Origin of the sequence: Sphingobium sp. PNB (assembly GCF_019873065.1) — a bacterium.
GTDB lineage: Bacteria > Pseudomonadota > Alphaproteobacteria > Sphingomonadales > Sphingomonadaceae > Sphingobium > Sphingobium fuliginis.
This window is the reverse complement of the sequence record NZ_JAINEZ010000022.1, coordinates 1-57671: the sequence shown is the minus strand read 5'-3', so window position 1 is coordinate 57671 and position 57671 is coordinate 1. Positions and strand designations below refer to the sequence as shown.

At 67.1% G+C, this 57671-nt stretch carries 49 protein-coding genes (1 of these 49 running past the window's edge); 24 read left to right on the top strand and 25 right to left on the bottom strand.

The window, feature by feature from the left end:
* Window positions 1-536, top strand: the 3' portion of a protein-coding gene (locus tag K7W03_RS10040; protein ID WP_037481813.1) for an outer membrane protein assembly factor BamE. Its footprint begins 34 nt before the window's first position; 536 of the gene's 570 nt are visible here — the last part of the coding sequence; its start codon lies off the left edge, out of view; the stop codon is at window positions 534-536.
* Window positions 537-723: 187 nt separating this feature from the next.
* Here the strand turns inward: K7W03_RS10040 and K7W03_RS10035 are convergent, their stop codons facing one another.
* The 11 genes from K7W03_RS10035 to K7W03_RS09985 all read right to left on the bottom strand — a co-directional run bounded on the left by K7W03_RS10035 (window position 724) and on the right by K7W03_RS09985 (window position 12790).
* On the bottom strand, window positions 724-1602 hold the full coding sequence (locus K7W03_RS10035; RefSeq protein WP_222886218.1) for an NAD-dependent epimerase/dehydratase family protein: 879 nt from the start codon (window positions 1600-1602) through the stop codon (window positions 724-726).
* On the bottom strand, window positions 1599-2582 hold the full coding sequence (locus K7W03_RS10030) for an ATP-grasp domain-containing protein (RefSeq protein ID WP_222886217.1): 984 nt from the start codon (window positions 2580-2582) through the stop codon (window positions 1599-1601). Before K7W03_RS10030 ends, K7W03_RS10035 begins: the two co-directional genes overlap by 4 nt.
* Window positions 2579-3295: a metallophosphoesterase family protein gene (locus K7W03_RS10025; protein ID WP_222886216.1), complete on the bottom strand. Its 717-nt coding sequence runs from the start codon at window positions 3293-3295 to the stop codon at window positions 2579-2581. Before K7W03_RS10025 ends, K7W03_RS10030 begins: the two co-directional genes overlap by 4 nt.
* On the bottom strand, window positions 3286-4422 hold the full coding sequence (locus K7W03_RS10020) for a glycosyltransferase family 4 protein (RefSeq protein WP_222886215.1): 1137 nt from the start codon (window positions 4420-4422) through the stop codon (window positions 3286-3288). The genes K7W03_RS10025 and K7W03_RS10020 overlap by 10 nt, the downstream gene beginning before the upstream one ends.
* A 1-nt stretch (window position 4423) precedes the next feature.
* Complete coding sequence (locus K7W03_RS10015) at window positions 4424-5287, bottom strand: sulfotransferase domain-containing protein (RefSeq protein ID WP_222886214.1); 864 nt, start codon at window positions 5285-5287, stop codon at window positions 4424-4426.
* Window positions 5284-6420 (bottom strand): glycosyltransferase family 4 protein, encoded by a 1137-nt coding sequence (locus K7W03_RS10010; protein WP_061934928.1) that lies wholly within the window; start codon window positions 6418-6420, stop codon window positions 5284-5286. Before K7W03_RS10010 ends, K7W03_RS10015 begins: the two co-directional genes overlap by 4 nt.
* 134 nt (window positions 6421-6554) lie before the next feature.
* Window positions 6555-7739, bottom strand: coding sequence for an outer membrane beta-barrel protein (locus K7W03_RS10005; protein ID WP_226870023.1), 1185 nt, complete (start codon window positions 7737-7739; stop codon window positions 6555-6557).
* A gap of 53 nt (window positions 7740-7792) precedes the next feature.
* Window positions 7793-8368: a polysaccharide biosynthesis/export family protein gene (locus K7W03_RS10000; RefSeq protein ID WP_025550778.1), complete on the bottom strand. Its 576-nt coding sequence runs from the start codon at window positions 8366-8368 to the stop codon at window positions 7793-7795.
* Between the two features lie 172 nt (window positions 8369-8540).
* Complete coding sequence (locus K7W03_RS09995) at window positions 8541-9383, bottom strand: sulfotransferase family protein (protein WP_222886212.1); 843 nt, start codon at window positions 9381-9383, stop codon at window positions 8541-8543.
* Window positions 9380-10636 carry a DegT/DnrJ/EryC1/StrS family aminotransferase gene (locus K7W03_RS09990; protein WP_222886211.1) on the bottom strand — a complete coding sequence of 419 codons (1257 nt, stop codon included), beginning with the start codon at window positions 10634-10636 and terminating at the stop codon, window positions 9380-9382. Before K7W03_RS09990 ends, K7W03_RS09995 begins: the two co-directional genes overlap by 4 nt.
* A gap of 15 nt (window positions 10637-10651) precedes the next feature.
* On the bottom strand, window positions 10652-12790 hold the full coding sequence (locus K7W03_RS09985; RefSeq protein ID WP_061934918.1) for a polysaccharide biosynthesis protein: 2139 nt from the start codon (window positions 12788-12790) through the stop codon (window positions 10652-10654).
* Window positions 12791-13192: 402 nt separating this feature from the next.
* Here K7W03_RS09985 and K7W03_RS09980 point away from each other — a divergent pair, with 402 nt between their 5' ends.
* The 6 genes from K7W03_RS09980 (at window position 13193) to K7W03_RS09955 (ending at window position 19117) form a co-directional block, all read left to right on the top strand.
* On the top strand, window positions 13193-14377 hold the full coding sequence (locus K7W03_RS09980; RefSeq protein ID WP_103000609.1) for a glycosyltransferase family 4 protein: 1185 nt from the start codon (window positions 13193-13195) through the stop codon (window positions 14375-14377).
* Window positions 14374-14970, top strand: a complete 597-nt coding sequence (locus K7W03_RS09975; protein WP_025550786.1) for a sugar transferase — start codon at window positions 14374-14376, stop codon at window positions 14968-14970. Before K7W03_RS09980 ends, K7W03_RS09975 begins: the two co-directional genes overlap by 4 nt.
* Complete coding sequence (locus tag K7W03_RS09970; RefSeq protein ID WP_048577224.1) at window positions 14933-15847, top strand: formyltransferase family protein; 915 nt, start codon at window positions 14933-14935, stop codon at window positions 15845-15847. The genes K7W03_RS09975 and K7W03_RS09970 overlap by 38 nt, the downstream gene beginning before the upstream one ends.
* 3 nt (window positions 15848-15850) lie before the next feature.
* Window positions 15851-16534, top strand: coding sequence for a PIG-L deacetylase family protein (locus tag K7W03_RS09965; protein WP_099185420.1), 684 nt, complete (start codon window positions 15851-15853; stop codon window positions 16532-16534).
* 343 nt (window positions 16535-16877) lie between these two features.
* On the top strand, window positions 16878-17630 hold the full coding sequence (locus tag K7W03_RS09960; protein ID WP_025550792.1) for a LuxR C-terminal-related transcriptional regulator: 753 nt from the start codon (window positions 16878-16880) through the stop codon (window positions 17628-17630).
* A gap of 104 nt (window positions 17631-17734) precedes the next feature.
* Entirely contained in the window at window positions 17735-19117 is a 1383-nt protein-coding gene (locus tag K7W03_RS09955) for a lipopolysaccharide biosynthesis protein (protein WP_222886210.1), read from the top strand.
* 240 nt (window positions 19118-19357) lie between these two features.
* Here K7W03_RS09955 and K7W03_RS09950 read toward each other — a convergent pair whose 3' ends face one another.
* Window positions 19358-20092, bottom strand: a complete 735-nt coding sequence (locus K7W03_RS09950) for a helix-turn-helix transcriptional regulator (RefSeq protein WP_222886209.1) — start codon at window positions 20090-20092, stop codon at window positions 19358-19360.
* Window positions 20089-22362, bottom strand: coding sequence for a GumC family protein (locus K7W03_RS09945; RefSeq protein ID WP_222886208.1), 2274 nt, complete (start codon window positions 22360-22362; stop codon window positions 20089-20091). Before K7W03_RS09945 ends, K7W03_RS09950 begins: the two co-directional genes overlap by 4 nt.
* A 322-nt stretch (window positions 22363-22684) precedes the next feature.
* Between K7W03_RS09945 and K7W03_RS09940 the strand changes: the two genes are divergently transcribed.
* Window positions 22685-23662: a 2OG-Fe(II) oxygenase family protein gene (locus tag K7W03_RS09940; protein WP_222886207.1), complete on the top strand. Its 978-nt coding sequence runs from the start codon at window positions 22685-22687 to the stop codon at window positions 23660-23662.
* A 103-nt stretch (window positions 23663-23765) separates the two neighbouring features.
* Here K7W03_RS09940 and K7W03_RS28220 read toward each other — a convergent pair whose 3' ends face one another.
* On the bottom strand, window positions 23766-25091 hold the full coding sequence (locus K7W03_RS28220) for an O-antigen ligase family protein (protein WP_222886206.1): 1326 nt from the start codon (window positions 25089-25091) through the stop codon (window positions 23766-23768).
* A gap of 203 nt (window positions 25092-25294) precedes the next feature.
* Between K7W03_RS28220 and K7W03_RS09930 the strand changes: the two genes are divergently transcribed.
* From K7W03_RS09930 to K7W03_RS09905, 6 genes are all read left to right on the top strand, one after another.
* Window positions 25295-26299: a sulfotransferase family protein gene (locus tag K7W03_RS09930; protein ID WP_222886205.1), complete on the top strand. Its 1005-nt coding sequence runs from the start codon at window positions 25295-25297 to the stop codon at window positions 26297-26299.
* Window positions 26296-27630: a polysaccharide lyase family 1 protein gene (locus tag K7W03_RS09925; protein ID WP_222886204.1), complete on the top strand. Its 1335-nt coding sequence runs from the start codon at window positions 26296-26298 to the stop codon at window positions 27628-27630. Before K7W03_RS09930 ends, K7W03_RS09925 begins: the two co-directional genes overlap by 4 nt.
* Window positions 27627-28793 (top strand): glycosyltransferase, encoded by a 1167-nt coding sequence (locus K7W03_RS09920; protein ID WP_222886203.1) that lies wholly within the window; start codon window positions 27627-27629, stop codon window positions 28791-28793. The genes K7W03_RS09925 and K7W03_RS09920 overlap by 4 nt, the downstream gene beginning before the upstream one ends.
* On the top strand, window positions 28790-30478 hold the full coding sequence (locus tag K7W03_RS09915; protein ID WP_222886202.1) for a type I secretion system permease/ATPase: 1689 nt from the start codon (window positions 28790-28792) through the stop codon (window positions 30476-30478). The genes K7W03_RS09920 and K7W03_RS09915 overlap by 4 nt, the downstream gene beginning before the upstream one ends.
* A complete protein-coding gene (locus tag K7W03_RS09910; protein WP_222886201.1) occupies window positions 30478-31839 on the top strand; it encodes an HlyD family type I secretion periplasmic adaptor subunit in 1362 nt (453 codons plus the stop codon). Before K7W03_RS09915 ends, K7W03_RS09910 begins: the two co-directional genes overlap by 1 nt.
* Before the next feature lie 128 nt (window positions 31840-31967).
* Entirely contained in the window at window positions 31968-35705 is a 3738-nt protein-coding gene (locus K7W03_RS09905) for a calcium-binding protein (RefSeq protein WP_222886200.1), read from the top strand.
* A 107-nt stretch (window positions 35706-35812) separates the two neighbouring features.
* On the opposite strand, the gene ruvB is transcribed toward K7W03_RS09905, so the two are convergent.
* From ruvB to ruvA, 3 genes are all read right to left on the bottom strand, one after another.
* Window positions 35813-36832: a Holliday junction branch migration DNA helicase RuvB gene (ruvB, locus tag K7W03_RS09900; protein WP_025550555.1), complete on the bottom strand. Its 1020-nt coding sequence runs from the start codon at window positions 36830-36832 to the stop codon at window positions 35813-35815.
* Between the two features lie 58 nt (window positions 36833-36890).
* Entirely contained in the window at window positions 36891-37217 is a 327-nt protein-coding gene (locus tag K7W03_RS09895) for a GIY-YIG nuclease family protein (protein ID WP_222886199.1), read from the bottom strand.
* Between the two features lie 78 nt (window positions 37218-37295).
* A complete protein-coding gene (ruvA, locus tag K7W03_RS09890) occupies window positions 37296-37904 on the bottom strand; it encodes a Holliday junction branch migration protein RuvA (RefSeq protein ID WP_044660449.1) in 609 nt (202 codons plus the stop codon).
* A gap of 140 nt (window positions 37905-38044) precedes the next feature.
* Between ruvA and K7W03_RS09885 the strand changes: the two genes are divergently transcribed.
* The 3 genes from K7W03_RS09885 (at window position 38045) to K7W03_RS09875 (ending at window position 40686) form a co-directional block, all read left to right on the top strand.
* On the top strand, window positions 38045-38620 hold the full coding sequence (locus K7W03_RS09885) for a peptidase S14 (protein WP_025550553.1): 576 nt from the start codon (window positions 38045-38047) through the stop codon (window positions 38618-38620).
* A 41-nt stretch (window positions 38621-38661) separates the two neighbouring features.
* On the top strand, window positions 38662-39288 hold the full coding sequence (locus K7W03_RS09880; RefSeq protein ID WP_044662832.1) for a DUF1345 domain-containing protein: 627 nt from the start codon (window positions 38662-38664) through the stop codon (window positions 39286-39288).
* Between the two features lie 102 nt (window positions 39289-39390).
* Window positions 39391-40686 (top strand): methyltransferase family protein, encoded by a 1296-nt coding sequence (locus tag K7W03_RS09875; protein WP_222886198.1) that lies wholly within the window; start codon window positions 39391-39393, stop codon window positions 40684-40686.
* Window positions 40687-40782: 96 nt separating this feature from the next.
* Here the strand turns inward: K7W03_RS09875 and K7W03_RS09870 are convergent, their stop codons facing one another.
* Window positions 40783-42156 carry a glutamate--cysteine ligase gene (locus K7W03_RS09870; RefSeq protein WP_222886197.1) on the bottom strand — a complete coding sequence of 458 codons (1374 nt, stop codon included), beginning with the start codon at window positions 42154-42156 and terminating at the stop codon, window positions 40783-40785.
* A 115-nt stretch (window positions 42157-42271) separates the two neighbouring features.
* Window positions 42272-43018 (bottom strand): 16S rRNA (uracil(1498)-N(3))-methyltransferase, encoded by a 747-nt coding sequence (locus K7W03_RS09865; protein ID WP_222886196.1) that lies wholly within the window; start codon window positions 43016-43018, stop codon window positions 42272-42274.
* A gap of 121 nt (window positions 43019-43139) precedes the next feature.
* Here K7W03_RS09865 and ubiA point away from each other — a divergent pair, with 121 nt between their 5' ends.
* Window positions 43140-44042 (top strand): 4-hydroxybenzoate octaprenyltransferase, encoded by a 903-nt coding sequence (gene ubiA / locus K7W03_RS09860; RefSeq protein ID WP_222886226.1) that lies wholly within the window; start codon window positions 43140-43142, stop codon window positions 44040-44042.
* On the top strand, window positions 44039-45496 hold the full coding sequence (locus tag K7W03_RS09855) for a phospholipase D-like domain-containing protein (protein WP_222886195.1): 1458 nt from the start codon (window positions 44039-44041) through the stop codon (window positions 45494-45496). The genes ubiA and K7W03_RS09855 overlap by 4 nt, the downstream gene beginning before the upstream one ends.
* A gap of 57 nt (window positions 45497-45553) precedes the next feature.
* Here K7W03_RS09855 and smc read toward each other — a convergent pair whose 3' ends face one another.
* The 4 genes from smc to K7W03_RS09835 form a co-directional block, all read right to left on the bottom strand.
* Window positions 45554-48997 (bottom strand): chromosome segregation protein SMC, encoded by a 3444-nt coding sequence (smc, locus tag K7W03_RS09850; protein ID WP_222886194.1) that lies wholly within the window; start codon window positions 48995-48997, stop codon window positions 45554-45556.
* Window positions 48998-49077: 80 nt separating this feature from the next.
* Complete coding sequence (locus tag K7W03_RS09845; protein ID WP_044660442.1) at window positions 49078-49812, bottom strand: thioredoxin domain-containing protein; 735 nt, start codon at window positions 49810-49812, stop codon at window positions 49078-49080.
* A 48-nt stretch (window positions 49813-49860) separates the two neighbouring features.
* Window positions 49861-50532, bottom strand: a complete 672-nt coding sequence (locus tag K7W03_RS09840; RefSeq protein WP_222886193.1) for a DsbA family protein — start codon at window positions 50530-50532, stop codon at window positions 49861-49863.
* A 70-nt stretch (window positions 50533-50602) separates the two neighbouring features.
* A complete protein-coding gene (locus tag K7W03_RS09835; RefSeq protein ID WP_048577243.1) occupies window positions 50603-51145 on the bottom strand; it encodes a DUF721 domain-containing protein in 543 nt (180 codons plus the stop codon).
* 26 nt (window positions 51146-51171) lie between these two features.
* On the opposite strand from K7W03_RS09835, the gene K7W03_RS09830 reads away from it, so the two are divergent.
* From K7W03_RS09830 to K7W03_RS09815, 4 genes are read left to right on the top strand one after another with little or no spacing between them, the layout of a single operon-like run.
* Window positions 51172-52242, top strand: coding sequence for an A/G-specific adenine glycosylase (locus tag K7W03_RS09830; RefSeq protein ID WP_222886192.1), 1071 nt, complete (start codon window positions 51172-51174; stop codon window positions 52240-52242).
* Window positions 52229-53161, top strand: coding sequence for an NAD(+) diphosphatase (nudC, locus tag K7W03_RS09825; RefSeq protein WP_222886191.1), 933 nt, complete (start codon window positions 52229-52231; stop codon window positions 53159-53161). Before K7W03_RS09830 ends, nudC begins: the two co-directional genes overlap by 14 nt.
* Window positions 53162-53209: 48 nt before the next feature.
* On the top strand, window positions 53210-54556 hold the full coding sequence (locus K7W03_RS09820) for a TldD/PmbA family protein (RefSeq protein ID WP_044660437.1): 1347 nt from the start codon (window positions 53210-53212) through the stop codon (window positions 54554-54556).
* Entirely contained in the window at window positions 54543-55340 is a 798-nt protein-coding gene (locus K7W03_RS09815) for an inositol monophosphatase family protein (protein ID WP_048576920.1), read from the top strand. Before K7W03_RS09820 ends, K7W03_RS09815 begins: the two co-directional genes overlap by 14 nt.
* A gap of 96 nt (window positions 55341-55436) precedes the next feature.
* Here the strand turns inward: K7W03_RS09815 and K7W03_RS09810 are convergent, their stop codons facing one another.
* Complete coding sequence (locus K7W03_RS09810; RefSeq protein ID WP_222886190.1) at window positions 55437-56150, bottom strand: GDSL-type esterase/lipase family protein; 714 nt, start codon at window positions 56148-56150, stop codon at window positions 55437-55439.
* A gap of 117 nt (window positions 56151-56267) precedes the next feature.
* Between K7W03_RS09810 and K7W03_RS09805 the strand changes: the two genes are divergently transcribed.
* The gene (locus K7W03_RS09805; protein ID WP_061934879.1) at window positions 56268-57224 is read left to right on the top strand and encodes an acyltransferase family protein; all 957 of its coding nucleotides are present in this window, start codon (window positions 56268-56270) and stop codon (window positions 57222-57224) included.
* 4 nt (window positions 57225-57228) lie between these two features.
* Here K7W03_RS09805 and K7W03_RS09800 read toward each other — a convergent pair.
* The coding region (locus tag K7W03_RS09800) for a hypothetical protein (protein ID WP_222886189.1) at window positions 57229-57671 on the bottom strand (443 nt) is incomplete at its 5' end.

The window sequence follows — 57671 nt, the reverse complement described above, 5'->3', positions numbered from 1 at the left end:
AGCCCCCGCAGGAGAAGTTCATGCGCCAGTTCAGCCGCCAATCCCGCAGCGGGCGGATTTTGCTTGGCGCAGGCCTTTGCGCGCTGCTGCTGGGCGCGTCGGGCTGTTCGCGCATCCGCACCCATCAGGGCTATCAGGTCGACAAGCTGCTGGTGGATTCGGTCCAGCCCGGCATCGACAACCGCGCATCGGTGGAAGGGACGCTGGGCCGGCCGAGCTTCGTCGCGCAGTTCGGTGACCAGGACTGGTATTATGTGTCGCGCGACATGCGCTCGCTCGCCTTTTCCAATCCCAAGCCGGTGTCGCAGACCGTACTGCATGTGCGTTTCGACGCGGCGGGCAATGTCGTGGCGGTGGATCGCATGGGACTGGAGCAGGTCGCGAAAATCTCGCCTTCCGGCGACAAGACGCCGACGTTGGGCCGCCATCGCAGCCTGTTCGACGAGATTTTCGGCAATATCGGCGCGGTGGGCGCCGGCGGCATGGGCGGTGCAGGCGGCGGCAGCAACACCGGCGGCGGTCCGAACGGAAGCTAAAGCATCGTGCGCAAAAGTGGGAACCGGTTTTGCGCTTAAAAGGATGCGACAACAAAAGCTTAGAGCGCGCGGTCTGCGTACGATTTAGCGCAGCGCGCTCTGGAAACGACCGGTTCCGGCCGGGCTTGGCTGAGCCCGAACGGTCCTCTTGGGTGAGCAACTGGCGGTCGCGGGCGGCATTCTAACCCTACACCTTCATGAGCAGACCATCGGCCAAGCGCATCGGCCGGTAGCCCAATGCCCGCAACCGATCGATGTCAAGGGCGGGAAACCCCCAATCCTGCTCTCTTCCTCCAGCCTCATGAACCACCGGCGCACCGGTTTGCCTGGACAGCAGTTGCGCCAGTTCCGCCATGGTCGTGCGGACCCCGCTGCCGACATTGAAAGGCCCTGCCTCCTCATTGCCGAGCAGCAGCAACATGGCCCGCACCACATCGTCGACATGGACGAGGTCGGCTCCGAACCCGCCGCCGCCATGCACGCGGATCGGCCCACCGCTGGCGGCTGCCCCGGCCATAGCGGCCAGCGCGCCGCTTCGCTGGCCCGGCCCATAGACCGATGCCAGCCGCAGCGTCTGGAGCAGCACATCCTCCCCCCGGCAGCGTTCCGCCGCATAGATTTCCTGCGCGACCTTCGAACCGAGATAATAGCCCCTGCTGCCGGGAAAGAGGGGCGCATGTTCGTCCGGAGGCTGGGGAGCCGGCGCATAGGCATTGGCGCTGCTCGCCTGCATGATCCGCCGCACACCTGCCCGGATCGCCCCGTCGGCCAGTTTCAGCGTGCCGAGCGCGTTGATCCGCCAGCAACGCTCCGCTTCGGCCGGGTCGCCATGATCGGACGGGATATGTGCGGCGAGATGGACCAGCGCCGTGCAGCCGGAGAAATCCACCCCCTCGACCGCCATCAGGTCGAGAAACGCCCATTCGTCGGCCGGATCGGCTTCCGGCGGCGGACGGCGGCCGAGATGACGGACGCGCCAGCCGGCGCGGCGCGCGGCGGGCAGGAAAGCACGGCCGACAAAGCCCGATCCGCCGGTCAGCGCCAGCAGGGGGGCACGGTCGCTCATCGCACCCCGTCGATGCGCTCCTGCGGCACGAACATCTCGTCCCAATAGCGCAGGATCACCCCCGGCCGCACCGGCGGCTGCACGACGGGGGTGGCGTGGAGCAGTTTCCGCACGCACATCTCCACCTCGTTGAAGCCCGCCATGGCGCGCAGCGGCGTCGTGCCGGAAAATCGGGCGTTGATCTCGAACACGCGGGGCGTGCCGTCGGCATCGGTGCGGAACTGGAAATTGGCGGGGCCATGGGGTTGCAGCGCCCGCCCCAGCGTCCGCACCTGCGCGTTCAGTTCCGGATAATCGGCAATATAGGCGCGATAGGTGTTTCCGTCGCGCAGGTCGCGGCGCATCACGATGGATGCCTGCACCTCGCCGTCGAAGACGAGCGTGCTGGCGGTATATTCGCAATCGGCGCTGCCCACGCATTGCTGCACGACGAGCCCGCCGCGTCCCTCCAGCGCCGACGCCAGTGCGGCGCGGTCATGCACAACCGACACGCCGACCGAGCGCGCACCGATCCGGGGCTTCACCACCAGCGGAAAGCCGGCCTTGTCGATCAGCGCCTCCACCGCTTCCTCATCCTCCGCTGCGGCGGACGCGGGGTGGGGCAGGCCGACGCTTTCGAAGAAGCGCGCCGTTTCCAGCTTGTCGTCCGCTATGGCGACGACGCGGGGATCGCTGACCAGCACATGCGTGCCGAACAGCGCCTCCAGCCGGCGCCGCTCCGCCGCGAACCAGGACAGTTCCACATCGGTGCCGACCAGCACCACGTCCGGCCGCTCCCGGTCCAGCAACTGGTGGATGCGGTCGCCGAAGGCCGGGTCGTCGGCAAAGGGCAGGCGATAGGCGGCGTCGGCCCAGTAGAGGCCAGCGGAAAGCGGATTGGGATCGGCCGCGATCACATGGCAGCCCAGCGCCGATTGCCGCAGCGACTTGATGATGCCCTGTCCCAGCACCGCGCCGGCTCCGGTGACGAGGACCTTCATGCGAAGAACCGGCAGAGCCGCTCCTGCGTGGCGGGGGACAGGGTGGTGGCGCGGATGGCGTGCACCTGGTCCTCCGGATCGAAATCGATGTCGCGGCTTTCGACGGTCACAAAATCTCCCCTGACTTCGATCATCGCCCATTTGGGCGTCCGGTCCCCATCGTCGCGCGGTTGGCCGAGCGAGGCGAGGGTGAAGATGGTGGCGGCGGCGCAATCATAGCGGCGATGCCGGTGAACATGGCCGAACAGGCCGTAGAGGAACCCTCGCGCCGCGAGCGCGGCGGCGGCTTCTTCCGCCTCCTGCGCCGAGCGGATATAGCGCCAGTCCCCATAGTCGAAGGGATTGGCATGGGCGGCGAACAGCGGCCCCAGCGACCAGCTTTCCCTCCAGTCGAAGGCCGCCATGCCGCCCGGCGGGATATGGGCGGCGGTCCAGTCGACGCTTTCGCGCAGCCAGTCGGGCAGGGCAGCGCGATAGCTCTCTGCGGCGGGCGATCCCCTGTACAGCATGTCGTGATTGCCGCTGATCAGGATCGCGCCGTCCCGCGCCGCCGCGCCCTGCACCAGTTCCAGCGTCTCCAGCGGCTGCACGCCATAGGTCAGCAGGTCGCCCAGGATCAGCATCCGGTCGAACCCCTCCCGCCGCGCGGCGGTAAGGGCCAGTTGCAGCGGGTCGCTGGCCGCGTGGATGTCGGTCAGCGCGGCTATTCGCATGGCGAAACCGGCCGGGCCAAAGGGGGCGGGGCGAAGCGGAGGCGGCGGGCTTCGATCAGTTCCCGGTACAGGTCGAGATGCGCCGCCGCGCAGTTTGCGATGGAGAAGCGCCGGGCGACCCGCAGAGCGCCCTGCGACAGCGCGGCGTAGCGGGCGTCGTCGCCCAGCACATCCGCCATGGCCAGCGCCAGCGCGGCGGGATCGGAGGGCGGGACGAGCTGACCGTTGACGCCGGGCGAGACCATTTCCCGGTTGCCCGCCACCGCGGTCGCGACGATGGGCAGGCCACTCATCGCCGCCTCTATCATCGCGATGGGAAAGCCTTCCCACAGCGAGCAGTTCACGAACAGGTCCGCCTGCCGCATCAGCGCGTCGACGTCGCTTCGGGCGCCGAGCAGTTCCACCGGTTCTCCAGCCACCTGCACCGCAAGCCGGCCGAACTCCGGCCCCGCCCCGGCGATGCGGATGCGGGCGGAACGGCCCCGTGCCGCCAGCGCATCCACCAGCGGCCGGGCGGCGCGGAGCAGGGTGGGATAATCCTTCTGCGCCGACACCGTGCCCACGGCGAGGATCATCGGATCGCGACCGGCGGCTGCGCGTGGCTGCCCGGTCCGGAAGCGGGCGCCGGCGGCGTTCAGGATCATGCGGATCGGCTTTCGGGCATGGCCGCGCAGCAGCGCCTCGCACTGGTCGCTGATCGCGACATAGCCGTCGACGATGCAGTTGAAGAGGGCGAAGGCCGACGGAGGAAAGGAGAGGCGGCTGTTATGATGGGTCAGCACCACCGGCACGCCGGGCATGGCCAGGGCGAGGGGGAGGAGCGCGCGGGCGCTATGGGCGTGGATCACATCGGGCCTGATCGTCCGCAAGGCGCGGCGCAGCGCCAGCGCCCCGCCGGGCAGATTGTTGCGATTGGCGAGTCCCAGCGAAAGGGCGGTGGCGCCGCCAGCCCTCACCCGCGCCATCATCGCCGCCTCGGTATCCGGCGCGTTGCCGACCTGCGCGGCGTCGCTCAGCGAAAGGACCGCTGGCTGATGCCCGGCCCCCGCAAAGGCCTCCGCCAGATTGCAGACCAGCATCTCTGCCCCGCCGGACGTAAAGCTGGTGATGATCGAACAGATGCGCATATCAGCGCGCCAGATCGACGCCGGTGGCCGCCAGCAGCGCCAGGGCGCGGGGCGACAGGTCGGCGCGGCAGCGTTCCAGCACCAGATCCGCCTGGTCGGGCCTCAGCCACTCGCCGAAGGCGCCCGCCTTGCCGCTGCGCATGCGCAGGCTCTGGTCGTCCTTGCGATCATAATCATGGCCCGGAATGCCGCTTTCCCGCTCCTTGTCGCGCATCCGGTCGAACTGCGCGGCGGCCACGGCGCGGGCGAGCATGTCGGGCTGCGGCTCGACGCCCAGAAAGGCGAGGATGGCGGCGGCGGTCGGCATGGGTTCGGCCAGCATATGCTCATAGCTGATCAGGTGATGCGGTCGCCCCGCCAGCCCCGCCGCCCAGCCGTTCAGATAGCCGGTGAGCGCCGCCATCCCATATTTGGGCTCATCGAGGAAAGCCGCCATGTCGCCGGAAAAGCTATGCTTGTGCCGGGTCGCGTGGAAATAGGCGGACACGATCACGTCGCGCGGATCGCGGACCAGGAACAGGACCGGCCGGTCGAGGAACAGCCGCTCGCGATAGGGCAGGTGGCTGACCAGGATCAGCGGCAGCTCGGCCTTGCCCGCCCGCCCGATGAAGGCGTCGATACCGCGCACCGGATCGCGGTCGAAATTGGGCAGGATGCGGAAGGTGCTGGTCAGATCGGGCTCGAAGCCCAGCTTCGCGCTTTCCGCGAAATAGCAGGAGAGCAGGTAGCGCAGCCATGTCCGCCCGCTCTTGGGGTAGGACACGAGAAAGGCGTCGGCCCGCGCCGCCGCCAGCCGCAATGGCGGTTCGTCCCGCAGCCGCCGACGCATCGCCCGCGCAAAGCCCTTCAGCGACATCATGTTCATGATCCTGCCCTCACGCGATGATGGTCGAGAATGCTGGTGATGACCGACTGCCAGCGGGCAAGCACCCGATCATGGCCGAAATCGGCCATCCGCTCCCGCGCCGCCTGTCCCAGCGCCGCGCGCCGCGCCGGGTCGGCGCACAATGCCACGATGGCGTCGCCCAGCGCCGCGCCGTCGCCATTGGGCACCAGCAGGCCGCTTCGGCCATGCCCGATCATTTCGGCCGGACCCCATTGGCAATCGAAGGAGACGACCGGCAGGCCCGCGCCCATGGCCTCGCCCACGACGATGCCCCAGCCTTCGAAGCGGGAGGAGAGGACGAACAGGTCGGTCTGGGGAATCCAGTCGCCCGGCCTTTCCGTCACGCCGGGCAGGCTGACCCGACCGGCCAGGCCCAGCCGGTCGCGCTGCCGCTCCAGCGCCGCGCGCTCCGGCCCCTCGCCCCAGATCACCAGCTTCCAGTCGGGAATGCGTTGCGCCACATGGGCAAAGGCGTCCAGCAGCAGGTCGAAGCCCTTTTGCGGCACCAGACGCCCCACGGCTCCGATAGTGCGGCCGTCCGACCGGCGATCCGGCGCGGCGCCGGCAGGCGGCACCGGATTGGGGATCACCCATCCCTTCACGTCCATGGCGCCCCTGAACCAGTCCATCGCCCCTTGCGTCATGGTGATGAGGCCCACGGCATGCGGATAGGTCATCTGCCGCAGCCGGCTCCAGACCGGCCCTACGGTCTGGAGCGCGGGATTGTTGCGTTCCGACACGATCACGGGGATATGCAGCGACCGCGCGGCCAGCACGGAAAGGATGTTGGTGCGCGTCAGGAAGCTCACGACCAGTTCCGGCCGCACCGCCTTCAACGCCCGCCTCAGCAGCCTCTGCCGCCGCAGCATCGCCAATGCACCGGTCGCGGCGGCGCGACGCCGCGACTTCATGCCCAGCCTGACGATCCGCACCTCTGGATGATAGGCGTAATAGGAGGGGGCGGACGGCTCCTCGAACACGATCAGGGTGATGCTCCAGCCCTGCGCCGCGAAATGGTTGCACAGCAGGCTGACGATATGTTCCGACCCGCCGGCGCCCAGCCCCGGAAGGACGAAGGCGAGCATGGGTGGCCTGGATGCTCTTACCAGCATGGCGGCGGGGTCCTGTATAATCACGCTGTTATGCGGGGCCAGTGTCTTTGGCGGGCGATCCCAAGTCCATTGCGCGAAGGGGTTAGGGGGTGGCGCTTTGGATCAGTCCTGTCCCACCCCGGCACGGCTGCGCGTCAATAATGGATGCGCAGTTCAAGCCCGGCGCGGGTGCGGTCGAATTCGTCCAGCGCGACGCTGCTGTCGCGTTTGGAAAAGCGCGCTGTCGCCGCGATGGCGACCCGGCGGTTGACGGCATATTCCAGTTCGCCGGTGGCGCCATAGAGATTGTCGGTGTCGTCGACGCCGAAATATTTGCTGCGGCGGTAGAGAATCCCCAGCTGCCCCCTCAGATTGTGGCGGATTTCCTGGTTTATGCCGAGCCGGAAGCGCATGTCCTCACGCGATTGCACCCCGGTCCTGTAGGTGGCGACATTGCCGACGAAGCCGTCCAGCGTGATGGTGGTGCGCGGGCGAGGGGCATAGGTCAGCCCGATCTGCACCGACATGCGGGTTTGCGATTCGATCCGCCTGTCCTTCGCGTCGAGGCGATAGACGCCCACCGCGGCATCGCCGCGCAGCGTGCCGCCCGGATCGATGGCGATGCCCACCCGGCCGCCATAGGTCGACGCATCGCGGTTGAACTGGCCTGGTACGGGGGCCAGGCGGAAATCGCGATGCGCCGCGACGCCCTCCACGAAGAGGCTCGTCAGCGGCGACACGCGCAGCATCACCCGCGCAAGGCCGCCGACGGCATCCAGGTCGCGCTCCTCGTCTATGGCGCGGGTGTAGCGCATCCGCGCGCCGGTCGCCTTGAACAGAAATCCGATACGCGAACCCCGATGCAGATAGGACAGGTCGCCCTCCACCAGATTGAGTTCGCGCGGGCCGATGCCGGGCAGGGTGTTGCCCTCCGGCTCGCCTCGATCCTCTATGATATGCTGCCAACCGGCGGCGACGTTCAACCGGTCGGCGGCCGACGGGTTCCAGTTCAGCCCGGCCGACAGGCGCCCGCCCACCGCATCTTCCTTGTCATATTGGAAATATTTGCGGAAATCCCCCTCGGCCCGGGCGGTCAGCTCCAGTGCGCCGCCCTTGCGCAGCAGGTCGACATAGGGGCGGACCTGAAGGCGGAAATCGTCCTTCTCGCCAAAGGCCTGGGCATAGATATTGCTGTCATATTCCAGCCGGGCGCTGCCGCCGATCCTGACGGTCGCGCTGCCCAGCGCCAGCGGCGTCGGTTCGAACAGCGCGGCGGGTTCGCCCTGCAACGGGTCGGAAGCGTCCATGTCCTGCGCCTGGGCGTCAGGCAGGGCAGCCATCAGCAAGAGGGCGGCCGCGCCCCCCGAGGCCGGACCAAATGCCGGGCGGCGCATCAAAACCACTTCTCATAGATGCGCAGCGTGTCGCCCGGCTGGATCATGTCCCGCTCGCCCGCGCGGCCGACCACCTGCCGCCCGTCGACCATGCGGGTGATGGCGACGCTGCCCTGTTCGGCGCGAAAGGTGTATCCGCCCGCAACCGATACCGCCGCCAGCACCGACATGCCCGCGCGATATTGATATTCACCGGGACTCTTCACCTCGCCCAGCACATAGAAGGGGCGCAGCTTCACCGGCTGCACGCTGACGGTGGGCGCATTGAGCAACTGGCGCTGGGTCAATTGCTGGGCAATGCTGGCCTGCAATTCCGGCACCGTCTTGCCGCCCGCGTCGACATCGCCCAGCACCGGCAGGGAAATCTGTCCCCGATCGTTGATCGTGTAGCTGCTGTCGCCGGAGTCGGTCCCGCTGAGGCCCGGAATCGCCACCCGCACCTCGTCCCCCGCGCCCAGGCGATAGGCCACGGTCGGCGCGGGCGGAAGGCTGGCCAAGCCCGACAGCCCGCTCGAACAAGCCGTCGTCAGGGCGAAAAGGCCAAGGAAAAGGCCATGATGAAGCCGGTTGCGCATCTGTGTCCCCTCTGGATGGATAGGGCGGAAGTTTAAGCCCTTTGGCTGATTCAGGGGCGGGCAATAACGGCTGGCGGACGGGCAAAAAGGGGCGAGAGCCGGAGCGCTTTGGGGGTGATACGAAGGAGGCGTGCCTGCCATATCGTGCTCCTGAAGGCAGGAGCGGGTACCGTCAGGCAGCCAGTTTCCTATCCTGCCTCCAATGGCTGAGGTCCCGTCCGATCAGCTCCTCCAGATCGGCGATGTCCCGCGCATAATAATCGACCATCCGCTGGCGGAGCATCGCCGGCAGGGGCGGATAGGCGATCTGCCGCGCGAACATGCCGCGCACCCGTTCGAACATCGCATTGCCGCGCAGGGGCCGCACTGCTTCCTTCAATGGCGCCAATGCGGTGCGCACGGGCAGGGGCAGGAATCTTTCGCTGCTGTCGTTGCGCGGGTCGGCACCCACCTGCGTCGAATAATGGCAGGGGGCGCCGATATGGTCGCTGACGATGGCGACGCTCGCTTCCGGCGCGGCCTTCACGTCCTCGAACAGCAGCACCTTGATCTGCTCGGCATCGAAATGCGTGAGCCAGCGGCGCAGATGCCTGGCGTAAAGCCCGTCCTCCAGAAAGCGCGGCTGGTCGCTTGGCCGCCCGTCCAGATAATGTTCCGGCCCCTTCGTCACCGTGCCGCGCCGGAACAGCATCTTGTAATCCGAATAGGCGCGGTCGACCGGATTGCGGAGCTGCACCACCAGCCGCGCCCTGGGCAGGACGGCGGCGAGACGGGCGGGCGCGTCCGGATGGGCGAGATAATCGGCGGACTTTTCCCCCAGCATCTGGTCGGGCCGGGCGCCATCGAAAAAACGGCGGTAATGGTCCAGGCCGCGCGCGTGGTCCTGGCTGAAGAAATGCGGCTCCGGCGCGGGCAGGTAGATGGCCGGGTTGTCCTGAAGCTGGTTGTGGATCCAGGTCGTCGCGCCCTTGACGGCGCCGATGATGACGAAATGCGGCAGGCGGTCGTTGGTCATCCTCTTTCCCCTCTTCGTCCGGATGGCAGTTCCGCCATGGCGATCTCCAGGCAGTTGGCGAGGCGATGCATGTCGCCTTCGTCCAGCAGATGGTCGACCGGAAAGGCGATGCTGCGGCGGCCAAGATCCTGCGCCACCGGCAGGGCGCCGTCGCGGCGCACCTGTCGGTCCGCAAAGGCGGCTTCGCCCGTCATGTCGGCGCAGGAACCGCTGCCCACGGGCATGCCCATCTGCGCCATACGGCCTATGATCGGCGTGGTTCCCGTCTCCCCCAGCCGGTCGGCGGCGATGGTCACATAGAGCCGGTAGAAGGCGTGACCGACCTCTGCCGGAATTGCGGGCACCTCCACCGCCCGATTGGCGCGCAGCAGCCGCATCAGGGTCGCGGCGTTGCGACGGCGGGCGGCCAGCCAACCGGGCAGCTTGGCAAGCTGCGCCCGCCCGATGGCGGCCTGCATCTCCGTCATCCGCCAGTTGCTGCCGAAGCTGTCGTGCAGGTAGCGAAAGCCGTTCGTCGTGGCCGGCGCGAAGAATTTGTCCGGATTCTTGCCATGGTCCTTATAGGCCCAGGCCCGTTTCCAGTGCCTTTCCTGCCGCAGCAGGAGCATGCCGCCTTCCCCGCCGGTGGACATGATCTTGTCGGTGCAGAAGGAAAAAGCGGCGGCATCCCCAAAGCTGCCCACGGCCCGGTCGTGAAGGGTCGCGCCATGCGCCTGCGCGCAATCCTCGACCAGCCACAGGCCGCGTTCATCGGCCAGCGCCCGCAGCGCCGTCATGTCGCAGGGCCAGCCCGCCAGATGCACGCACATTATCGCCCGGCTGCGCGGCGACAGCATGCGGCGGGCGGATTCCGGGTCGATATTGTTGCTGACCGGATCGATGTCGGCAAAGACCGGCGTCGCGCCGACCGCGACGATGCAGGCCGCGCTGGCAAAGAAGCTGCGCGAGGGCAGGATCACCTCGTCTCCAGCGCCGACGCCCAAGGCCCGCAGCGCCAGTTCCAGCGCGACCGTGCCGTTGCTGACCGCGATGCCGTGGGGCATGCCGCAAAATGCCGCGAACTCGGCCTCGAAGGCGCGGTTTTGCTCGCCATGGACCATGGCATTGACCCGCCCGGTTTCCAGAACCCGCGTCACCGCCGCGATCTCGTCGGGCTCATGCTGCGGCCAACGCAGCGCGGCATGATCGAGCGGACTGAGGCGGAGCGGAAGCTGGGGCGGAATCTGGGCTTGGGCAGGCGCGGCTTGCATCATTGTTCCCCCAAAAAGTCAGGCGACATCGCGCGGCAGCGGCGAGGACAGGACGGCTGGAATGTCCGTGGGGCGCGGCGGCATCATCAGCAGCGTGTCGGAACTTTCCGCCGCCAGCCGCCGCAATATCTCCGCCCAGCGCGAACTGGCGGAGGCCGCGACCATTTCATGCGTCAGCCGCACCAGCTCATCCGCGTCGCCCGCCGCGATCAACCGGGCAAGCTGGGCGAAGCCCTCCACCAGCATCTCCAGCGGGATGGGGGAGGGCATGGCCTCGAAAATGCCGGGAATGGCGCTTTCGATCTTGTCCTCGCTGCTGTCGAACAGTTCCTCGAACAGCTTTTCGCCGGGACGAAGCCCGATGAACTTGATCGGCACGTCGATTTCCGGCCGCAGCCCGGCCATGCGGATGACGCGGCGGGCGATCTCCACGATCTTCACCGGCTCGCCCATGTCGAGGACGAAGATGGTGCCGCGTTCCGAATCCGTCTCCAACGCGCGGGCGCTGCTTTGCAGGATCAGCAGCACCGCCTCCTGCACCGTCATGAAGAAGCGTTCGATGTCGGGATGGGTGACGGTCAGCGGCTTGCCGCTGGCAAGCTGTTGCTGGAACAGCGGGATCAGCGATCCGCTGGACCCCAGCACATTGCCGAAACGCACCGTCAGGAAACGCGGACTGTCCGGATCGCAACTGCCGATCAGGTCGAGCGCCTGGCAGTATAGCTCGCCCAGCCGCTTGGTCGCGCCCATCAGGCCAACGGGGTTTACCGCCTTGTCGGTCGAAATCTGAATCATCGCGCGGGCTTCGAATTCGCAGACCGCGTCCGCGACATTGCGCGTGCCCAGAACGTTCGTATGCACCCCGGCGCAGGGATTGGCCTCCACCATCGGCACATGCTTCAGCGCGGCGGCGTGGAAGACGATCTCCGGCCGCCGCCGCTCGAACACCTGCCAGAGCGCGGGGCGCTGGCGGATCGAGCAGAGTTCGGCGTGGAAGCGGACATGGGGGAATTTCTCCCGCGCCTCCATCTCTATGGCGTAGAGATTATATTCGCTGTGATCGAGCAGCACGATCTCCGCCGGGGCGTAATAGGCAAGCTGGCGCACCAGCTCGCCGCCGATGGTGCCGCCCGCGCCCGTCACCATGATCCGCGCGCCGGTGACCACCCGTTCCAGATAGCTGTGCTGCACCGTGATTTCCGGCCGCCCCAGCAATTCCGCGAGCGGCATCTTCTCTATCGCCATTCGGTCGCCGCTCAGCGGCTGGGCGCTGGTCCAGGGATTGCGGAAGCGGGAGACCACCAGATTTTCCTGCTCCGCCAGCGCCGCGATGCGCAATATCTGCTGCCGGTCGAGCCGCTCGCTGCTTTCCTGCACCACCAGGCTGACCGGTCGCCGGCCTGCGCGGTCGAGGTCCGCCACGATCCGGGGGAGCATCTCGGGCGAGCCCAATATCGGCAGTCCGCCGACATGCAGCCGCCGCTCATGCCCGTCGAAGGAGATGACGCCGACGATCTCCAGGCCCGAATGGGCGTCGGTGGGGACAAGGTCCGCCATGACCCGCGCCCAGTCCAGTTCGCCGAGCAGGAGGATGCGGCGGCGCGCCTGCACTGTCCGGCGGAGCCGCGCGGAGCGGACATGCTTGAAGAACTGCCGCCGCAGCACGCGCACGGCCAGCAGCGCCGCGACGGTCAGCGGCACGTCGACGGTCAGGAAGACGGTCATGGGCCCGCGCATCATTTTCTGCGGCACCAGCAATCCCGCGGTGATCATCCATATGAGCCAACTGCTGGCGAGCAGGCTGGCCGCCAGCGACAGCGCGTCGCCGATGGACAGGAAGCGCCAGCTTTGCCGATAGGTGCCGACGACGAACAGGACGCTGAGGTTCACGCCGACGAACAGGGCCATGAACCAGGGTTCCAGGAGCGTCCGGGGCATGGGCAGGTCGGACAGGATCAGCCGGGAAAGCACGAAGCTGCCCAGCATGATCAGCGCGTCCAGCGCCAGGATGACGGCCAGCCTGATCGCCCAGAAGCGCGTGGCGCCCCGCGCGGCGAAGGCGCGCGCGGCTGCGTCCAGTCGCAGGAGCATGGCGGCGGGCGGCGTTTGCGCAACGCTGTCCTGCCCGTCCGGCCTGGCTGATGCGATGTTCGGCATTCCGATGTCTCCGAGTCCATGGTCCGCCGGTTGCGGGGGCGGAGGGCTGCCTGGAGGCGCCACCCTGCATGCCGTCCGCAACCGACGGTGGCGCCAAGGCTATCGGAACGGGTGCATCGCGGTAATCGGTCGAGCGGACACTATCCTTTATCCCATGCGCAACCCGACCGGCGCGCCCTTCCGCCCATTGGGGCTATGCCACAGGCTCGATGGCGCCGGACGGCAGGGGCTGGCGGGCGCGGAGGGGAGGCGGATTGCCTCAAAGGGGTAATCTACCGATGCACCGCCGGGCTGCGGGGCGGGCTGTGATAGCTGTCTTCAAGAACTGGATCTGTCCGCCCGCCTGAAGCGGCGGTGGGGTCGTGCGCAGCAACATATGGAAAACCGGAGGGCATAAGCGCCGTGAAAGTCGTGATCCTCTCCAGCCTGTCCTGGTCGCTGATCAATTTCCGCGGGGCGCTGATCGCCCGGATGGTCGGGGAGGGGCATGAGGTCGTCGCCTGCGCCCCGGACGAGGAGCCGGAGGTGCTGGAAAGGCTGGCGCAGATGGGCGTGCGCTTCCGCCGGACGCCGATGGCGCGGGCGGGCACCAACCCGCTGCACGATGCGCGCACCTTGCTGCATTACCGGCGGCTGATGCGGGCCGAGCGGCCCGATGTGGTGGTCGCCTATACGCAGAAGCCGATCATCTATGGCGGTCTGGCGGCACGGCTGTGGAGCCGGGCGCGCTATTTCGCGATCATGAGCGGCCTTGGCTATGTGTTCAGCGAGGAGGCGGATGAGCGCCGCTGGCTGCGCGCCGTCGTGTCCCGGCTCTACCGGATCGGCGTCGCCCGGGCGCGCTGCATCTTCGTCTTCAACGGCGACGATCATCGGCTGATGCGCGAAAGCGGGATCGTTTCGCCGTCGCAGCGGGTGATGCAGGTTCCCGGCTCGGGCATCGACGTGCGCCATTTTGCCGAGCAGGCGCTGCCGGAAGGGCCCTTCACCTTCCTGATGATGGGTCGCCTGATGCGCGACAAGGGCGTGGGCGAATATGTCGATGCCGCACGGATCGTCCGGGCCCGGCGCCCCGACGTGCGTTTCCTGCTGCTGACCCGGCCGGAGACGGAAAATCCGACCGGCTACACCGCCGCCGATCTCGACCAATGGCGCGCGGCGGGGCTGATCGAATTCCTGCCGGAGACGCGTGACGTGCGGCCCTTCATCGCGTCCGCCCATGCGTTCGTGCTGCCGTCCTTCTACCGGGAGGGCCTGCCGCGCACGATATTGGAGGCGCTGGCGACCGGGCGGCCCGTCATCACCACAGACATGCCCGGCTGCCGCGAGCCGATCCGGCATGGCGTCAACGGCCTGCTCGTGCCGCCCCGCGACGGGGCCGCGCTGGCCGCCGCCATGGAAACGATGATCGCCCATCCACGGCGTGTCGCGGCCATGGCCGCAGCCGCCCGGCGGACGGCGGTCGACATCTATGATGTGGACAAGGTGAACGCCATGCTGCTGGACATCATGCAGTTGCGCGGTGCGGCCAGTGCGATGCCCATGCCAGCGCCTCCGCCCGCGCTGCTGGTGCCGGAGCGCGCATGACCGCCTGTCTGCGCCCGGCGGGATTGCTGGCGATCGGCCTTTTCGCGCTGCTTGCCCCCCTGCTGCTGCTGCTGTCCCTGCTGGTGCTGCTCTGCCTGGGGCGGCCGGTGCTGTTCCGTCAGGTCCGAAGCGGCCTGGGCGGCCGGCCCTTCGCCATGATCAAGTTCCGCAGCATGCGCGACCTGCGCGACAGCGACGGGGCCTTGCTGCCCGACGCCCGGCGGGTCACGGCCGTTGGGCAGTTCCTGCGCCGCTTCCGGCTGGACGAGCTGCCCGAACTGATCAACATCGCGCGGGGGGACATGGATTTCATAGGCCCCCGGCCGCTGCTGCCCCACAGCATCGCCGCCATGGGCCGCGACGGCGTGGAGCGCGGCAGGGTGCGGCCCGGCCTGACGGGTCTGGCGCAGGTCAGCGGCAACACGTTGCTGACCATCGAGGAAAAGCTGCGCTTCGACCTGCGCTATGTGCGCCACCGCAGCGCCCGCCTCGACGCGCAGATCATCGCGCGCACGCTGCTGGTGGTGGTCGGGGGTGAAAAAAGGATCGACTGGCATGCCGACGAAGCGCGCCCTCCTCATCGGGGCAGTTGAAACCACCCGGATCGCCTTCGAAGCGATCGCCCGCCACCCGGCATGGGACATGGCCGCCATCGTCACGCTCGATCCCGCTCTGGCCGGGCGCCATTCGGATCATGTCGACCTGCGGCCGGCGGCGCGGGAACGGGGCTGCCCGGTCATCCATGTCGACAATATCAACCGGGAGGAATCGCTGTCCGCCATCCGGGACGCGGGCGCGGACATCGCCTTCGTCATGGGCTGGTCGCAGATTTGCGGGACCGCCTTTCGCGCGCTCTTTCGCGACCGGGTGATCGGCTATCATCCTGCCGCCCTGCCCCGGTTGCGCGGCCGCGCGGCCATTCCCTGGACGATATTGCAGCAGGAACCGATCACGGCGGGAACGCTGTTCTGGATCGATGCGGGGACGGACACGGGCGACATAGTCGACCAGCAATATTTCCATGTCGCGCCGGACGAAACGGCGGCGACCCTCTACGCCAAGCATATGCGGGCGCTGGCCGTCATGCTCGACCGTGCGCTGGAACGGATCGCGGCTGGGGAGATGCCGCGCATGGTCCAGGACGAAAGCTGCGCCACCTGGGCCGCGCGCCGGACCCCGGCGGATGGGCTGATCGACTGGCGGCGGCCGGCCGGCGACATATTGCGCCTGATCCGCGCAACGGGCCGCCCCTATCCCGGCGCCTTCACCCGGCTGGGCGGCGCGGACCTCCGGATCTGGGCGGCGGCGCCGTCGGACATGGGCGGGCGTCACGCGGCCCTGCCTGGACAGGTCGTGGCGCGGACGGCGGACGGCTTCACCGTGCTCTGCGGTCAGGCCACCGCCCTTATCGTCACGCAATGGAGCGGCCCGGACAAGCCGCCCAAGCTTCACGCCATTTTGGGGGATTAGCCGATGTCGCTGCCGTTCAACGCCCGCCGGATCGCGGTCGTCGCGCCCCATCCCGACGATGAGATATTGGGATGCGGCGGCACCATGGCGCGGGCGGCATCCGCTGGGGCGGAGGTGCATGTCGTCGTCGTCACCCGCGGCCAGCCGCCGCTGTTCGACGAAGAGCTGGTGCGGCAGATACGCTCCGAAACCCTGCGCGCCCACGGGATGATCGGCGTGGCAGACACCCGGTTCCTGGATTTCCCGGCGGCCGGGCTGGATCAGATCAGGCGAAGCGAACTCAATGCGGCGCTGTCGGAGGCGCTGTCGCGGATCGAGCCCGACCTGCTGCTGATCCCCTTCATCGGGGACATCCACCTCGATCATCAGATCGTCTTCAACGCAGCGCTGGTCCATGCCCGGCCGCGTGGGCCCGGCGGGCCGAGCTGCGTTATGGCCTATGAGACGCTATCGGAAACCAACTGGCTCGCCCCCGGCGTCACGCCCGCCTTCGTTCCGAACATTTTCGTGGACATCAGCGAGACGATCGAACGAAAGATCGCCGCCTTCCAGGCGTTCCGGACGCAGGTGAAAGCCAGCCCCGACGAGCGGTCCATAGAGGCCATTCGCGCCCTCGCGACGCTACGTGGCGCAACCGTCTATCGTTCCGCCGCTGAAGCTTTTGTTCTGGTTCGACAAATTAATTAACATGTGTTACTTCGCGGGCGAATCGCTTCATTTGCGAAACGATGTGGCAACGGGGCCCTAGACCGTTTGCGATACCACCAAAGTGGTAAGTTTGACTGCCGCTGGCGCAGCATATTGCACAAGTGGTAAGAAAAATTCAGCAACTTAACAATGTGTTAACGCCTTGTCGCGCGCACCCGAAATTTCCATTGTACATTCGGGGACTCTCACGGCACAAATATGTTACTGATAAGTTGTTGAAACGAAAAGAAAGGGTCGCACTACAGGCATTTGATTACTGGTCTTCTACATTCCGTTTGGGGCCTGCTTACGGACGTAGAAGAGATCATGAGGGGACCACCCAATGTCTTACCCAGTTAATGTGCGTCTGTTGTGCGGTAATGCGATCGTTCGGGAGGGGCTTAGCCGCATCCTGATGGAACGGGATTTCCGTGTAACCCAATATCCCAACGTGGCTACGGTGCTTCAGCAAGTCGAGGTGCCGGAAGAAGATACCGAACCATCCCTGTTGCTGATCGACGACGGAACCGACGCGATGGATGTCGAGACGCTGTCGGTTCTGCAGAAACGTTTTCCCTGTTCCTACCTTGTCCTTCTATCCGACCGATTCGATTTCCAGATCATGCTGAAGGCGTTCCGGCTGGGGGCTCTGGCCTATATCGTCAAGGAAATCTCCTGCGACCGGCTGGTGGCGACGCTGCGGCTGGTGGCCATGGGTGAGCGCGTCCTTCCACCGCAACTGGCGGACGAACTGCAATCCCGGCCCAGCCTGACCGATGCCCTGGAAGTCGAACGCCCGGTGGATGCGGCCTGCCTGTCCGACCGGGAACTGGAAATCCTGCGCTGGCTCATCATGGGATGCCCGAACAAGGTCATCTCCAAGCGGATGGACATCAGCGAGGCGACGGTGAAGGTCCATGTGAAGGCCGTGCTGCGCAAGCTGCGCGTCAAGAACCGGACCCAGGCGGCGATCTGGGCGGCCAATCACGGCATGCGCGGGCGCGTGACGGAAGTCGAACCCGAACTGCCCGTCGCCATTCCCCATCCGGCGCAACTGCCGGTGCTGGAGATGGCGGGCGTCGCAAGCCGCGCCTGATCCGCGCATTCCTGAGGCATCGCGCGCCGGCGCGATGATGCAACGAAGAATCTGGAGCGTGCGACGGCGTCCGATGCGACGCCGCGCGTTCCAGGGGGATCGTCATGGCCTATGATGTGAAGGGCGTGCTGACCGCACGCGCCTTGCCGATGCTGCGCGGCCGGTTTTCGGGCTTCCTGGTCAAGGGAACCCGGGGCCGGCTGGTCGCGGTGGGGCATTTGCTGTCGGGCAATTTCCTGAACGCGCTGATCATGCTGGTCAGCGTGGCGATGGCGGCCCGGTCGCTGGGACCGGCCACCTACGGCGTCATGGTGCTGGTGCTGTCCTATAATCGCGTGGTCGAACGGATATTGCGCTTCGAATCCTGGCAGCCGCTGATCCGCTTTGCCGTGGAGGAAGAATCCAGGGGCTCGCCGCGCCGGATGCAGCGGCTTTACTGCTATGGCCTGATGCTGGACATGGGCGCAGCGGCGGTGGCGGCCGTCAGCGCGATTGGCCTGGCATGGCTGTTCGGGCCGCTGTTCGGCCTCAAACCCCTGCATGTGGAGCTGGTGGCGATCTATTCGGTCGCGACCCTGTTCAACATCGCAGGCGTGCCGACCGCGGCGCTGCGCCTGTCCGGCCAGTTCAAGATGCTGGCCTATGCGCAGGTCGCGGGCAATGTGCTGCGCATCCTGCTCGCCTTTCTCTGCATGGTGACGCATGCCGGCGTGATCGGCTTCATGGGCGCGTGGACGGTGTCGCAGGCCCTGGGTTCGGTGCTGGTCTTCTGGGTCGGCTTCCGCGCCCTGAGACAGATGGGAATACCCAATCCGCTGCACGCCCGGCTGAAGGGGCTGGTGAAGGATTTTCCCGGCTTCTTCGGCTTCGCCTGTTCGACCAACCTGTCGCTCACCCTGCGCGTCATCACCACGGAAGCGGACTCGCTGTTCGTGGGCGCGGTGGCGGGCAGTTCGGCCGCGGCGGTCTATTATCTCGCCAAGCGCATCGCCAAGGTCGCGACCCAGGTCGGCGCTCAGGTGCAGGCGGTCGTCTATCCCGATGTCGCGCGGATGTGGGCGAACGGCAATATCCGCAATTTCCGGGCGGCCACGCTGCAGGTGCAGATGGCGTTGGCGGCGGTCGGCTTCGTCATGTTGGCTGGGGCCTGGCTGCTGGGACCGTTGCTCATCCGGGTCGGGCCGGGCGTGGCCTATTCGGAAACCTATATCCTGCTGCTGACGCAGTTGGTTGCGGTGATGCTGATGCTGCATGCCGCGCCTTCCCGGTCAGCGATGCTGGCGATGAACCGAAGCTGGACGGTCCTTGCGATCTCGGGCTTCGGAACGGCGCTGTTCGTGGCGGTCGCGGCCTATGCCGTACCCCGCTATGGACCGATCGGCGGGAATATCGCCCATGTCGTGCTGGGCGTGGTGACGGCCGTGTTGCTGGACGTGAGCTGGCTGCGGCGGGCGAAGCCCCGGCCGGTCGCGGCGAGCATGGGATGAGCCGGGCGGGAGGTGGCTATTTCAAGACCTTCCTTCTCCCTTGAAGGAGAAGAATAGGAAGCCTTCGCGACGAAGGAGCCTGGGTTGATTTGGAGGGAGGAAGCGGGTCTGCGGCCCGCGCGATCCGTTGGATCGCACCCCCTCACCCAGCTACGACTAAGGCAGCAAGCTGCCAAGTCTGCGCAGCCCTCTCCCTCAAGGGAGAGGGATAAAGCGGGTGTCCGCTTCCCACCCGTTCCGCTAATTCTCGCCGCCGCCCTTCAACAGATGCGCGACGATCTGGGTGCGGTTGGATGCGCCGTTCACCGCCATGATCGCCCGCACATGGACCTTCACCGTGCTTTCGCTGATGTTCAGCCGCTGGGCGATGTCCTTGTTGGATGCGCCCTGTGCGAGCAGGCGCAGCACGTCGCGCTGCCGCTTCGTCAGCAGCTTGAACCTGTCCACCGCCTGGGCGATCCGCTCGGTCAGGCCGTCGGCCGTGTCCGGCTGGCGCCTGTGCAAGGTGGCGGCAAGCGCGGCCGGATAGACCGCCAGCCCCTCCTTCAGCAGGAAAAGCACGCGCTGCATGCTGACGATGCCGGTGCTGGAGCGCAGCAAGGCCTGCGCCCCCGCCGCGATAGCCGCCTGCATCAGCGCTTCATTGCCATGGTCCGCGATCACCAGGATCGCCGCGGCGGGCCATAGCTGCTTCGCCTGTGCGATCTGCAGCGGCAGGGCGGCGCCTTCCAGTTCGGATTCCCCGGTCTGGAACAGGATGATGTCGGGCGGCTCGCCGGCTTCCGGCTGGTCCAGGCTGGATTGCTGCAATATGCGAATGCCCGCGGTCTCCAGCGCCACGGCAATGCAGGCCCGGCGAAGCGGGCTTCCGTCGAGGATCAGCAGATTGAGACGAAGGGCATCCTCTTCCACTATTACGCTTTCGAAACGAACAGAAGGCGAAGGCGCCTCCTGCAAAGGCGGCAGGCGGCTCATGCCGCCTTGCGCGTGAAGACGTGCCGGACGCGGTCCGTCCAGCTCTGGCGGATGGGGAAGCTGTCGGAATAATAGGCGGCCGATCCCATGTAGAACTGGACCGCGTCGCCATAGCCGCGACGGGCATGGTCCTCATAATCGACCTGGTTGAACACGGCCCCGACCACCTGGTTGTTCACCATCTGGAGCGAGGCGCGCAACTGTTCGACCGTCGTATGCCCCCAGCGCACGACCATCAGCGTCGAATCCGCCAGCGAGGAGAGAGTCCGCGCATCGCGCACCGCCAGGATGGCCGGCGCGTTGATGACCACCAGGTCGAAGCGCTCGCGCAGATCGTCCAGCAGGCGGCCGACCTGCCAGCCCTGCACCACGGCGGCCGGATTGCGGATCTGTTCGCGGGTGCTGAGCACCACCGGCATCAGCGCGACGGGCGCCGCGCCTTCGGCGGCGTCATGGTCCACATGGCGTTCGGCCTGCGGCATCAGCCGGCGGCTTTCCCCCGCATGGGTCAGCACCTCGATCAGGTCCGGCGTGTCGGAACCGTCCTGGATCGAACGCAGGATGCTGGGGCCGGGTCGGCGCAGGTCGAGGTCGACCACGATGGCGCGGCGGCCCATGGACGCGGCGGCGGCCGCCAGCGTCAGCGCGACGCTGGACTTGCCGTCGCCCGGCAGCGGCGATGTCACCAGCACCCGCTGGCTGGTTCCCTGATGGGGCAGTTCGCCGATCTCGCTGGCCAGGTTGCGGGCCACCTCCGTGAACAGGGACTGCGGCTGGGTGGTCACCGGATTGTCCTCGATCGTGGTGCCGATCGATTCCTCCAGCTTCGGCAGCATCGCCAGCGTGCGAAGGCCGAAGAGGCGGCGGAGCTGGTCCCCGCTGCGCAGCCGGTTGTCGAACATCTCGATCCCCAGCACGATCAGGAAGGCGAGGACGGACGAGCCGACGAACGCGGCCAGCGCCATCTTCTTGGGCGCGGGCGCGACGGGCTGGAGCGGCACCGCCGCCGCCGAGACCATGGTCGAGTTGACGCCGGTGGTCTGCAATTCCGACTGCACCGTTTGGGCGCGCTGCGCCGTGGTGAGATAGGCCTGCCGCGCCACCTCCGCCCGGCGGTCGAGGATGGAGAGATCGACCAGATTGGCGTTGTTGCGGAAGGCGGCGCCGGTCATGGCGTTGAGCTTCGCCTGCAACTGGCCGGCCCGGGCGGAGGCAGCGTTCGCCTCCGCCAGCGCCATCGCCCGTTCGCGCCCGGCATCGGTGTCGTTCCGGGTCTGCTGGGTCGCGACGACGGAGGCGCGCTCCTGCACCAGCGCCCTGCTCACCTGTGCGATCTGGGCCGACAGCGCCTGCATCTGCGGATGGTTGGCGCCCATCTGGACGGAGATTTCGGAGCGCTGGCGGATCAGGTCGTCATATTGCTTCTGCAGATTGTCGAGCGCGGGGGAGGTCGCGCCCGCCACCGTCCGCATGCTGGCGGCGCGGCTGACGCCGGCGGCCTGCGCCTGCATCGCGCTGCTCATCGCGGCGGTGGAGGCCGCCTCCACGGCGATGCGGTTCATCTGCTGATAGTCCTCCGCACTGCCAGCGCCCATCGGCATCAGGTGCTGGCGGCGGAAATCGGCAACGGCGCGCTCGGCCAGCTCCACTTCATGGGCGAGGCGCCTGGTTTCCTTGTCGAGCGCGGTGCTGAGACCGTTGCGCCATGTCTGGCGGCGCTGGGAGCGCATCTTCTGCAGACTGTCGACGAAGCGGTTGGCGATGCGCGCGGCCAGTTCCGCCTTGCGCGACTGGACCGTGATGTCGATGAAGTCGGAATCGGTCGAACTGACCACGCGGGTGGTCTTGGTAAGCTGCACGGCCGCCTGCTGCACCGTCATCTGCACGCCATGGGTGAAGGCCTGGTTGCGATTGAGGTTGAGGTCGCGCACCACCTGCTCCGCCAGCGCCTGCGACCGGTACATGCGCGCCTCATTGGCGACGCGCTGCTGGTTGCGGGTCGCGTCGGCCTGGTTGGAACCGGTGGAATCGTTGAGCTCCACCTGCACGGTCGCCGTCGCTTCATAGCGATTGGGCAGTTGCAACTGGACGATCAGCACCACCACGACGCAGGCGACGACGATGCTGGCCACCAGCTTCATGTGGCGGTGGAGCAGGAACCAGATCTGCCGCGCGGACATCTGCTGCAACTCGAAGGACAGGTCGCGCGGCTTTTCCGCGCCGCCGCCCGGCGCGGCGCCATCGATCAGAGTGAGCTGTGCAGACGCCATGATAGTCTCCCGGTCGCATCGGCGCGCGGACGCGCCCGCCGTCAGGGCCGTCCCAATGCAGCGATAGTGCGGGTTGCGGCGGAAGAGCGCAAAAGCGCATCGGGGACCGGCGATGCGCATAGGTGCTAAACCCTTCGGATCAAGGCGGGGGCCCATGCCCTGTCCTGACCGAAAACCCATCGCTGGCGTCTCGAACCCGCCAGCAATGGGTCCAGAGCCTACACATTTCTGATGCGTGTCTGACTATTCCGGATCGCCCCATTCCGCGCCATTGTGCGAAAGTTGATCGAGGATAAGAACGCTCCGCACGAGGGGACCGGCCATGATCGCGGAGCTGGCATATCAGGAACTGGAACCGGGATCGCTCGCCCGGCTGTTCGGGGCTGGCCATGCCGCGGTGCTGGTGCGTTGTCCGGAAATCGTGGCCGAGCTGTGGCGCGGCCTGCTGGAGGACAGGGCGGAGCAGATGCCCTGGGAAGCGCCGCTGGTCGACATCGCCCGCAACTATCATGGCAGCGGCGACATCACCGCCAGCCTGGGCGACCTCTTCTACTTCCAGCCCGGACGCCATGGCTATATCGCCCGGAAAATGGCCCTGTCACGCGAGGCGGGGAAGGATCACGCCACCGTGCGCCCCGCCTATTTCGTGCAGGGTGGGGAGCATTATGCGCCCGGTCAGGCGCTGTTGGATCGGTGCTGGGCCATCGGCTGGCGGTTGATGACGGCGCTCGCGCCGGAGGGGACGCCGCCTGGGGATTTCCATGTCGTGGTGCAAAGGCTGAAATATCAGGAAAGCGCGGGCGATTTCGAGCGGCTGGGCGCGCTGGCGCGCAATTCCCTGGGGCGCTGGGGCCGTGCGGGCTGCGCGCTGGATGAAAGGCGGTGGCAGGCGGCGGGGGCGCTCAGCCCGCGCGGCCTGTCCGACCTCTATGGCCTGTTGGCCGATGTGCCGGTCCTTGGGCGGTTGTTGCAGGGCATCAACCGCCTGTTGCTGCGCCGCGACCGTAGCAGGGACATCGCGCCGGGCCAGAAGCTGATCGAGGGCGCGCATTTCGACTATCGCTATTTTTCCGCCCTGTGCGGCGAACGGACGCAGATGCTGACGCAGGTCTTTGCCGGCGGGCGATGGATAGACCTGCCGATCGACCGCGCGACGCTGGCCGTCTTCCCCGGCAGCATGGCGACGCAGGCCTATGGCATGCAGCACGTGCTGCACCGCGTGCTGCATGTGGAGAAACCCGGTCAGACCGGCGGCGATCCGCGGACGGACAATGTGACGCTGCTGATCGGGTCGGCTTAAGCGGAGACAGTAAAAAAGGGGACAGGGATTTTCACCATCGGTGAGTGCCTTCGCGGGAGCATGTCGCGTTTCAACGGGCAAAACCGATTGAATCCCGCCTTGCCTATAATTCCGGCAGGGGCTGCGGCCCGACAGGCCGCGCATAGATCAGCCGCGCCGCTTCCGGCCTTGCCTTGCGGGGGACATAGATCGTCGCCAGCGCCACCATCACCGGCATCACCCACATGCGCGAATACATGTGCGGGTAGGACAGGGTGTAGATCAGGAACACCAGCACCACCGCCACCGCCATTGCGCCCTTGTCGCGGCTGGTGCGCAGTCCGTTCGCCGCCAGCAGGGCGATCAGGCCCAGCAGCAGGATCAGCCCGCAAAAGGCGATCGCCCCGCCCTCGTTCCAGATCAGCAGGAACAGGTTATGCACCGGATTGTCATAGGCGCTGAGTTCGCGATAGCGGTCCACGCCCATGCCGATGACGGTATAGTCCTCGGCAAAATCCCAGGCTTCCTCCATGAGCTGCGACCTGTTGAGGAATGTCCCCGCCTGGTTGATGTCGCCGCTTTCCACGGCATTGCCGACGCGCTCCTGGAAAGCCTTGGGCAGCGGGGCGCCGCTGGCGAAGAACAGCCCGGCCGCCACTGCCACCGCCAGCCCCAGGCGGAAGATGTAGCGCACGCCCATCAGCAGCAATGTGGTGAAGATCGCCAGCAGCGAGGCAGAAAATCCGGTGAAGGACGCGCTCAGCATCAGGCCCCAGAGCAGCAGGATCAGGCAGGCGACTCCGGCAAGGCCGCCGATCAGCCGATGGCGCATCGAATAGAGCAGCATCGGCAGCGAGAAGGCGACCACCGCGCCGTTGGGATTGGGCTGGCCCGCCATGGACCCCAGGCGCCCATTGCCGGTGATGAAGCCGTCGCCCAGCCAGTGCAGCGTGTCGTGATAGGTCAGGAAGGCGCTGGCGGCGATGCCGACCGCTTCGGAACAGGCGATGCCCAGCATGAAGATCAGCGGCGCCTTGCGGATCGTGCCTTCCTCCTGCTGCATCAGCAGGATCGGGATGCAGAGGAAGGCGACGGTATATTGCAGGGCGATGTTCACCCAGCGCAGCGGATCGCCGTTGATGATCGATCCGATGAACAGCCCGCCCAGCATCATCACCAGCCCCGCGAGCCAGAAGGGCGTGAGCGAGCGGAAGGGCGTGACGCTCAGCCGCCCGCGCAACGCGGAGATGGAGAAGCTGATGAGGAAGAAGAGGTCGGAAAAGGTGAGATTGATCTGGCCGACGCGCAGCAGGCCCCAACCGCTGAGGAAGATCGCCGTCATCAGGCACCAGCGCGCGATCCTGTCCCAGATTTCCTCATGCGCCGCGAAAATATCCGTCGCGGCGGCGGATGCTGGACCATGGGAGGCGGGGCTGGCGAGAGTCGTCACGGTGGCATAGGCTGGGCCTGGCGACTGCTCCGCGCAAACGCCCTTCGGGGCAGGGCATCGGGCGATTCCAGCCAGCCCGCCTTATCCGAATTTGCCGGAGGATCAGCCTTGTGATCCGTTGAAATGGCCTTGGGACTGACGGGATAACGGCAGCCCGAGCGCCGCCGGACCGGCAGGCGTCTCGTGCGACGAGGACAAGCCTGGTGACGGATGCGATCCTGCCCCTGCGCGACAGCGAACCGCCGGCGACGGTGGAGCAGACCGTCGATCCTTCGCCGCGTGCCGCGCGGCAGGGACCGGTCAAGCTGATCTATGTGGCCGGTTACGGGCGGAGCGGGACCACCCTGCTCGACATCGCGCTGGGCGAGCATCCGGCGATCATGGGCGCGGGTGAGGTGACGACGCTGGCGCGGCATGTCTGGGACCGGGGTGAATATTGCGCCTGTGGAGCGCGGGTGCGGGACTGTCCGCAATGGCGCGCCATCGTCACGGGCTGGACGCAGGGCGAGCCGGATGGGTTTCTGGCCCGTTACCGTCGCGCGCAGGAGCGGACGGAGGCGCTGCTGGCCCCGGCACGGCTGCTGCGGCTGCCGGGATGGCGGGACCATGTTCGCCGGACCGTGAAATTGCTGCGCGGCATGGCGCTGGTGTCGGGGCGGCCGGTACTGGTCGATTCCTCGAAGCTGCCCGGCCGGGCCTTTGCGCTGGCCGCCATGCCGGGCATCGACCTGCATGTCGTGCATGTGGTGCGCGACGGGCGCGGCGTCGCCTGGTCGCTGATGAAGGGGCATGGCCGCAGCGTTGAGAAGGGGGTGCAGCGCGAATTGAGGCCCAAGCCCCTGCTTTACACCGCCCTGCGCTGGTCGATGGTGAACATCGCCGCGGAGATGCTGTGCCGCCGGGTCGGGCCGGGGCGCAGCATCCGGGTGCGATATGAGGATTTTGTCGACGATCCACGCGGCATTATCGGGCGGATCGTCGCGCTGGTGGGGGAAATGCCACATCTGCCCGCCACCGGCCTCACCCCCTTCGCGCCGCAGCACCAGGTCGCGGGCAGCCGCCACCGCATGCAGAAATCGCTCAGCATCAAGGGCGATGACAAGTGGAAGCGCGAAATGCCGGGGTGGAAACAGCGGCTTTTCACCCTGTTGTGCGCGCCCTTGCTGCGACGTTACGGTTATGCGCTGCGCAGCGGGGACGAATCATGAGGCGGCGGCTGATCGGCATGCTGCTGCCCATTGTGATGGCGGGCTGTTCGGGCGCGGGCAGCGAATCGCGGGCGCAGCCGGTGAGGGGCGAACCCGCCTTTCCCGGCGCGGTCGGCTATGGCGCGGCGGCCAGGGGCGGGCGCGGCGGGCAGGTCATCGCCGTCGATACGCTGGCCGACGGCGGTCCGGGCTCCCTGCGCGCCTGCATCGAAGCCACGGGCCCGCGCGTCTGCATATTCCGGGTGAGCGGCACGATCCGCTTCACCACGCGCCCGCCGGTGATAATCAACCCCTATCTCTCCATAGCGGGGCAGACGGCGCCGGGCGGCGGCATCGTCATCGCCCATGCAGGCGGCGCGGAAGGGCGCACGCCGATCCTGATCAAGAACACGCACGACATCGTCATCCGCCATATCCGCGTCCGCAACGACCGCACCGGCGCTCATCGCGGGTCGGAAGACAGTTTCACCATAGAGAACAGCCATCAGGTCATCATCGACCATGTGAGCGCAAGCTGGGCGCGGGACGAGCTGATCAACGGCTATGGCGACAATGACTGGATCACGATCAGCAACTCGATCTTCGCGGAGGGGATACCGCGGCACGACAAATGCGCGCTGCTGGCGAGCGATCCCAGGGGGCCGCAGCATTTAAGCTTCATCGGCAATATCTGCGCCCATAATGGCGACCGCAATCCGGACCTCAACTTCCCCCCCGGCTCCTGCGCGGAGGTGATCAACAACATCCTCTATAACGGCCAGTCGGAATTTGCGGAGATATGGGAAAGCTTCGGCGGCGTGCCCGTCTCGCTGATCGGCAACAGCTTCGTCGCGGGGCGGAACACCCGGCCCGACACGATCGGCGTGGCGCGCAACGTCATGGGGTCGAAGGGGACGGCGAAGGTCTATCTGGCCGACAACCGTTTCGACGGCGATTTCGTCCATCTCTCTCCCCTGCTGAAGGCGGCGGAGGTGGACCGGCCGCCCTGCCCGCCGACCATCGCCGCCGAACCGGCCGACGCGGCCTACAAGGCGGTGCTGAGCGACGCCGGCGCCTTCCCCCGCGACCCGTTCGACCGGCGGATCGTCAAGCAGGTGCGCGAGCGCAAGGGGCATATCGTGAAGCAGCCCGGCCTGATCGACGATCCGGAACCGGGGACGCCCTATGCCGACGCGGACGGAGACGGCATGGACGACCGGTGGGAGGCGGAGCATGGCGCCGATCCGCGCAAGGCCGATCCATGGGCCGATGGCGACGGAGACGGGCTGGCCAATCTCGACCAGTTTCTGGACCAGCGGGCGCACGAACTGATGGACGGGGTGACGCCATGAATGCGCCCTTGCCCCGCCTGATGCCTGCGGATGCCGCGCCGGACGAGCGCCTGCGCATCTGCTTCCCCTTTTCCGGAGACAGCATCGGCGGCAGCCATATTTCGGTGCGGGGGCTGATCGGGCATCTCGACCCGGCGCTCTACCGTCCGCTGGTGGTGACGGAGGTGCCCGGCGGCATGATCGCCAATTTCTTCGCCGGGCATGAGCAGATGGACGACCCCGCCGCCGACGGGCTCTTCGTGCCGGGCGAGGCCTTCACCCTGCGGAAATTCGGGCGGACGCTGGGCGGCGTTCTGCCGCGTGCCCGGTTCCTGCGGCGCAACCGGGTCGACATCGTCCATGTCAATGACGGGCGGAGCAGCGCCAACTGGGCGTTGCCGGCGCGGCTGGCCGCGGCGAAGCTGATCTGGCACCATCGCGGCGATCCCGGCGCGATGGGCCTGCGCCTGCTCGCGCCCGCGCTGGCGCATCGGGTGCTGGCGGTTTCGTCCTTCGCTTTGCCGCCCGCCGGCATCTGGTCGGCGCGAAACCGGGCCTCGGTGATCCACAGTCCTTTCGACACGACGCTGGAGGTGGACCGGACCAGAGCGCGGGAGGCGCTGATCCGCGAACTGGGCGTATCGCCCGATACGTTGCTGCTGGGCTATTTCGGCGCTTTCGTGCCGAGGAAGCGGCCCCTGCTGTTCGTCGACATGATCGCCCGGCTGACGGACGGGATGGGAGGGCCGGTTATGGGCCTGATGTTCGGGGAGGCGCGCGTGCCCGCCATGGACATCGCCCTGCGCAGGCGGATCGTGGAAAAGGGCGTGGAGGATCGGGTGAAGCTAATGGGCTATCGCACGCCCGGCCCCTTCTGGATCGCCGCCTGCGACCGGCTGGTCGTGCCCGCCGTGGGCGAGCCGTTCGGGCGGACATTGGTGGAGGCGATGCTGGTCGGCACGCCCATCGTCGCCGCCCGGTCCGGCGGCAATGTCGAGGCGCTGGAGGGCGGCATCGGCCTGCTGGTCGAGCCGGACGACGCCGGGGCGCTGGCCCGGGCCTGCGCCGATCCGGGCGACGTCCGCGCCATGGCCCTGCGCGCCCGTGCCGATGCCCGCGCCCGCTTCAGCGAAGCCGCGCATTGCGCCAAGGTCTGCGCCATCTACGAAGCGTTGCGGCCATGATGGGCGTGGTGAAGCGGCATTTCCTCTGGGCGGCGCTGTTCAGTGCGCTCGCCAATCTGCTGTTCCTCGCGCCGACGCTCTACATGCTGCAAATCTATGACCGGGTCGTGCCGACGCGGGGCGGGACCACGCTCGCCTTCCTGACGGTGGCGCTGCTGCTGGCCTATGCCACCCTCTCGCTGCTGGAATATATCCGCTCGCGCATATTGGTGCGGGCGAGCATCGGGCTGGACCGGCGGCTGGCGCGGACGCTGATCGCCGCCACGCTGCGCCAGCAGGCGGGAGAGGGGATCGGGCGCAGGAGCCGCCAGCCGATCCGCGAATGCGACCAACTCCGCCAGACGCTGACCGGTCCGGCCATGTTCGCGCTGTTCGACGCGCCGTGGACGCCGATCTACATCCTCGTCTGCGCGCTGATCCACCCGCTGATCGGGCTGATGGCGCTGGCAGGCAGCCTGACGCTGGTCGCCATAGCCTGGGCCAGCGACCGGGCGACGCGCCGGCCCCTTTTGCAGGCCAATGCCGCCGCGAACCTGTCCTACAGCAGCCAGGAACAGACGATGCAGGGGGCCGAAGCGGTGCGGGCGCTGGGCATGCAGGGCGCGATGGTCCGACGGCACCTTGCGGAGCGGGAGGACATGCTCGGCTGGCAGGCGGAGGCCAGCTTCGCCGCCGGCAGCCGCATGGCGGTGAGCCGCTTCCTGCGCAACATGCTGCAATCCGGCGCGCTGGGACTGGGGGCGTTGCTGGCGATAGACGGGCAGATTTCCGGCGGCGCGATCTTCGCCTCCTCCTTCCTGCTGGGGCGGGCGGTGGCGCCGGTCGACCAGCTTGTGGGAAGCTGGCGCAGCTTCGTCGCGGCGCGGGCCTCCCATGGGGAGGTCATGGCCTGGCTCCACGGCGCGGCGGACGACATGCCCCAGACCAGCCTGCCTCGCCCGAAAGGCCGGGTGGATGTAGAGCGCGTGACCATCGAGGACCCGCATTCCCAACGGCTGATCCTCAACAACCTCTCCTTCGCGGTCGGGCCGGGGGAGATGGTCGCGGTGATCGGCGCGAGCGGCGCGGGCAAGTCCACGCTGGCGCGGCTGGTGGCGGGCGCCATCGCCTGCGACCGGGGCGAAATCCGCATCGACGGGGCGGAACGGTCGCAATGGGACGGCGATGCGCTGGCGGTGCATGTCGGCTATATGCCGCAGCAACTTTCCCTTTTCGCCGGGTCGATCCGCGACAATATCGCCCGCTTTGCCGATCCGGACGCCGACGCGCGGATAGACGCCGACGTCATTGCGGCGGCACAGGCGTGCGGCGTGCATGAGATGATCCTGCGACTGCCGCAGGGCTATGACACCATGCTGGGCTGGGGCGGCATGGGGCTGTCCATGGGCCAGACGCAGCGGATCGCGCTGGCCCGCGCCCTGTTCCGCGACCCGGCGGTGCTGATCCTGGACGAACCCAATGCGCATCTCGATTCCGATGGGGAGGCGCAACTGATCGCGGCATTGGCCAGGGCCAAGGCGCGCGGGGCGGCGATCATGGTGACGGCGCACCGGACCGGCCTGCTGGGACCGGCGGACCGCATACTCGTGCTGGACAATGGCCGCATGCGGATGAGCGGGCCACGCGATCAGGTGCTGGGCGCGCTGACCCGTCCCCGTCCCGCGCCTGTGGCGGGAGCGGCCTGATGCTGATGCGGACCACGCGGCCTTTGCTGTTGCCGCCGCCCGGCCCGCCGCCGCCGGTGGCGGTCGACCCCAGGCCGGAGGTGCGCGGCGGGCTGCTGGTGGCGGCGGCGTTTTTCCTGCTGTTCCTCGGCTGGGCGGCCTTTGCCCGACTGGACGCGGCGGCGCTGGCGCCGGGCCGGACGACCGTGGCCGGGCAAAGGCAGAGCGTGCAGCATCGCGACGGCGGCATCGTCGCGGCGATCCTGGTGAAGGAGGGGCAGCGCGTCCGGCAGGGCGAAGTTCTGATCCGGCTCGCCGCGCCTGCCGTGGCCGCGCAGGAACGGGTGCTGGCGTCTCAGGCGATCTGGCTGATCGCCCAGCGCGCCCGTTTGCGCGCCGAACAGGCCGGGGCGGGGATGGAGGCGCCGGTGGAGTTCCGCACGCTGACCGGGGACGACCGCGCCGATGCGCAGGCGGCGACGCGCGCGCAGCAGGCGCAGATGGCGGCGCGGTCGGCGCTGCTCGGCACGCAACAGGGCGTGGCGATGCATGAGGGCAGCCAGGCCGGGTCTCAGGCCGTGGGCTATCGCGAGCAGGTCGCCTCCGTGATCGAGCAGGAGCGGCTCATCACCGACGAACTGGAGAGCCTGCGCACCGTGGCGGAGAAGGGCTTCGTCAGCAAGACGCGCATCCGCGCGCTGGAGCGGGCCAGGGCGGACCTGATCGGCCAGCGCGGTCGCCTGAGCGCGGCGCGCGACAGTGCGGCCAATATGGTGGGCGAAGCGCGGCTGAAGGCGCTGGAGGCGAAGCAGAATCTGCAGGAAAAGGTGACCTCCGACCTGCGCGATACCGAAGCGCTGCTGGGCGACGTGCTGCCCAAATGGAGCGCGGCGCGGGACGAACTCGCCCGGACGCAGGTGCGCGCGCCGGTGAGCGGGACGGTGGTGGGCCTCAGCGTGCATACGGTGGGCGGGGTGATCGCGGCGGGACAGACGCTGATGGACATCGTGCCGCGCGATTCCGCCGTCGTGATCGAGGCGCGCTTCTCCCCCGCCGATGTGGACGATCTGGCGGTGGGGCAGAAGGCGGAGATACGCTTCGCCGGCTTTCCGGGGCGCAGCCTGCCGATCATAGAGGGCAAGGTGACGCGCATATCGGCGGACAGCTTCGTCGAGGAGAAGACGGGCATCGCCTATTTCGCGGGAGAAGTGACCATCGCCCCCGATCAGATCGCGCTGATCCGGCAATATCGGGAAGGCGATTTCGCGATGAAGCCGGGCATGCCGGTGGAGGTGGTCGTGCCGCTGCGGCAGCGGACGGCGCTGCAATATATGATCGATCCCCTTGCCGATACGATGTGGCGCTCCTTCCGCGAGCAGTAGACGTTGTTCCTACACCCATAGGCGCACTCCCGAAGGTGTAGGCGCTATCCCTAAGACCCCACCGCTTCCGCCCGATTTGCCGCTAAGGATTCCGGACCTTTCACAAGGACGCTGGACAGGGGGCGAGCATGGCGAATTTCTTCAACGTGGTGGGAAGCCAGACCATCACGGCAGGGAGTGAGAAGGACCAGTTCTTCGCCTTCACCCGGCTCGCCAATCTCGATACGGCGCGCCCCGATGCGGTGCTGGCGCAACTCGTCTGGAACTCCGCGATTCTCACCGGCAGCGGCGCCGCCTATCAACTGACGGCGAGCAACATCCAGATTTCCATGGACCTGCTGATGGGGGGCACCGGCACGGACGTCATCTACGGGTCCAACCTGTCCGACGCGATCTTCTACAATAATGGCGTGATCGCAGGCGGCTTCGGCAGCTTCGACAATATCGAGCAGTTCTGGCTGGGCGACGGCGACGACATCATCGACCTGACGGCGCATGGGGCGGGCGGGATCGACTATGCCAAGGACGTGCTGGTCCAGGCGGGCCTCGGCAATGATGTCATCATCGGCGGCGCGGGCAAGGATAATCTTCAGGGCGACGGCGGCAACGACATCATCTTCGGCTGGCGTGGCAGCGACACCATTTCCGGCGGAGCGGGCGACGACCTGCTCTATGGCGACGATCTGGGCTTCAACAACATTTCGGGCGACGACACCATCGACGGCGGCACGGGCAACGACATCCTCTATGGCGGGCGCGGCAGCGACAGGATGACCGGCGGCGACGATGACGACACCCTCTATGGCCAGGCCGGCGGCGACAATATGTCGGGCGGGTCGGGCAATGACATTCTCCATGGCGACGATGCCGACACCAACAGCAACGACACGCTGAACGGCGATGCCGGGAACGACCAGCTCTATGGCGGCGCGGGCAGCGACGAGCTGTATGGCGGCACCGGCGACGACATGTTGGATGGCGGCAGCGGCAACGATTATATGCATGGCGGGGCAGGCAACGACACGATCCTCGCCGGTGCGGGCAATGACGTGATCGACGGCAGCGCGGACGTCGACACGCTCGTCTTTTCGGGCAACCGTATGGATTATGTCTTCACGCTCCAGACCGACGGCAGCTATGTCGCGGTCGACCAGCGTGCAGGCTCTCCGGAGGGCAGCAAGACAGTCCGCAACGTGGAATTTTTCCAGTTCGCGGACATGACGACGCCTTCCACCGCGCTGAACGCCCCGCCGGTCATCACCTCGAACGGCGGCGGCTCCAGCGCGGCGCTGGCGGTCGATGAGAACGGCACCACCGTGACCACCGTCACCGCGACGGACCCCGACATGGGACAGACGGTCTCCTTCTCCATCGTGGGAGGCGCGGACGCGGCGCTGTTCGCGATCGACGCGATGACGGGCGAATTGCGTTTCCTCACAGCGCCCAATTTCGAAAGCCCGGCCGATGCGGACCGCGATAATGTCTATCAACTGATCGTTGCCGCCAATGACGGCAATGGCGGCGTTGACACGCAGACGCTCTCCGTGACCGTGAACGATGTGCCGGACGGTTTTGCGCCGGTCATCACCTCCAATGGCGGCGGCGCAAGCGCGGCGATCACCGTCAACGAGAATGCGACGGCGGTGACCGGCGTGACCGCCACCGATGCCGACAGCCCGTCGATCGGCTTCGCCATCATCGGCGGAGCGGACGCTGCGCTCTTCGAAATCGATGCGGCAACCGGCGTCCTCCGCTTCAAGATCGCGCCCGATTATGAAGCCGCCGCCGACGCCGATCACGACAATATCTACAATGTCGTGGTGCAGGCCAGCGACGGCACCAACAGCGACAGCCAGGCGCTGGCAGTCGCGGTCGCCAATCTCAACGACAATGCGCCGGTGCTGACCTCTTATGGCGGGGCGGCTTCGGTCGCCTTCTCCGTCGCGGAAAACAGCCTGCTTGCCGCCATCGTGCAGGCCAGCGACGCGGATGGCGCTGCCCTCAGCTACAGCATCAGCGGCGGCGCTGACGCGGCGTTGTTCACCATCGACCCGCAGACCGGTGCGCTGAGTTTCAGGACGGCTCCGGACTATGAAGCGCCGGACGACAGCAATGGCGACCGCCTCTACCATGTGATCGTCAGCGCGAGCGACGGCAGCAACAGCGTCTCGCAGACCCTGGCCATCGGCATTACCAATCTGAACGACAATGCGCCGGTCATCACCTCCAATGGCGGCGGCGCCTCGGCGTCGATCGGCATGGCGGAAAATGCCAGCGCCGTGACCGTGGTGACGGCCACCGATGCGGACGGCCCCGTCCCCGGTTTCGCCATTTCAGGGGGAGCGGACGCCGCGCTTTTCACCATCGATCCGGTGACCGGCGCACTGTCCTTCATCAACCCGCCCGATTATGAGAACCGGCTCGATGCCGATGGCGACGGCGTCTATCAGGTGACGGTGCGCGCAACCGACGGCAGCAACGTCGATGATCAGCTTTTGTCCATCGCCATCACCGATGTCGCGGAAAACGGGAGGACGATCACCGGATCATCGGGCAACAACATGATCGGCCCGACGACCACCGTGCTCGCCTATCAGACGACTGCCCTCAACGACACCATCTACGCCCTTGCCGGCAATGACGTCATCGATGGCGGGGCGGGCGCCGACTATATGGATGGCGGCGCAGGCAACGACATCTTCTATGTCGACACCTGGTCGGACGACGGCTTTGCCGGCAATGACGATCAGGTGATCGAACTGGCGGGGGGCGGCAGCGATCTTGTCTATGCCTCCGTCAGCTATCGCCTTGCCGCCAATGTCGAAAAGCTGACGCTGACCGGCGCGGCGGCGATCAACGGCATGGGCAATGATCTGGCCAACACGATCACCGGCAATGACGCGGCGAACATTCTGTCGGGCGGGACGGGCGCGGACATTCTCTATGGCATGGGCGGCGGCGACACGCTGGACGGCGGTGACGATAACGACACCCTCTTCGGCGGCGACGGCAGCGACATGCTGATCGGCGGGCTGGGCGACGACTATCTGGACGGCGGCACGGGCGCCGACAACATGGCCGGTGGGCTGGGCAATGACAGCTATATCGTCGACAGCTGGTCCGACGACGGCAACAGCGCCAATGACGACCTGATCGTCGAACTGGCGGGCGAGGGGACCGATCAGGTGAGCGCCTCCGTCAGCTACAAAATGGCGGCCGAGATCGAGAAGCTGGTTCTGACCGGCACGGACCCGATCGACGGCATCGGCAACGACATCGCCAACAGCATGACGGGCAATGGCGGCAATAACGGCCTCTGGGGCGGCCTGGGCAACGATACCCTGCTGGGCAATGGCGGCGACGACCGGCTCTATGGCGAGGACGGGCAGGACAGCCTGGACGGCGGCGCGGGCAACGACCTGCTGGACGGCGGGGCGGCCGGCGATACGCTGAAGGGCGGCGCGGGCAGCGACACGCTGATCGGCGGCGCGGGCAAGGACACGCTGACCGGCGGGACGGAGGCGGATGTCTTCCTGTTCAACCGCGGCGACACGACGCTCAACACGGCGAGCTATGACCGGATCACCGACTTCAAGGCGGGCGAGGGCGACCGCATCGACCTCGACTTCCTGAACGGCTCCCTGCCCGCCGTCGACTATGCCGAACGGACGATTGCCACCAACAGCTTCTCCGACGCGCTGGCTGCCGCCAATATGACCGCCGGGGTCAATCATGTGGCTTTCGTCGCCGGGTCGACGGACGGCTGGATATTCTACGACGCCAATGGCGACGGCGCATTCGAACAGAGCATCCAGCTTGTCGGGGTCAACAGCCTGGCGGGGGTGGATTCGAGCAGTTTCTTCTAGAGCGCGCTGCGTTAAATCGGACGCAGCCCGCGCGCTTTTTTCTTCCCGTTCGCCCTGAGCTTGTCCTGAGCGCCTGTCTTGCAGGCAGTCGAAGGAACCTGCCGATCCTAATCGAACAAGCCATCCTGGACATTGGAGGGCGGATTGATTCCCAGATGCTTCCAGCCCGGCCCGTTGAGGCAGCGTCCCCGCGCAGTGCGGGCGATCAGGCCGAGCTGGATCAGATAAGGCTCGATCACTTCCTCGATCGTATCGCGCGCTTCGGAGAGGCCTGCCGCGAGCGTTTCCACTCCCACCGGCCCGCCGCGATAGATGTCAGCGATCATGGTCAGGTAACGGCGGTCCATCAGGTCGAGGCCGAGATGGTCGACATCCAGCCGGGTCAGCGCGGCATCGGCCACCTTCGCGTCCACGGCCGGGGCCCCCGCCACATTGGCGAAGTCGCGCACCCGCCGCAGCAGCCGTCCGGCGATGCGCGGCGTGCCCCGGGAACGCCGGGCGATCTCCACCGCGCCGTCGGAAGTGATGGCAAGGTCCAGCAGCCGGGCCGCGCGGCGCACCACCAGTTCCAGCTCATCGACGGTATAGAATTGCAGCCGCACCGGAATGCCGAAGCGGTCGCGCAGGGGCGTCGTCAGCAAGCCCTGCCGCGTGGTCGCGCCGACCAGGGTGAAGGGCGGCAGGTCGATCCGCACAGACCGGGCGGAGGGGCCTTCCCCGATCATCAGGTCGAGCGCCCGGTCCTCCATGGCGGGGTAGAGCACTTCCTCGACCGCGGGGTTGAGCCGGTGGATCTCGTCCACGAAAAGGACGTCGCCCTCATCCAGATTGGTGAGCAGCGCGGCCAGATCGCCCGACTTGGCGATCACAGGGCCGGATGTGGCGCGGAACCCCACGCCCATCTCGCGGGCGACGATCTGCGCCAGCGTCGTCTTGCCAAGGCCGGGCGGGCCGAAGAACAGCACATGATCCAGCGCCTCGCCGCGGCCCCGGGCGGCCTCGATGAAGATACGCAGATTTTCCCGCGCGCCCTGCTGGCCGATGAATTCGGCAAGCGATTTGGGCCGCAGCGCGGCGTCGGCATCCTCCACCCGGCGGGTAGAAGAGATCAGGCGATCCTCGCTCATGCGCGACACTCACCCCAACCGTCATGCTGAACTCGTTTGGCTTGCGCCGACCTTCGGTTCAGCATCCATCGTGCCGCTGGTTCGGATGGAGAGGCGATAAACCAAGGCCCGGAGCCAGGTCGATCCACCGCGGATTTTCGGACTCGATCAGATTGATCTTCCACTGCCGATGCCAGCGCTTGAGTTGCTTTTCCCGGTTGATAGCTTGTTCCATCGTGTCGCACATTTCGAAACGGACGAGACTGTGGACGGCATATCTCCCGGTGAAACCCGGAGTGCCGTTCGTGCGATGCCGATGCAGCCGCCCAGGCAGATTCGACGTCACCCCGATATACGGCGTGCCATAAGGCTGACTGGCCAGGATATAGACGCACGGTTCTTTCATCGTCTCCTCCCTTCGGTGCGAGAGGCCGGATGGATGCTGAACCGAGTTCAGCATGACGGGTGGGGAGGGGGAGACGCATCATTTCGCCGCTTTCCTGAGCGCCAGGCGGACCAGCGCGTCCAGCGACGCGCCCTCGCCCAGTTCCTCTTCCGCCGCCGCGACGGCGGTGCTGGCTTCGGCGGGCTTGAAGCCCAGATTCTGCAGCGCGGAGATCGCATCGGCGCTGTGGCCGCCGGTCGGCAGCGGGGCGAACCCGCCGCCGATCCCGCCGGCCGGCGTGGGCACGGCGCCAATCTTGTCCTTCAGCTCATTGGCGATGCGCTGGGCCAGCTTGGGGCCGACGCCGTTGGCGCGGGCGATCATCGCCTTGTCGCCGGTCGCGACGGCGCGGTGCAGTTCCGCCGGTTCCAGCGCTGAAAGTATGGCCAGCGCCACGCGGGAACCCACGCCCTGCACACCGGTCAGCAGGCGGAACCAGTCGCGCTCCTCCGCCCGGGCGAAGCCGACCAGGCGGATCGCATCGTCCGACACCAGCATTTCGGTATGGACCGTCACCGCTTCCCCCACCGGCCCCAGCGCCGACAGGGTGCGGGAGGAGGCGCCGACCAGATAGCCGACGCCGCCCACATCGATGATGGCATGGTCCAGGCCTGTGCTGTCCAGCCGCCCTTTCAGTTTCGCGATCATGCGCCCCGCCCTTTGGTCATGGTCTGTTCTTTAAGGGCGTCTCCGGCAGGGCGCCAGCTAAAAACCGACGGAGCAAAGGCACCATTTGCCGGCCCGCGCGTAGAGCAGCCGGCGAGGGGCGAAGGAAGGAGCCGTTTTTCATGTCGATTCAGGCGCCATTGCTGGGCCCCAAGGATTTCGAATTTCCCGCGATCATGCTGTCGGGCTATGTCGACCATGGCATGTATCTGCATTTCCGCAATTGCCTTTCGTCCGCGCCGCAGCAGGGGCTGGTGGTGGTGGAGATCGCCACCCTGGGCGGCGACCCGGAAATCGCCCGGATGATGGGGGAGGATATACGCTTCCATTCCGATCTCTATCCCGACCGGCGGCTGGTTTTCCTGGGCAAGACGGCGGTCTATTCGGCGGGCGTGACCTTCATGAGCTTCTTCGCGGCGGAAAACCGCTATCTGGCGCGGGGCACGCGGCTGATGATCCATGAGCGGATCATCACCCGGGACATCCATCTGGAAGGGCCGCTGTCGACCTGCATCGCCTCGCTCAAGGCGACGCTGCATGAGATAGAGGCGTCGATCGCGATCCAGAATGAGGGCTTTGCGAACCTGATCCTGGGATCGCAGGTTTCCATGGAGGAACTGCTGAACCGCGCGCCGGAAAACTGGTATCTGGAGGCGAACGAAGCGCAGGCGCTGGGGCTGATCGCGGCGGTGATATAAAGCGTCTTGTGCAGGGCGCGGATTATGCCTTTGATGCGCGCATGAACCGGTCCCGGATATTTCCCTGGCGTTATGGCATGTTCCTGGCCCTGCTGGCCAGCATGGCGCCGTTCGGCCTGGTGCTGCGCTGGCATGAGGCGGTGATGGCAGGGTTCGACCTGGCGGCGCTGGCGTTCATCCTGTCGGTCTGGCCGCTGCTGGATTCCGATGCGGACGCGATGCGGCGCAAGGCGGCGGAAAACGATGCGAACCGGCAGTTGATGCTGCTGCTGACCGGGATCGTGTCGGTGGTGATCCTGGTCGCCGTCGGCGTGGCAGTCAGCCAGCATGGCGGGCCGAGCAAGGCGGCGGTCGCGCTGCTGCTGGCGACATTGGCGCTGGCCTGGCTGTTTTCCAATCTCGTCTATGCGATGCACTATGCGCATATCTTCTATCTGGGCGATGGCAAGGGCGGCGACAGCGGCGGGCTTGATTTTCCCGACATGCAGGAGCCGGGCTATTGGGATTTCCTCTACTTCGCCTTCACATTGGGGATGACGTTCCAGACATCCGACGTGTCGGTGACCAGCCGGGGCATGCGGCAGGCGGCGCTGTTCCATTGCCTCGCGGCATTCCTGTTCAACCTGGGCATATTGGCGTTCACCATCAATGTGCTGGGCGGCATCTGAACCGACGGGTTTTAAAGCGGGCGTTCGGGATGTGGTCAGGTGCGGACATTCCCCCCTTCCGACCTTCGGGGGTTGTTTACCAATTTCCGCTAGGTCCGCGGCATGAGCGACAAAGCCGATCCCTGTCCGAAGTCCGCCGTCAGCCACGGTGTTGGCGTGGCCGGGCTGGTCGGGCTGGGGCTTTGGACGCTGGTCGCGCGCCATTATGGGATGAACGGGCCGAATGCGGGTTTTGCCGCGGTCGTCGCCTGCGGCCTGCCGATGGTGTCGTGGTCGCTGCTGGTCGACAAGGTGCATCGCCGCGCATCCACGGGGATCGACTGGACCGCGCCTGCGCGGCCGTGGCGGGCGGTGCTGGATGTCAGCATCGTCAAGATCGCCGGCCTGTGGGCGACCTGGCTTGCCATAGCGGTCTTCTATTGCATCGCCCGCTGGTACTGGAGCGGGGATTATCGCCTTTCCATGAATGTGCTGATGGGCGCGGCGCCCTGGCTGCTGGCGGCATCGGTGCCCTATGTGATCTGGCTGGACCGGCGACTGATCGAGCCCAGGGACGCAGGCTATGCCTTCGGTCAATGGGTGATCGGCGGGGCCGCCGGCGCTGCGGACAGGGCCGAGGTCGCCCATCATGCCCGGGCCTGGGCGGTGAAGGGCTTCTTCCTTGCTTTCATGCTGTCGATCGTGCCCGGCAATTTCGCCAGCGTGGTCGAATGGCGGATCGAGGATGCGGTCAGCCATCCGGTGGCTCTGGCAAGCTTCCTGATCGCGGTCATGTTCATGATCGACGTCTGCATGGCGACGGTCGGCTATATGCTGACCTGCAAGCCGCTGGATTCGCATATCCGCACGGCCAATCCGCTGCTGGCCGGGTGGGTGGCGGCGTTGATCTGCTATCCGCCCTTCGTGCTGATGGGCAATGGCGGCCCGCTCGATTATCATGCGGGCGGGGCGGAATGGGATGTCTGGACGCGGGGGCATGGCGTCCTGCAATGGCTGCTGGGCGGATGGCTGGTATTGCTGACGGCCATCTACGCCTGGGCGACGGTCGCCTTCGGGCTGCGCTTTTCCAACCTGACGCATCGCGGCATTCTGACGCATGGCCCCTATCGCTGGACGCGGCATCCGGCCTATCTGTCGAAGAATCTGTTCTGGTGGTTTTCAGCCCTGCCTTTTTTGAGCCTGTCGGGGAGTTTGACCGATGCGGTGCGGAACTGCGCGCTGCTGGGCGTGACCAACGCAGTCTATTATTGGCGTGCGAAGACCGAGGAAGCGCATTTGAGCGCCGATCCGGAATATCGGGCCTATAGCGAGTGGATGGCGCGCAATGGTGTAGTGCCGCGCTTTTTTGCGTGGGCAGCGGGGCGGAAGCCTTTGAGCGCGGTTCAGCCTGCCGAATAGCTGTTCGTTTCCTGCATTCGAAGGCCCGTCATGCTGAACGAGTTCAGCATGACGAATGGGGGATGCCGTCGTTCTCCAGCATCCCGCCAATCCCGCCTAGAAGCTTTCTTCAGCGTAGATTTGGCTGAGGTCGCCCTTCCATTCCTCATGATAGCGGGCGAGGAGGCGTTCGGCATGGGTCCGGCCCGACGCCACGATCTCGTCCAGCGGGGCGAGGAAGCCGCTTTCATTGTCGCCCGACGCATTGAGCCGGGCGCGGGCGGAAAGGCCGCTGCGGGCGATGTCGAGCACTTCGCCCGCTATGTCGCGCAGCTTGCGATTGCCGCCGATGGGGGCATCCAGCGCCAGTTTCGGCACGGAATCGCGCAGAACCTGCCGTTCCTCCATGCTCCAGTCCTTGACCAGATCCCAGGCGGCGTCCAGCGCGCCCTCGTCATAGAGCAGCCCGACCCACAGCGCCGGCAGCGCGCAGATGCGGTTCCACGGCCCGCCGTCCGCGCCGCGCATTTCGAGGAAGCTCTTCATCCGCACCTCCGGGAAGGCGGTGGAAAGATGATCCTCCCAATCCTTCTCGGTCGGCTTCTCGCCGGGCAGGGCGGGCAGTTCGCCGTTCAGGAAGTCGCGGAAGCTCTGGCCCGCCGCGTCGATATAGCGGCCGTCGCGATAGACGAAATACATCGGCACATCGAGCGCATAGTCGGCATAGCGTTCATAGCCGAAGCCGTCCTCGAACACGAAGGGCAGCATGCCGGTGCGGCCGGGGTCGGTGTCCGACCAGATATGGCTGCGATAGGAGAGGAAGCCGTTGGGCTTGCCTTCGGTGAAGGGCGAATTGGCGAACAAGGCGGTCGCCAGAGGTTGCAGGGCCAGCGAGACGCGGAACTTCTTCACCATGTCCGCCTCGCTGCCATAGTCGAGGTTGGTCTGGATGGTGCAGGTGCGCAGCATCATGTCGAGGCCCATCGTCCCGACGCGCGGCATGTGGCGCAGCATGATGTCGTAGCGGCCCTTGGGCATGATGGGCAGTTCTTCGCGCGTCTTGTCCGGCCACATACCCAGGCCCAGGAAACCCAGGCCCAGCATGTCGCCGACATATTTGACCTGTTCCAGGTGCCGGCTGGTCTCCGCGCAGGTCTGGTGCAGATTTTCCAGCGGCGCGCCCGACAGTTCGAGCTGCCCCGCCGGTTCCAGGCTGATGGTGCCGTCGGTGCCGGAGAGGGCGATGATATTCTCCCCCTCGAACACCGGGTTCCAGCCATAGCGGGTAAGGCCGATCAGCAACGTGTGGATGCCGCCGAGCTCATCATAGCTGGGCGCATGGAAATCCGCCTTGGCATAGACGAATTTCTCATGCTCCGTGCCGATGCGCCAGCGATCCTTGGGCTTGGCGCCCTTGGCGAAGGCCGCGATCAACTGGTCGCGGCTCTCGATGATGGGATCGGTCCCCCCTGAGTCGGTTCTGGTGCTCATGCCCCGCCTTAATCTTTCCCCCGGTTGCGTCAAAGCCGCAACGTTCGGCGCTCAAATAAGCTGCGTTGATGACGGCTTCAATCCGGTTGCGGAAGAAAACGATGTTGGGATACCCTTATCGCCAGTCCCCGTTGATCGTCATCCATGCAGTCGTCGCGGCGATGGCGGCGGTTTCGGCGCGCAGGATGCGGGGGCCGAGCGAGACGGCCACGGATTGGCGGTGCGCGCGGATCGCTTCGCGTTCGGCGGGGTCGAAGCCGCCCTCGGGGCCGATCAGGAAGGCCGCGGGGCCGGGATGGGCCTTGAGCGTCTCGGCCAGCGGTTCGCCGCCGGTCTCGTCCGCGAAGAAAAGCCAGCGATCGTCGCGCCAATCCCGAAGCAGCGCATCGAGCTTCACCATCTCCCCAAGGTCGGGAAGCGCGGTGCGGCCGCATTGTTCGGCCGCCTCCACCAGATGGGCGTGCAGGCGATCCAGATTGAGCCGGTCCACCACGGCGCGGCGGGTAAGCACGGGCTGCAGCCGCGCCACCCCCAATTCGCAGGTCTTTTCCGCGATCAGGTCGATGCGGCCCTTCCTGATCGGCGCGCAGCAGAGCCAGAAATCGGGGACGTCCTCCGGCGGCCTGGTCTGGCTGACGACCTCCAGCACCAGGTCGCGCCGGCGGATGTCGCGGGCCCGGGCCGCCCATTCGCCCGAGCGGCCGTCGAACAGCAGGACGATGTCGTCCGGCTTCACCCGCATGACGCTGATGAGGTAATGGGCCGGGTTGCCGTCGACGGGCACGGAAACGCCCTCGCCAAGCAGGGTTTCGACATGGAGGCGCGGGACGCTTTGCGGCGGCCAGGCGGGGGTTGCGGTCATTCGGTTCGAACTCCGTTCGGGCTGAGCTTGTCGAAGCCCTTTTCTTCTCTAAAGAGCAAGTGAGCCCTTCGACATTTGAACGAGGCAAGGGACTCGGTCAAACAGGGCGAACGGAGTGAGTGTGGCAAGTAGCATCGTTCCCGACAGCGAAGCGCGCGGATTGGTGGCGCGATTGCCGGACATTCCCCGCGCGCTTGCCTTGCTGGCGCGGTTCGACAGGCCGATCGGCTGGTGGCTGCTGTTCTGGCCGGGGGCCTGGGCGGTGGCGCTAGCGGGGCGCGCGTGGGCGCACTGGCCGCTGATCCTCTGGCTGTTGCTGGGCAGCATCGCCATGCGGGGCGCGGGATGCGTGTTCAACGACATCGTCGACCGCGACCTCGACCGGCAGGTGGCGCGTACCGCGTCGCGCCCGCTGGCGAGTGGAGCGGTGTCGCTGAGGACGGCGTGGATATGGCTGCTGTCCCTCTGCCTGGTCGGGCTGGCGGTGCTGCTCCAACTGCATCCCTATGCGCAGATCGTCGCCTTGGGCTCGCTGGCGCTGGTGGCGGCCTATCCCTTCATGAAGCGGATCACCGGCTGGCCGCAAATATGGCTGGGGCTGGTCTTTTCCTGGGCCGCGCTGGTCGGGTGGAGCGAGGTGGCGGGAACCCTCGCCCTGCCGGGGTTGTTGCTCTATGGCGGCTGCATCGTCTGGGTGGTGGGCTATGACACCATCTATGCCTTGCAGGATCGGGAGGACGACGCGCTGATCGGCATCGGGTCGAGCGCCCTGTCCATGGGCAGGCATGTGCGGGCGGGCGTGGCGCTGTGCTATGCGCTCGCGCTGGCGCTGTGGGGCGGCGCGATCTGGCAGGTCCGGCCGCAGGGTCTGGCGTTGGCGGCGTTGCTGCCGATGGCGGCGCATCTGGGATGGCAGGTCGCGACGTTGAAGGAGGACGGCATCGATCCCTTGGCCAAATTCCGCTCCAATCGCTTTGCGGGGCTGTTGATGTTCCTGGGCTGTCTGGTGGTGGGGAGCGCATGAACGGTCCGCGCGAGGGAGAGGATTGCTGGCGGATCGCGCGGGCGCTGAAGGCCAGCGTGATCATCGATGCGGATGCCTATTTCCGCCATGCCCGCGCCGCGATGATGAAGGCGAAGCAGCGGATCATGCTGATCGGCTGGGACTTCGATGCCGCGATCACGCTGATCCGGGAGGATGAGGCGAGCGATGGCGCGCCCACGGTGATCGGGGATTTCATAAGCTGGCTGGTGGAGCGGACCCCGGAACTGGAGATATTCCTGCTGCGCTGGGATGTCGGGGCGATGAAGTCCATGGTGCGTCCGTCCAACCTGTTCACCACGGTCCGCTGGATGGCCAATTCGCGCATTACCGTGAAGCTGGACAGCCATCATCCGACCGCCGCCTCCCACCATCAGAAGATCGTGGTGATCGACGATTGCTTCGCCTTTTGCGGCGGGATCGACATGACGGCCGACCGCTGGGACACGCGGCATCACCGTGATGAGGAGCCATGGCGGCGGCACCCGGACGGCTCTCCCTATGGCCCCTGGCATGACGCGACGACCGCCTTGCAGGGACCCGTGGCCGCGGCGCTGGGCCAGCATGCGCGGGCGCGGTGGACGGGTGCGGGCGGCGGGGAACTGGCGCCGGTCGAGGGCGAGCAGGATTGCTGGCCCGATGCGTTGCCGGTGCAGTTCGAGGATGTCGACATCGCCATATCCCGCTCTGCGCCGGAGATGGAGGATCAGGAGCCGCTGATCGAGATCGAGCGGCTCTATGTGAACCAGATCGCGTCGGCGCGGCGGTATATCTACGCGGAGAGCCAATATTTCGCCTCCCGCCGCATTGCCGAGGCGATTGCGGCGCGGCTGGCGGAAGAGAACGGGCCGGAAATCGTCATCGTCAACCCGGAACAGGCCGATGGCTGGCTGGAGCAGCAGGCGATGGACACGGCCCGCGCCCGGCTGTTCGAGGCGCTGAAGGCTCGGGACGTCCATGGCCGGTTCCGGCTCTATCATCCCTTCACCGCGCGGGGGGAACCGATCTATGTCCATGCCAAGATACTGATCGTCGACGATCGGGTACTGCGCGTCGGGTCGTCCAACATGAACAACCGCTCGATGCGGCTGGACACCGAATGCGACGTGACGATCGATTCCGCGCTGCCCGCCAATGCGGGGCGCGAGGATGCGATCCGGGGCATTCGCGACGATCTGGTCGCGGAGCATCTCGACCTGCCGGTCGAGCGCGTGGCGGCGGTGATTGCCGAGCGTGGGCTGATCGCGGCCATCGAACAGCTGCGCGACAGGCCGGGACGGACCTTGCGGCCCTATGTGACGCCTGACCTGAACGACGTGCAGGCCTGGCTGGCGGATCATGAGGTGCTCGATCCGGAAGGACCGGGCGAGATGCTGGAGCCGATCACGGAGCGCGGACTTTTCCGCCGGATGCGGGGATGGATGGAGGGGGGGTAGCTCTCTTTTCCGTCATTCCCGATTCCGCGGGAATGACGGTTACGAAAATAGGATCAGCTATTCCGCCGCCAGAAGTGCCTCCGCGCCGCCCAGATTGACCGAAACCAGCCGACTGACGCCCCGTTCCACCATCGTTACGCCGAACAGCCGGTGCATGCGCGCCATCGTCACCGCATTATGGCTGACGATCAGGTATCGCGTGTCGGTCTGCCCCACCATGGCGTCGAGCAGGTCGCAGAAACGCTCGACATTGGCGTCGTCCAGCGGCGCGTCGACTTCATCCAGGACGCAGATCGGCGCGGGGTTCGTCAGGAACAGCCCGAAGATCAGGGCGACGGCGGTCAGCGCCTGCTCGCCGCCGGAAAGGAGCGTCAAGGCGGCGAGCTTCTTGCCCGGCGGCTGGGCCATGATCTCCAGCCCCGCTTCCAGCGGATCGTCGCTGTCGATCAGTTCCAGATGCGCCTGGCCGCCGTTGAACAGGGTGGTGAACAGGCGGCGGAAATGACCGTCCACCGCCTCGAACGCGGCGAGCAGGCGCTGCCGCCCCTCCCTGTTCAAACTGCCGATGGAGCCGCGCAGGCGGTTGATCGCCTGGGTCAGTTCCTCGCTTTCGGCGCGGCTGTTGGCCTGTGTGGCCTCCAGCTCCTCCAGTTCCTGCGCGGCGACGAGGTTGACCGGGCCGATGCGCTCGCGTTCGGTGACGAGCCGGTCATGCTCGGCCTGCTCGCTCTGGGCGATGCGGATGTCGGCGCTGGCGAAACCCAGTTTCTCCGGCAGGACCGGTGGCGGGCACTCGAAGCGTTCACCGGAGAGGCGGTTGGTTTCGACCCGCTTCTCATCCGCCGCCTCGGCACGCGCGGCGGCGGTGGCGCGGGCCTCGCGGGCGTTGGCGAGCGCTTCGCCCGCCTGCGCCGCGCGCTGTTCGGCGGCGCGGAGCGCGGCTTCGGCTTCGCTTTCCTCGCGGCGGGCGGCGTCCGCGGCCTGCGTCAATGTGTCGCCCTGCTCGCTCAACATGGCGATGGCGGCGGCCAGACCGTCCGGCTGGTCCGCGATCTCGGCCCGTTCCTTCGCTATGCCCTCGCCACGCTCGACCATGGCGGCGATGCGCTTGGCCGCTTCGCCGGCACGGGCGCGCCACCCCTTGGCCTCCGCATCGGCGGCGGCCATGCGTTCGCGGTCGCTGGCGAGCGCGCGATCGGCTAGCGCCTGATCGGCCTGTAGCTGGCTGACGGCGAGCCGTGCCTTCTCGCTCGCCTGTTGCAGCGTGGCGACCTGGGCGCGGGTTTCCTCGCCATCGGGCATGGCGGCGCGGCCGGCCTGCGCCTTGTCATGCTCGGCCTGCGCTGCGGCGAGGTCGCTGCGGGCTTCGCTCAACCGCTCCTCTATCGCCTCGCGGCGCCCGATCAGCCGTTCGAGCGCGGTGGCGGCTTCATCGGCGGCCCGCAGGGCGGTGCGCAGCCGCTGGTCCGCATCGGCAAGCTGGGTGCGGCCGGCGGCCAGCGTCTGGGCCGCCTCCCGCTCGCGCATCGAGGCGGCGTCCTGCGCGGCGCGGGCCGTCTCGACCTCGGCTTCGGCGGCAGGCCGGGCGGCGGCAATGGCTTCGAGGCGATTGAGCCGGATCAGCCGTTCGGCGGCGGCGGCGCCACCCTCGATGGCGACATAGCCGTCCCAGCGGCGAAGCTGTCCGTCCCTGGTGACGAGACGCTGGCCGACCGCAAGGACCTGGCCTTCGTCGCCGTCCGCGACCGCGACCTGCGCCAGACGGCGGGCGAGTTCGGGCGGGGCGGTGACATGGGCGGAGAGGGCGGCGCAGCCTTCGGGCAAGGGCGGGTCGCCGGCGAGCGCGGCGGCGCCGGCCCAGCGCCGCTTGCCTTCGGTCGCGATGGGCGCTTCCAGATCGTCCCCCAGCGCCGCCGCGAGCGCGCGTTCATAGCCGGGCGCCGCCTTCAGCCGGTCGAGCGCGCGGCTGCGGTTGCCTGTGCCGCTGTCGACGGCGCGCTGGAGCGCAGCGGCTTCGCTGTCGAGCGCGGCAAGGGTGGCGCGGGCGGAGGACAGGGCGGCTTCGGCGGCGGCACGGGCCTCGGCCGCTTCGGCACGGCTGGTCTCGGCGGAGCGGATCGCGGCGTCGGCGGCGTCGCGGTCCGTGCCGGCCTGCTGCTGGGCGGCGATCGCTTCGGCCCTTTTCCCTTCCAGCGGCGCTGGGTCGGGTAGCGCGGCGGCTTCGGCTTCCAGCCGCTGCGCCTCACGGGAGGCGCGGTCGAGGCGGGTGCGCGCAGCGGCCAGCGCAGCCTCTGCCACGCGCAGTTCCGCCTGCTCGCCCGCCTGCTTCGCCATCGCCTTGGCAAGATCGAGTTCGGCGTCGCGGGCGGTATCCTCCGCGCGGGCGATGCGCCCGGCGAAATCTGGACGCATCGCTTCGGTTTCGGCGATGCGCGCCTTGAGCGCGGCGATCTCGCCAGCGAGGCGGGCAATGGCCTCCGCTGCGTCGTTGGCGAGCGTGCCTTCCCGCTCCCTGTCCTCTTCCAGCCGTGCGGCCTGCTGGGCGAGGTCGTGGAGGCGGCGGACCACGCCGTCGCGCTCGGTGCGCAGCGCGGCGAGCTTGTGGCCTGCTTCGCTCGCGGCGTCGCGGGCGGCCTGGGCGGCGGCGCGTCTTTGCGCAAGCGTTTCGACGGCGGCATTGGCATGGACGGCTGCGGCCTGCTGCGCCTCCTGCGCGGCGGCGACGGCGCTTTCGGCCTGCTTGGCTTCGGCACGGGCGGCGTCCGCGCTGGCGGCGGCCTCGCGCCAGCGGGCGAAGATCACCCGCGCCTCGGCAATGCGGATCTGCTCCGACAGGCGGATATAGCGCTCCGCCGCCTTGGCCTGACGCCGCAGGCTGTTGGCGCGGGCGTCCATGTCGGACAGGATTTCGTCCAGCCGCATCAGATTCGCTTCGGCGGCGCGCAGCTTCTGTTCGGCGTCCTTGCGCCGGACGTGCAGGCCGGAAATGCCCGCCGCTTCCTCCAGCATGGCGCGGCGTTCCTGCGGGCGGGCGGCGATCACGGCGGCGATGCGCCCCTGGCTGACCAGAGCGGGGCTATGCGGGCCGGTGGCGGCGTCCGCGAAGATCAGCGACACGTCCTTCGCCCGGACGTCGCGGCCATTCGCGCGATAGGCGCTGCCCGCCCCGCGCTCGATCCGGCGGGTGACTTCCAGTTCCCCGTCCGTACCGACTTCCACCGCGTTGAATAGCTCACCCTGTTCCTGGATGGTGAGCAGCGAGACTTCCGCGAAATCGCGCTGCGGGCGGGTGGAGGTGCCCGCGAAGATCACATCCTCCATGCCGCCGCCGCGCATCGACTTGGCGCTGGATTCGCCCATGACCCAGCGGATCGCCTCCAGCAGGTTCGACTTGCCGCAGCCATTGGGCCCGACAATGCCGGTCAGGCCGGGTTCGATGCGCAGCTCCGTCGGGTCGACGAAGCTCTTGAAGCCGGAGAGCTTGAGGCGCTTTATCTGCATCGTGCAAGATCGGGGCAGCGCGGAGCCGCCCCGCCATCAGCAGGAAGCCGGACCGACGATGTCAGCCCCCCCTTGTCCAATCAGATCCCCGCTTCCTTGAGCTTCGTGCGCAGCGCGGGCCAGGCGGCGGTGTTCTCCACCGTCACGCCGTTCAGGATGAAGGTCGGCGTGCCCTCGATCTTATATTGCTGATTGGCGTCCTCTACGCCCTTGGCCAGCTTTTCGGCGGCGGCGGTGTCGGCCAGGCATTGCTTCGCCTGATCTTCCGATATGCCGCGCTGCTTGGCGAAGTCGACCAGGCCGACGGCGGCCGCCAGTTGGCCGAAGCGCTGGGCCGGGGGCGCGCTCATTAGCGCCTTGTACCTTTCGTCGCCCAGCGCCTGCGCCTTTTCGAACATGGCGTTCTGGTTGGCGAAGAACTGGTCGGACAGCGGATAGAAGATGTCCTTGCCGCCGCAACGGGCCAGCAGCGCCGTCGAAATGTCGATCGGATCGCGCACATAGTTGCGGAATTCGAAGCTCATCTTGCCGGAATCGACGATCTGCCTGATCTCCTCGGCCGATTCGGCGGCGAAGTCGCGGCAGTGCGAACAGGTGTAGGAGCCATATTCGACCAGCTTCACCTTCGCATTGGGATTGCCCATGACGAAATGGCCGTCGGGCGTCGTGGCGATCGTCTCCGACCATTTGGTGCCGGCCGGCGCGGCGACGGCGGCGACCGGTTCGGCGGAGGTGGCGCTGCCTCCTTCCTTCTTGCCGCAGGCGGCGACGGTCAGGCTGAGGGCGATCAGGGCAAGTCCGGAAAGGGCTTTCACGTTGTTCTGGGCTCCGTATCGTCGGGCGTTGTCGTCGAAGGGTTTAGATCAGGGCAATGCAGCCTGCAACCGCGTCCAGTCCGATCCATGAACCAGCGTGCCGTTCAGCGTGAAGGCAGGCGTGCCGCCGATCCGCAGCTTGTTCCAGGCTTCGTCCGTCATGGCGAGGACCTGCTTCATCGATGCGGGATCGTTGATGCAGGCGTCGAGCTGGGCGGGCTTGTAGCCGCGCTTCGTCATCAGGGCGTAGAGGCCGGTCTTCTGCCCTATGTCGCGCAGGGCGGCCTTCTGGTCGGCGGGCTTGGCGGCGTCCTTTTCATAGGCCTGGAGCTTTTCCATCCAGGCATCCTGATTGGCGAACAGCGCCTCATGATTGCCGAAGAAGCGCCTCGGGCCGCCGCAGCGGGCAAGCAGGGCGGCGGTCAGGTCATATCGGTCGCGCACCGCGTTGCGCACTTCGACGCTCAGCGTGCCGCCCTTCACATAACGGGCGCGAAGCGGCTCGCTGGCCTCTCCCACGAAATGGGCGCAGTGCGAGCAGGTGTAGCTGACATATTCGACCAGCTTCGTCGGCGCGGCGGGATTGCCCAGCACATGGCCGCCCATGGGAGAGAGGGCGATCCGGCCCAGCCAGTCGGCGGCCGGGGCGGCCCATGCGGACAGGGATGCGCTCGCGGAAATGGCGAGCAGGGCGAGGAAAGCCAAACGGATTTTCGTCATGCGCTGGTCCAGTGATGCGCCGCCCCTGTCACGGCTGAGGTTGTCATGTTTGAACTGCTCAACTGCGATACTAGCTGATCTTGGGCAAACCGCTGCTGTTGGCCAGCCCTTGCGCCAGGGATTCCAGCACCGCGCGCAGTTCCGGATCGCCAATGTCGCGCAGGGAATCGCCCAGCTCGACCGGAATGGGTTTGAGGTTGACCGGCGGGGGGCGGCGTTCCGGTTCCCTTGCCTGGACCATCCCCTGTTTCATCGCCACCCGGGCGACGGCGGCATAGCCGAAGAAGCGGTTCACCCGTTCGACAATGTCGGGCAGCACATGCTGGATCATCGGCGCATGGCCGCTCATGACGGTGAGCTGCAATGTGCCGCCCGCCTTCTTGCCGGCCGGGAAGCGGATCGATTCGGGTTCGCTGATCGCCGCATAATGCGGGCCGACGATCTCCGCCCAGCGGGTGACGATGCTGGACTGGACGAAGCCGAACTTGCGGAAGGCGGCCGCGCCGATGGCGGGCATCAGGTCCGCGATCCGGCGCGGCGCGCCGATGCGCGGGCGGTCTTCCGCATCCGACTTGCGGCTTTTCATTTTGGGAGTCGGGGGGCGTTCCGTCATGCCTCGCTTAATGGCATAGGGGCGGCATGCGCGTCGAGGGTAACATCCAGAAAATAGCATCCGATCTGCTCGCTCATTACGATGTGCATGCGCGCAGACTGCCCTGGCGCGCCCCGCCGGGGGCCAATGCCGCCGATCCCTATCGCGTCTGGCTGTCGGAGGTGATGCTCCAGCAGACCACCGTGGCGGCGGTCGGGCCCTATTTCGCGAAATTCACGCAGCGCTGGCCCGATGTGGCGGCTTTGGCGGCGGAACAGGATGCCGAGGTCATGGCTGCCTGGGCAGGGCTGGGCTATTATGCCCGCGCCCGCAATCTGCTGGCCTGCGCCCGGGCGGTGGCGAACGACCATGGCGGGGTGTTTCCCGATACCGAAGAGGGCCTGCGCGCCCTGCCGGGCGTAGGCGCCTATACGGCGGCGGCGGTGGCGGCGATCGCCTTCGGGCGGCGCGCCGTGGTGGTCGACGCCAATGTCGAGCGGGTGGTGGCGCGGCTTTTCGCCATCGCCACGCCCTTGCCTGCGGCGCGCCCGGAGATTCGCGCCGCGACCGACGCGATCACGCCCGATGCCCGCGCCGGGGACTTCGCGCAGGCGATGATGGACCTGGGCGCGACCATCTGCACGGCGCGCAACCCCGCCTGCGGCATTTGCCCCTTGCGGGAGGATTGCGCGGCTTTCCGCACCGCCGATCCCGCCGCTTTCCCGGTCAAGGCGGCGAAGAAGGCCAAGCCGCACCGCTTGGGCCATGGCTGGTGGATCGAGCGGTCCGACGGACATGTCTGGCTGGTGCGGCGGCCAGACAAGGGCATGCTGGGGGGCATGCGGGCGCTGCCTTCCTCCGAGTGGAACGATGCGCCCGACGCGACGCCGCCGCTTGCCGCGTCGTGGCGGCGGGTGGCCGAGCCGGTCGCGCATGTTTTTACCCATTTCTCCCTCGCATTGACGGTGCACCATGCCCATGTGGGGCCGGACGTGACGCCGCCCGGCGAGGGCGAATGGTGGCCCGTGGCGGACATCGGGAAGGCGGGCCTGCCGACCCTGTTCGCTCGCGCCGCCGAGGCAGCGATGAAGGAGAGAATGGACGATGCACGGCTCTAGCGCCCCCTATTCGCGGCTCGTGGCCTTTGGCGGGGGACGGCTGGACCGGGTCGACCATGTCCGCACCAATCCCGCTTTGCTGGCGGAGGCCTTTGCCTCGCCGCTGGCGCGCCGCGTCGTGCTGGAAGGGCTGGAGCCGGTGGTCGAGGGCGGGCATCTGGTGATGGAGCCGCTGCCGGACGATGCCTGGGTCGAGCATCATGCGCTGCTGGGCGTGGATGAGCAGCAGCGGCCGATCTTCGCGGAACTGCTGGCGGATGCGCCGGACAGCTTCTTCGCCACGCCGCGCAGCCGTGCGCTGGCGGACGAGGTGCCGGGGCATGAGGTTGCCCTGTACGGTGCGGCGCGCAGCCTGCTGGCCTGGCATGCGCGGCATCGCTTCTGTTCGGTGTGCGGGCAGCGCACGGCGCCGGTCAAGGCGGGCTGGTCGCGGCAATGCGGGTCGTGCCGGGCCGAGCATTTCCCCCGCGTCGATCCGGTGGTGATCATGCTGGCCGAACATCGCGGGCGAGTGTTGCTGGGGCGGCAGCATAGCTGGCCGGCGGGGCGCTATTCGGCGCTGGCCGGCTTCGTCGAGCCGGGCGAAACGCTGGAGGAAGCCGTCATCCGGGAGATCAAGGAGGAAGCGGGCGTCGCCACTCACTCAGTCCGCTATGTGACGAGCCAGCCCTGGCCCTTCCCCTCTTCGCTCATGATCGCCTGCACGGCGGAGGCCGATGACGACGCGCTGAAGATCGATGAAAATGAGATCGAACATGCCTTCTGGTGCGACGAGGCTGGCGTTCGTGCCGCGATGGCTGGCGAGGAGGACGCGCCCTTCATCGCGCCGCCGCCGATGGCGGTCGCCTGGCATCTGCTGCGGCACTGGCTGGATGAGCGACCGGAAGGGCAGGTTGCCGACCATGGCCCAAGCGCGTAAGGCCGCCCCTTCGCCCTGCATATCCCCTTACAGGAATCGACACAGTCCATGCTCAGCCTAGAAGAAGCCCAGTCCCGCGCGCAGGATCTGGTGACGGCGGCGCGCCGGGCGGGGGCGGATGCGGCCGACGCCATCTATGCCTGCAACGCCTCGACCAACGTATCCGTGCGGCTGGGCGCGTTGGAGGATGTGGAGCGGTCGGAAGGCGAGGAAATCGGCCTGCGCGTGTTCATCGGCCGCCGGTCCGCCAGCATTTCGGCGTCAGACATGAATCCGGCGACCTTGGCGACCTTGGTTGACCGCTGCATCGCCATGGCGGGGCAGGCGCCGGAAGACCCCTATGCGGGCCTTGCGCCTGAAGACCGGCTGCTCAGGAAGAAGCTGCCCGCGCTGGACCTGACCGATCCGTTCGAGCCGGAACCGGCGCAGCTCAGGGAGCGCGCCATGATAGCCGAGGAAGCGGCGCGGGCCGTGCCGGGCGTCACCAACAGCGAAGGCGGCGGCGCGGCGACCGGGCGGAGCCAGATGGCGCTGGCGACCAGCCATGGCTTTGCCGGGGCCTATGCGGGGACGAGCCATTCGACCTGGGCGAGCGTGCTGGCCGGGACCGGCGCCGACATGCAGCGCGACCATGCCAGCCACAGCGTCCGACATATCGAGGATCTGGACGATGCCGAAACGGTCGGCACCCGCGCCGGGCATCGGGCGGTGGCGCGGCTCAATCCGGTGAAGGTGGGCAGCGGCGTGATGCCGGTGATCTTCGACCCGCGCATCGGTTCCAGCCTGGTCGGGCATCTGATCGGCGGCATGGTAGGCCCCGCCATTGCGCGGCGGTCGAGTTTCCTGCTGGAGTCATTGGGCGAGGCGCTGTTCGATGCGGCCATCACGATCATCGACGATCCGCTGCGGTTGCGCGGCCTGCGTTCGCGGCCCTTCGACGGGGAGGGGCTTCCGGTCGAACGCCGCGCATTGATCGACAGGGGCGTGCTGACCGGCTGGCTGATGGACAGCGCTTCGGCGCGGCAATTGGGGCTGGAGCCGACCGGCCATGCCAGCCGGGGCGGCAGCGGCGCGCCGGGCGCGGGCGTCACCAATGTCCATATGGAGCCGGGCACGCTGTCGCCGGGCGAACTGATGGCGGACGTGAAGCGCGGCCTCTATGTCACTGAATTGATCGGCATGGGCGTCAACGGCGTGACCGGCGATTACAGCCGGGGCGCTGCGGGTTTCCTGATCGAAAATGGCGCCGTGGGACAGGCCGTGTCGGAAATCACCATCGCCAGCAATTTGAAGGACATGTTCCGGGCGCTGGTGCCGGCCAACGACCTCGCCTTCCGCTATGGCATGAACGTGCCGACCCTCCGTATCGACGGGATGACCGTTGCAGGCGGCTGACATCTCCTTGCGCGAGGTGGTGGCGGTCGTGTCGGACGCGGCTGACCGGGCCCTGACGCTCTGGGCGGGCGGGGAGACGCGCGTGCGCCAGTGGGAGAAGGTGCCCGGCCATCCGGTGTGCGAGGCCGATCTGGAACTGGACGCGATGCTGCGCGAGCGGCTCTACGCCATCGATCCGTCGGCTGGCTGGCTGTCGGAGGAGACGGCGGACACCGTGCACCGGCTGAACCTGCCGCGCGTCTGGGTGGTCGACCCGATCGACGGCACGCGGGATTATCTGCGCGGGCGGCCCGGCTGGGCGGTGTCGGTGGCGCTGGTGGAGCATGGCGCGGTGCGCTTCGGCATATTGGCGGCGCCTGCGCGCAACGAACTGTGGATAGCGCAGGCAGGCGCGGGGGCGACCCGGAACGGACGGACCTTGCAGGCCGGATCGCGGGCCGTCCTGCCGGGTTCACGGGTGCCGGCGGATCAGTTGCCCCGCCATGACCGCGATCTCGTCACCGTCGACAAGCCCAACAGCATCGCGCTGCGCATGGCGATGGTGGCGGCGGACGAGGCCGATCTGGTCGCCACGGTGCGATGGGGCAATGAATGGGACGTCGCCGCCGCCGCGCTGATCGCGGAGGAGGCGGGGGCGATCGTCACCGATGCGCTCAGCAATCCCTTTTCCTTCAACCGGCCGCAGCCGACCGCCTTCGGCTTGCTGTGCGCTGCGCCAGGAATCCATGCCGCCGCAGCGGAGCGGCTGGCGCCGCGCGCACGGGAAATATTGGGACGCGGGTGAAGCGTCGCCGGGCTTGAGATACCATGATGGTGGCCAATCGCCGCCATTGGCATGGGCGGCTTGGGGAAAACAGAGAGGCAGCCCCCCTTCCACATATCAAGCCACGCAGCGACGGACAGTCTCGGCCGGCAGGACATCGTTCAGTCGCTGGCGCACCACCCCGGCCCAGATGCCATATCCGGCGGGATTCATATGGACGCCGTCCGTTCGATAATTGTCGCCCAGCTTTCCATCCTTCAGCAGCGGCGTCGTGATGTCGGCATAATAGGTCAGGGGCATGCGCTCGATCAGCCCTTGCGCCGCGGCGTTGAACAGCATCTGGCTCTTGAAGATCGACCGCCGCGCCGGACTGGGCTTCATCGACAATATCACGACCGGCACGTCACCCATCATCCGGTTGCGCAGGTCCAGAAATCGCCCCAGGTTGCGGAGGACGGTGCGAACCTCAATGCCGTTGGCGATGTCGTTCTCTCCGGCGTAGAGGATGATCGCCACGGGTTTGCTGTCCTGCGCCGCATTGGCGAAGCGCGGCAGGATCTCGGCAAAGGTGGCATCATCGATGCCGCGGTTATGCGCTTTCCACGGCGCCATGTCGTGGTTGAGGCTGGTCCAGCGGCGCATGGAAGAACTGCCTACGAACCAGAGCGAACAGGCGCTTTGCCCGGGTCCGTCGTCCGGCAGCGTCACATGCGCCGCACGGTATCGGCCCACCGCCAGCCAGCTACCGACGATCAGGCAGAAGATGAGGGCCGCCAGTCCCCATTTGGCGAAAGGCGAGGCGTCGAGGCGTTGCAGCAGCGGCGTCTTCATCGAAGGATATAAGTAGCGTCTTTTTCTACGGCGCAAAGCCGAAATTCCCTACTGCGCCTTAACGATCCGGCAAGAATGTAACGATATCGTTCCGATTCCTGCACCGGGGCAATTTTTGTGGGCAAGAATCCGTCGATCGACCTGCTGAAAGGCGTGCTGATCCTGCTCGTCATGGGTGGGCACGTGATGGAACTGACCGGCGGCCACGATCTGGCGCTGTGGGTCGGGTCGGGTTTTCGCATGCCGTTGATGGTCGGCATCTCCGGCTATCTGCTCAACGTCACCCGCATCCGCACCGACAGTATCCAGCGTCTGATGTCCCGCTATGGCCGGCGGATGCTGCTGCCCTGGCTTTTTGCCGGCATGGTGTACCTGATCGCGAGCGGCGCCGCGCTCCGCTGGACCCTGCCGTTCGACCTGTTGTTCCGGCCGCCCTTTCACCTCTGGTATGTGCCGACATTGTTCTTCCTGATCATGCTGACGCGGCTTCTGCCCTTCTCCCCGCTGGCGCTGCTGGCGGTCGGCACGCCGATCAGCCTGGCGATCATGTATGGCTTCGGCCTCCATCATGGACCGGTGGGGGACAGTCTGTTTTCGCCCGACAGCCGCTTCCTGCGCTATCTGGTCTATTTCTTCTTCGGCATGCTGATGGCGGAGCGGCGGGTTTCGCGACGCTATCTGCCGATCGCCGGGGCGGTCGCGCTGCTGGGCCTTCTCTGGTGGTCCGGCCTCTATGATGCCGACAATGTCCTGGCCTTCGTGCCTGCGCGGCTTTTGATGTGCCTTGGCCTGATCGCGCTGCTGCCGATGCTGTCCGCCCTGCGGCTGGATTTCGCGCCGGTCAATGCGATCGGGCGCGACAGCCTGTTCTTCTACCTGTGGCACCCGCTGGTCATGGGCGTGCTCGTCATGACGGATGTGGGCCCGGCAGCGACGCTGGCGCTGTCGCTCCTGCTGCTTGCGCTGGCATGTCGCCTGACGGCGCGCGGCACGCTGTTGCCGCTGCTGTTCGGCAGCCTGCCGCAAGGGAGCGGGACGGTCCCGCCCCTGGCCAAAGCGCCCCTACCGGCCTGACCGTTCAGATCTTGCCATATTTGGCTTCGAAACCGGCAACGTCTCCGGCGGCGAGATATTTCGCCTGGTCGATCCACTGGTCGCGCACCGGGCGGCCCTTGAAATTGCCCAGCTTCGCATCGATGGCGGCAATGTCGGCATCGCTCCAGCCGGCGATCTGGGCATAGCGCGTTACGCCCAGTTCGATCAGCAGCGTGTTGAGCTTGGGGCCGACACCCTTCAACCTCAGCAGGTCGTCGGCATCGCCGGACGCTGTGGTGACCGCCGGCGACGCCGGGACCGCGATGGGCGCCGCAGCGTCGACCGGAGCCGGGGCGACGGGTTCGGGCACGACCGGCTCCGCCGGCGTGGAAAGGGGCGGGGCGGAAGCGGGCGGCGCGGAAACGGGGGTGGTGGGCTTCTTGGCCTCTACCGGGACGGAAGGTTCGCTCGGCCGGTTGCGCCCGG

What these genes read in the sequence shown, in the direction of transcription:
- K7W03_RS10035 (WP_222886218.1), bottom strand. Translation starts at nt 1,602, where the DNA reads ATGAGCGACCGTGCCCCCCTGCTGGCGCTGACCGGCGGATCGGGCTTT.
- K7W03_RS09920 (WP_222886203.1), top strand. Translation starts at nt 27,627, where the DNA reads ATGAATGCGCCCTTGCCCCGCCTGATGCCTGCGGATGCCGCGCCGGAC.
- K7W03_RS10010 (WP_061934928.1), bottom strand. Translation starts at nt 6,420, where the DNA reads ATGCTGGTAAGAGCATCCAGGCCACCCATGCTCGCCTTCGTCCTTCCG.
- K7W03_RS09965 (WP_099185420.1), top strand. Translation starts at nt 15,851, where the DNA reads ATGTCGCTGCCGTTCAACGCCCGCCGGATCGCGGTCGTCGCGCCCCAT.
- K7W03_RS10000 (WP_025550778.1), bottom strand. Translation starts at nt 8,368, where the DNA reads ATGCGCAACCGGCTTCATCATGGCCTTTTCCTTGGCCTTTTCGCCCTG.
- K7W03_RS09885 (WP_025550553.1), top strand. Translation starts at nt 38,045, where the DNA reads ATGTCGATTCAGGCGCCATTGCTGGGCCCCAAGGATTTCGAATTTCCC.
- K7W03_RS09950 (WP_222886209.1), bottom strand. Translation starts at nt 20,092, where the DNA reads ATGAGCCGCCTGCCGCCTTTGCAGGAGGCGCCTTCGCCTTCTGTTCGT.
- K7W03_RS09840 (WP_222886193.1), bottom strand. Translation starts at nt 50,532, where the DNA reads ATGACGAAAATCCGTTTGGCTTTCCTCGCCCTGCTCGCCATTTCCGCG.
- K7W03_RS09905 (WP_222886200.1), top strand. Translation starts at nt 31,968, where the DNA reads ATGGCGAATTTCTTCAACGTGGTGGGAAGCCAGACCATCACGGCAGGG.
- K7W03_RS09910 (WP_222886201.1), top strand. Translation starts at nt 30,478, where the DNA reads ATGCTGATGCGGACCACGCGGCCTTTGCTGTTGCCGCCGCCCGGCCCG.
- K7W03_RS10005 (WP_226870023.1), bottom strand. Translation starts at nt 7,739, where the DNA reads ATGGCTGCCCTGCCTGACGCCCAGGCGCAGGACATGGACGCTTCCGAC.
- K7W03_RS09955 (WP_222886210.1), top strand. Translation starts at nt 17,735, where the DNA reads ATGGCCTATGATGTGAAGGGCGTGCTGACCGCACGCGCCTTGCCGATG.
- K7W03_RS09820 (WP_044660437.1), top strand. Translation starts at nt 53,210, where the DNA reads ATGCTCAGCCTAGAAGAAGCCCAGTCCCGCGCGCAGGATCTGGTGACG.
- K7W03_RS09855 (WP_222886195.1), top strand. Translation starts at nt 44,039, where the DNA reads ATGAACGGTCCGCGCGAGGGAGAGGATTGCTGGCGGATCGCGCGGGCG.
- K7W03_RS09870 (WP_222886197.1), bottom strand. Translation starts at nt 42,156, where the DNA reads ATGAGCACCAGAACCGACTCAGGGGGGACCGATCCCATCATCGAGAGC.
- K7W03_RS10030 (WP_222886217.1), bottom strand. Translation starts at nt 2,582, where the DNA reads ATGAAGGTCCTCGTCACCGGAGCCGGCGCGGTGCTGGGACAGGGCATC.
- K7W03_RS09945 (WP_222886208.1), bottom strand. Translation starts at nt 22,362, where the DNA reads ATGGCGTCTGCACAGCTCACTCTGATCGATGGCGCCGCGCCGGGCGGC.
- K7W03_RS09975 (WP_025550786.1), top strand. Translation starts at nt 14,374, where the DNA reads ATGACCGCCTGTCTGCGCCCGGCGGGATTGCTGGCGATCGGCCTTTTC.
- K7W03_RS09990 (WP_222886211.1), bottom strand. Translation starts at nt 10,636, where the DNA reads ATGATGCAAGCCGCGCCTGCCCAAGCCCAGATTCCGCCCCAGCTTCCG.
- smc (WP_222886194.1), bottom strand. Translation starts at nt 48,997, where the DNA reads ATGCAGATAAAGCGCCTCAAGCTCTCCGGCTTCAAGAGCTTCGTCGAC.
- K7W03_RS09830 (WP_222886192.1), top strand. Translation starts at nt 51,172, where the DNA reads ATGCGCGTCGAGGGTAACATCCAGAAAATAGCATCCGATCTGCTCGCT.
- K7W03_RS09865 (WP_222886196.1), bottom strand. Translation starts at nt 43,018, where the DNA reads ATGACCGCAACCCCCGCCTGGCCGCCGCAAAGCGTCCCGCGCCTCCAT.
- K7W03_RS09995 (WP_222886212.1), bottom strand. Translation starts at nt 9,383, where the DNA reads ATGACCAACGACCGCCTGCCGCATTTCGTCATCATCGGCGCCGTCAAG.
- K7W03_RS10015 (WP_222886214.1), bottom strand. Translation starts at nt 5,287, where the DNA reads ATGAACATGATGTCGCTGAAGGGCTTTGCGCGGGCGATGCGTCGGCGG.
- K7W03_RS09810 (WP_222886190.1), bottom strand. Translation starts at nt 56,150, where the DNA reads ATGAAGACGCCGCTGCTGCAACGCCTCGACGCCTCGCCTTTCGCCAAA.
- K7W03_RS09940 (WP_222886207.1), top strand. Translation starts at nt 22,685, where the DNA reads ATGATCGCGGAGCTGGCATATCAGGAACTGGAACCGGGATCGCTCGCC.
- K7W03_RS09970 (WP_048577224.1), top strand. Translation starts at nt 14,933, where the DNA reads ATGCCGACGAAGCGCGCCCTCCTCATCGGGGCAGTTGAAACCACCCGG.
- K7W03_RS09875 (WP_222886198.1), top strand. Translation starts at nt 39,391, where the DNA reads ATGAGCGACAAAGCCGATCCCTGTCCGAAGTCCGCCGTCAGCCACGGT.
- K7W03_RS09985 (WP_061934918.1), bottom strand. Translation starts at nt 12,790, where the DNA reads ATGCCGAACATCGCATCAGCCAGGCCGGACGGGCAGGACAGCGTTGCG.
- K7W03_RS09960 (WP_025550792.1), top strand. Translation starts at nt 16,878, where the DNA reads ATGTCTTACCCAGTTAATGTGCGTCTGTTGTGCGGTAATGCGATCGTT.
- K7W03_RS09835 (WP_048577243.1), bottom strand. Translation starts at nt 51,145, where the DNA reads ATGACGGAACGCCCCCCGACTCCCAAAATGAAAAGCCGCAAGTCGGAT.
- ruvB (WP_025550555.1), bottom strand. Translation starts at nt 36,832, where the DNA reads ATGAGCGAGGATCGCCTGATCTCTTCTACCCGCCGGGTGGAGGATGCC.
- nudC (WP_222886191.1), top strand. Translation starts at nt 52,229, where the DNA reads ATGCACGGCTCTAGCGCCCCCTATTCGCGGCTCGTGGCCTTTGGCGGG.
- K7W03_RS10020 (WP_222886215.1), bottom strand. Translation starts at nt 4,422, where the DNA reads ATGCGCATCTGTTCGATCATCACCAGCTTTACGTCCGGCGGGGCAGAG.
- K7W03_RS09880 (WP_044662832.1), top strand. Translation starts at nt 38,662, where the DNA reads ATGAACCGGTCCCGGATATTTCCCTGGCGTTATGGCATGTTCCTGGCC.
- ruvA (WP_044660449.1), bottom strand. Translation starts at nt 37,904, where the DNA reads ATGATCGCGAAACTGAAAGGGCGGCTGGACAGCACAGGCCTGGACCAT.
- K7W03_RS09895 (WP_222886199.1), bottom strand. Translation starts at nt 37,217, where the DNA reads ATGAAAGAACCGTGCGTCTATATCCTGGCCAGTCAGCCTTATGGCACG.
- K7W03_RS10025 (WP_222886216.1), bottom strand. Translation starts at nt 3,295, where the DNA reads ATGCGAATAGCCGCGCTGACCGACATCCACGCGGCCAGCGACCCGCTG.
- K7W03_RS09915 (WP_222886202.1), top strand. Translation starts at nt 28,790, where the DNA reads ATGATGGGCGTGGTGAAGCGGCATTTCCTCTGGGCGGCGCTGTTCAGT.
- K7W03_RS09925 (WP_222886204.1), top strand. Translation starts at nt 26,296, where the DNA reads ATGAGGCGGCGGCTGATCGGCATGCTGCTGCCCATTGTGATGGCGGGC.